Source organism: Bacillus cereus group sp. BfR-BA-01349, from assembly GCF_022663795.1.
Taxonomy (GTDB): Bacteria; Bacillota; Bacilli; order Bacillales; family Bacillaceae_G; genus Bacillus_A; species Bacillus_A cereus.
This window is the reverse complement of sequence record NZ_JAKUGE010000015.1, coordinates 1-55,688: the sequence shown is the minus strand read 5'-3', so window position 1 is coordinate 55,688 and position 55,688 is coordinate 1. Positions and strand designations below refer to the sequence as shown.

The following is a 55,688-nucleotide window of genomic DNA, read 5'->3' as shown; positions in this document are numbered from 1 at the left end:
TGAAGGAATATATAATGTCTCGTGTATTTAAAGCATCTGCTGGAATCGCACAAGGTATTTTCGTATCCCTCGGAATTGGTTTACTGATCGAAAATATAGGAAGAATTGTTGATATACCATTACTTATTACAATCGGAGTTGTTGCAAAATCCCTTATGGCACCGGCGATTGGTGCCGGCATTGCTTTTATGCTCGGTGCAAACGGTCTTGTAATCTTCTCGGCGATGGTAGCCGGAGCAATTGGTGCCGGATCCATTTCAATTACTGAAGCTGGTCTAATTATTAAAACAGGTGAGCCAATCGGTGCATTATTAACAGCAACTTTAGCTGTATATATTGGTAAACGTTTAAGCGGAAAAACTGCGTTAGATATGATGCTCGTTCCATTTGCAGCAATATTAGGTTCTGGTTTAGTTGGTATTTGGTTATCTCATAATATTACTCCTGTTTTAAATGCAGTTGGAGCGTTTATTAAAGATAGCTCAGCTGGTAGTCCGTTTATTGCTTCTATCGTCATTGCAGTAGTTTGGGGACTATTACTTATCTCTCCAGCTTCATCAGCTGCGTTAGCAATTGTACTTAGCTTAGACGGTGTTGCAGGTGCTGCTGCTCTTGCCGGATGCGTCGCTCAGTTTATCGGATTCTCTGTCATCTCAGCGAAAGAAAACAATTTAGGTGGCATATTAGCTCAAGCACTTTGTACTCCGAAAGTACAGTTGCCAAATATCACTAAAAACCCAATGATTCTCGTTCCAACTGTCGTCGCCAGTGCTATAGTCGGTCCAGTATCAGCATTAATTTTCCAACTGGAAGCAGGAAAGGAAATTGCAGGTCTTGGATTAAGTTCTCTTATCGCACCAATTAATTTAATTTCCAGCCAAGGGTGGGAAGTTCTCCCGGCGATGGTAATTACTTATATCGTCATTCCAGTAGCTGTTTCTTATATACTTTACATTGCTCTTAAAAAAGCAGGTCGTATTCACTCTGGTGATATGACTGTACCGCAATCTTAAGTTGAAAATCTCCTTACTAATAGATAAAAGCAGACTGAGAAGCCACAGTCTGCTTTTTTGTCATGCTACATTCTATGATTTTGTTTTACTGGAACTCTTATCGGTTCTTTGGCCAATAAGAGCTGAACGCCGAAGTAAAGTATACTTGCAAGCGTCATTCCAGAAACGGCATCTACAAAGGCATGCTGCTTCGTAAATAGCGTTGATAAAATAATAAGTGTACCGAAGAAAGTAAGGATGTAATATTCACAAGCATGCTGTTCTCTACGCTTAAAGGCAGCTAACATAATTACAAATGTAGTAAGAACGTGAATGCTAGGGAAACAGTTTACAGGTTGATCGATACTATAAATATAGCGAACTAGTTCAGAAAATACATCTGTCCCAACGACAGTCGGACGCGGTACAGTTGTTTGCCAAAAATAATAAATAGAAAAACAAGCAAGCTTTCCAAAAATAATACTACTTAAAGTGACATAATATTGCTTTCGGTCTGCAAAGCAGTAATAAATAAGTGCGCCGTATAAGTATGGAAACCAAAGTAAATAAGGAATAATAAATGCTTTTACAAATGGAATCCAATCATCTACTATAGTTGTAACGTCTACTGCGTGAACAGTCGATTTATTTAATACGTCGTAAAGGGGACTTACGAGTACGAGTAGAAGTATATAACTTAACGGAAGAAAAGATGAAAGTTTAAATTTCTTCATGTTGATCTCCTATGTTTAGTAATGTAAGTAAATTCAATTGATTATAATATAGAAACGTGAATTGGGCTATCGATTTTACTTACATTTTCTTGAATTAACCTTACGTTTTTGTCACTTGACTAAAAAGAAGGGAAGGGTGCTAAATGAAGCGTTTATCGTATTTCTTATTTTTTATATTGATATGCCTAGTCGGTGCTGGGTGTGCAAAGGATAAAGAAGGAGAGAAATTAGAATATAACGGAAGAGCACTCGTAATTGGAGTTGTTGGAGAAAAGCCGAAAGATACGTTTAGGAATGTAAAGTTTGAGGAAATGAAGTTAGAGGTACTGGAAAAGAAATCTAAGGAAGTGGATGGTTTTCTAATAATGAAAGATCACTTTCAAGAAGCCTCAACAGAACAGTATAAAAATGTATTTTCATCGCTAAAGAAACCAGTGTTTTTTATCGGTTTACAAGATAAATCATATTCAATTTTTATTACAAAAGGGATAGAGTATAACAGTGCACGAAAAGATGTAAATGCGATGTATACGCAAGGTTTTGCGAATATCGGAAGTGGTGAAGGGCAACAATGGGCAATTGGTTTATCAAATGGTGGAAACACAGAAGAAAGTATTCATAATATGTATAGCGTAGTATTTCAAACAATTGCAGATTATTTGAATAGATGATGAAGGAGCGTGTAAAAGAGGCTTCTTATTTTTTAAAATAAACGTTTGTTTAAGCTGTATGTTCGGTAGGAAGAAACTCCTGTAGTTCAAAGGCTAAGAAAGAAAAATGGAGAATTAATCAAACGCTTGTTTAAGATATATGTTTGGTGCAGAATCTAAAAAATTTATATATTTATTTTTTTCTTAACAAATGGCGGAAAAATAAGAAAAATTCGCAGGATTATTAAAAATTATCACGAAATAAGTAAAAGTTTAGCGAATAATGGTTTGAAATAATAAAACGTTTTCTATATGATAAAGGTAAAGGTTAGTAAAAAAGTAGGTGAATTTATGACAGTAACATTTTATTCATATCCAAAGTGTGGCACATGTCAAAAGGCAAAGAAATGGTTTGAGGCAAACGATGTAGCATATGAGATGATTCATATTGTTGAAAATCCACCATCAAAAGAAGATTTACGTAATTTACATGAAAAAAGTGAATTACCATTAAAAAAATTCTTTAATACAAGTGGAATGCGTTACCGTGAACTTGGTCTAAAAGATAAGTTGAAAGATGCAAGCGAAGACGAAATGTATGAGCTTTTAGCATCGGATGGCATGTTGATTAAACGTCCAATTGTAACAGATGGAACGAATGTAACACTTGGTTTTAACGAAGAGCAGTTTGAAAGTGTGTGGAAAAAGTACCAATAAGGTATTTTTACATAATTAATACATTCACTGGAGGTACAGTCATGAGCATTCCAAATAATTTACGTTACTCTGAAGAACACGAATGGGTAAAAACTGAAGGTAATGAAGTTGTTATCGGTATCACTCACTTTGCACAAGGTGAGCTAGGCGATATCGTATTCGTTGAACTTCCTGAAGTAGGTGCAACAATCGAAGCTGACGAGCCATTCGGAAGCGTAGAATCTGTTAAAACAGTTTCTGAGTTATACGCACCTGTAAGCGGTAAAGTTGTAGCAGTAAACGAAGAATTAAGTGACCAACCAGAACTTGTTAACGAATCTCCATACGAGGGTGCATGGATGGTTAAAGTTGAACTTTCTGATGCAAGCCAAGTTGAGAAGTTATTAACTGCAGAAAAATATGCAGAAATGACAAACCAAGACTAATTATAGTCGACTAAAGGACAGCCTTTGTGCTGTCCTTTTTTATTTTGTGTGAAATAATGAAATTCAAGTTATATGTAAATAAATAAGCTATTATGAGAAAAACTGTTTTGTGGTAAGGTTTCATAAGTCTTCACAATCTAAACGAGCCGCTTGCGCTTTTCATTGTCCAGCTCCAGCGGCTAGAACAGTCGGTCATTTCACTCCTTCACTTGAGGCAAAAGGCGCCTCAAGTGAAGGAGTTCGGGTGCCCTCCTGTTCTGAAAGAGCCGCTTGTGCTTTTCATTGTCCAGCTCCACCTCCTAGCCCTTCATGTCTAAGAACCTTCCGTACGAAGAAGACAAAAAGCGTCTTCTGTACGAAAGAACCTTAGCCAACAGGGCTAAACAGTCGGTTCTGCTTTTCTTTATGATCCAGCTCTAGCGGCTAGATTGTTCGGTGGCTTCGCTTCTTCCTGCAAGGCCAAAAGCGCCTTTACGTCAGAAGCTCCATCCCCCTCACAATCTGAATGATCCGCTTGCGCTTTTCTTTGTGATCCAGCTCCAGCGGCTAGAACAGTCGGTCATTTCACTCCTTCACTTGAGGCAAAAAGCGCCTCTAGTTCAGGAGTTCCAATGTCCTCTTGTTCTGAGCAAGCCGCTTCCGCTTTTCTTTTGCAAAAATAAACAGGAAACAACATGAAAATAACGAATATACTATATACTAAGTTCAATGTTATATAGTATATGGTGATCGGGTGATGACATATGATTTATGTAGAAAAAGTCATTATTGTAGAAGGTACATCAGATAGAAGAAAGATTGAATCTATTATTCGTGAACCGGTGGAAATTGTTTGTACAAATGGTACAATTGGTTTGTCGAAAATGGATGAGCTCGTTGATCAGTTTTTTGATAAGGAAGTGTATGTGCTAGTGGATGCTGATGCTGCTGGAGAAAAGTTAAGGAAACAATTTCGAAAAGAATTTCCGCAAGCCGAGCATATCTATATTGATCGCTCGTACCGAGAAGTGGCAACTGCGCCATCTACACACTTAGCAAATGTATTATGGGGAGCCGACATTGACGTTTATACAGAATATTTACGGTAAGGAATGATAGAAGTGATTGATTGGACAGGAGCCGAAGCTACAGCCCTAATAGAGAACGAAGAAAAAACAGTATTATATGTATATACTCCAATGTGTGGAACATGCCAATTAGCAAAAAAGATGTTAACAGTCGTTGAGATGACAATTGAAGGCCTCAAAATTGGGATGTTAGATTTAAATTATGCTCCGTATTTAGCGAAAGAGTATGGGATTGAAAGTGTACCTTGTTTACTTGTTTTTGAAAATGGGAAACTGATGAAGAAGATATACGCATTTCATTCGGTTGAATATTTATATACGGAATTAAAGTAGGCGGCAAAATTTTTGCCGCCTCGACATATTTCTTGGGAAATATGTCGAGATGCAGGGTGGATACAGTATTTGTCGAGCGAAAATAACAGGATTGCTCTTTAGTGAGAGGGAATGGTATGTAATAGAAAGTGATATGAAGGATGTGATTTAGGATGAGATTATATTCTTTGCTTCAATCATTTGTAAATTACGCTAATGGTCAATATCATTTAGAACCGCTTTTAAGACAAGAGGAAAAAACTGTTAATTTTCGTTTTGGAGATGAAAGTTGTTCGTTACAAATTTCAAGAGATTATATAGAGCTGGTACATGAGGAAAGAGGAACGGAACAAATCATTTGCTTAGATGAAAAGGATATAGAACAATTGGTGAATGGAAATGTACGATTGCAAATGTTAATGAACGATGGACGTGTACAATATTCGGGAACGTATCGAACGATGTTATTAGTGGAATCGATGTTTCATATATGTAAACCGATGTCAGTAGGTGCTTAAAATTCTGAAGTTTCATTTTTTACGAAAATTTCTGTTGACATGGTGAGTGTATATTGATACAATTCAAGTCATAAAATATAGACAATTTAATAAATTTCAAATCAGACGAAAATTGAATCTGATTTCTCTTATCAAGAGAGGTGGAGGGACTGTGCCCTGTGAAGCCCGGCAACCGTCAACTTATGTTGAAATGGTGCCAATTCCTGCAAAGCGAATGCTTTGAGAGATGAGAGAGAGGGATAATGTTGTTATATACGCATATAAACCTTTCTGCTTCTCTAAAGCAGAAAGGTTTTTTTATTGTTTGAATGTGGAGGACATTCAAATAATAAAGGTAGTGATAACGGTGGACTACACGCATTAAACATAAAAAATTGCGGAGTCGACCTAAAATCTTTATGAAATCTAGCTCCAGCGGCTAGAACAGTCGGTCGTTTCATCCCTTCGTATGAGGCAAAAAGCGCCTCTACGTCAGGGATTCGGGCGTCCTCTTGTTCTAAACGAGCCGCTTGCGCTTTTTATTTAAAAAAGGGGTGAACATCATGATTCTATTAGAGAACGTAAAGAAAATATATAAGGCGAAAAGCGGTGATGTCACTGCTGTAGATAACGCCAATTTAAAAATAGACAAAGGTGAAATCTTTGGTGTTATCGGATATAGTGGCGCTGGAAAAAGTTCTTTAATCAGATTGTTTAATCAGTTAGAGAAACCGACTTCTGGCCAAATTACAATTGCGAATCGTGTTATATCAGCAATTACAGGAAGTGAACTTCGTAAGGCAAGGCAAGAAATCGGAATGATTTTTCAGCACTTTAACTTACTTTGGTCACGAACTGTACGTGAAAATATAGAGTTTCCACTTGAAATTGCAGGTGTTGATAAAGCGCAGAGAAGAAAACGTGTTGATGAATTAATTCATCTCGTTGGATTAGAAGGGAGAGGAGACGCGTACCCATCTCAGCTGAGCGGAGGACAAAAGCAACGCGTCGGGATTGCAAGAGCTTTAGCTAATAATCCACAAGTGCTTTTATGTGATGAAGCAACGTCAGCTCTTGATCCAGAAACGACAGATCAAATTTTGGATTTACTATTAGACATTAATAAGCGCCTTGGTTTAACAATTGTACTCATTACACATGAGATGCACGTGATTCGAAAGATATGTAACCGAGTAGCGGTAATGGAGAGAGGAAAGATTGTAGAAACAGGTCCAGTACTTGATGTATTCCGTAATCCGAAGCAAGATATTACGAAACGATTTGTACAGCAGTTAACAGATTCTGAAGATACAAATGAAACAATTGAAAGTTTAATTGAAAAATATCCAGATGGAAAAGTAATTCGTTTGCAGTTTATCGGTGAGGCTGTAGAAAGACCAGTGCTTCAACGATTAATGCAACGCAGTGATATAGAAGTTAGCATTTTGCAAGGAAATATTGCACAAACGAATAACGGTTCTTACGGTAGTTTAGTTGTTCATTTAAATGGTGAGGAAACAGCGATCCAGCAAGCAATAGAAGGAATTCATCAAGATCAAGTAGAGCTGGAGGTGATTGCACATGGATAAGTTACTCGCAAATGTTGATTGGAATCAAATGTTAGAAGCAACTGGTGAAACGTTATATATGACGGCAATCGCAGCTCTTGCGACATTTGTTTTAGGACTAATTTTAGGATTGTTACTCTTCATGACAGCGAAAGATAATTTATGGGAAAACAAATCAATTAATACGGTGATTGGAGCATTCGTAAATATATTCCGCTCTATACCGTTCATCATTTTAATTATTTTATTAATCCCATTCACAAAGATTCTTCTTGGAACAATTCTTGGAGCAAGTGCAGCTTTGCCGGCTTTAATTATTGGAGCGGCACCATTCTATGCGAGAATGGTTGAAATTGCACTTCGCGAAATTGATAAAGGTGTAATTGAAGCTTCAAAAGCAATGGGAGCAAAAACAAGCACAATTATTTTGAAAGTGTTAATTCCAGAATCATTACCAGCATTAGTATCTGGTATTACGGTTACGACAATTGCTTTAGTAGGCTATACAGCAATGGCGGGAGTTGTTGGTGCTGGTGGCCTTGGAACACTTGCTTACTTAGAAGGATTCCAGAGAGGGAATAACGATGTAACAATCGTTGCGACAATTTGTGTATTACTAGTTGTATTTTTAATCCAGTGGATTGGTGATAGTTTAACGACTCGAATAGATAAACGATAATAAAAACGGGAGGATATTTTAAATGAAAAAATTATTACTTACGGCACTTATTTCAACTTCAATTTTTGGGTTAGCTGCTTGTGGCGGGAAAGATAAAGATGAAAAGAAACTTGTTGTGGGTGCTTCTAACGTACCGCATGCTGAAATTTTAGAAAAAGCAAAACCGTTACTTGAGAAAAAAGGAATTGAATTAGAAGTGAAAAAATTCCAAGATTACGTGTTGCCAAATAAATCGTTAGCGGATAAGGAATTAGATGCAAACTATTTCCAGCACATTCCGTATTTAGAAAAAGAAATCAAAGATAAAAAATATGATTTTGAAATAGCAGGGAAAATTCATATTGAACCAATTGGTGTATACTCTCAAAAATATAAGAGCTTAAAAGAACTTCCAGACGGGGCGACAATCATTATGAGTAATTCCGTTACTGACCATGGACGTGGTTTAGCAATTTTACAAAAAGAAGGCATTTTAAAAATTAAAGACGGAGTAGATCCAGTTAGTGCAACTCCAAAAGATATTGCAGATAACCCGAAAAACTTAAAGTTCAAAACGGATATTGAGCCAGGTTTGTTACCACAAGTGTATAACAATAAAGAAGGCGACGCTGTTTTAATTAACTCAAACTATGCAATTGATGCGAAATTAAATCCAGAAAAAGATGCAATTGCAATTGAAGGTGATGATTCACCGTACGCAAACGTATTAGTGGTTCGTAAAGGTGATAAAGATAAAAAAGAGATTAAAGAGCTTGTAGAAGTATTGCATTCTAAAGAAATCGAAGACTTTATTAATAAAGAATATAAAGGGGCAGTTGTTCCTGTAAAAGAATAATTGCTGAAAAGGCTGGTGTATGCCAGCCTTTTTTATAACTACATAACTATAGGGGAGAAGGGGACATCATATGAAAAAGATTCTATTGTCAGTTGTTACAGCGCTGTCTGTATTTACATTAGCTGCTTGCGGAGGAAAAGAAGAGAATAAGCTTGTTGTTGGAGCCTCTAACGTGCCGCACGCTGTTATTCTAGAGAAGGCACAGCCAATATTAGAGAAAAAAGGCATTAAGTTAGAGATTAAAAAGTTCCAGGATTATGTACTGCCAAATAAAGCGTTAGCGGATAAAGAAATTGATGCGAACTACTTCCAGCATATTCCGTACTTAGATAAAGAAATTCAAGAAAAGGGATATAAAATTGTAAACGCAGGAAAAATCCATTTAGAGCCGATGGGTATTTATTCTAAGAAATATAAAAGCTTAAAAGACTTACCAGATGGCGGAACAGTAATTATGAGTAATAACGTAGCGGAGCGTGGCCGTATGCTCGCATTATTACAAAAAGGAGGAGTTATTAAACTAAAAGATGGCGTAGATGTTGTTAAGGCAACAGTAAAAGATGTAGTCGAAAATCCGAAAAACTTAAAGTTTAAAACAGATGTAGAGCCTGGATTGTCACCAAAGCTGTATGAAAATAATGAAGGTGATGCTTTATTTATTAATTCAAACTATGCAATTGATGCAAAATTAAATCCAACAAAGGATGCAATTGCGATTGAAGGAGCAGACTCTCCATATGCAAACATCATTGCAGTTCGTAAAGGTGATGAGAAGAAAAAAGAAATTAAAGAGCTAGTAGAAGTGCTACATTCAAAAGAAATTCAAGATTTTATTAATAAAGAATATAAAGGTGCTGTACTTCCGGTAAGTGAATAATTATAAGGAAAGGATTGGAAAATTACCAGTACTTTTTTCTTTATATAAATAAGAAGAAAGGTGTATCATAGAAAGATGCAAAGGAAATACTTATATACATTTGTGAAAAAACGGTTACTTTTTTTCGTCGTTTGCGATATCATTTTATTTGATATAAAATTAGAATGAGAATAAAATGAGAATATGAACGTTTTAGGAATTTTTAAAATGTATATATAGGATTAATGGAGGTATTGAGATGGCTGGTTCTACATTAACGGTTAAAGACTTACACGTATCAATTGATGGCAAAGAAATTTTAAAGGGTGTAAACCTTGAAGTAAAAGGTGGAGAAATCCACGCAATTATGGGACCTAACGGAACAGGTAAATCAACTTTATCTTCTGCAATTATGGGGCACCCAAAGTATGAAGTAACAGAAGGTAGCATCATCATCGACGGTGAAGATGTATTAGAAATGGAAGTAGATGAGCGCGCACAAGCGGGTCTATTCCTAGCAATGCAATATCCAAGTGAAATTAGCGGAGTAACAAACGCTGACTTCTTACGTTCTGCAATTAACGCACGTCGTGAAGAAGGCGATGAAATTTCTCTTATGAAATTTATCCGTACATTAGATAAAAACATGGAATTCCTAGAAATGGATCCAGAAATGGCACAACGTTACTTAAACGAAGGTTTCTCTGGTGGAGAGAAAAAACGTAACGAAATTCTTCAATTAATGATGATTGAGCCAAAAATCGCAATCTTAGATGAAATCGACTCAGGTCTTGATATCGATGCATTAAAAGTTGTATCTAAAGGTATTAACGAAATGCGCGGCGAAGAGTTCGGTTGCCTAATGATTACGCATTACCAACGTTTATTAAACTACATCACTCCAGACTTCGTTCACGTTATGATGAACGGTCGTATCGTTAAATCTGGTGGCCCTGAGCTTGCACAACGTCTAGAAGCTGAAGGTTACGACTGGATTAAAAAAGAATTAGGTATTGAAGACGAAACAACAGAGCAAGAAGCGTAAGAGAGGAGCATAAACATGACAATCGGTACATTACCTTTCGATCAAGAAACAATCCGTCAACGCGCAAGCGAAGTAAACGAAGCTGCTTGGTTGACTGAGTTCCGCTTACAAGCTCTTGCACAAGCAACTGAACTTCCAATGCCAACGCCTGATAAAACGAAAATTGACAAATGGGACTTTATCGGAAAAGGCGACGCTGCTAAGCAAGAGCCTGTAAGTTCTTTAACTGAACTTCCAGAAGCAGTGAAAAACTTAATCGATGAAAATAACAGCGTATTAGTACAACGCACTGGTACAACTGCATTCGTTTCTTTAGCAGACGAAGCAAAAGAAAAAGGTGTTATTTTTACAGACATCGTAACAGCAGCAACTGAGCATGCTGAACTAGTACAAAAGTACTTAATGAAAGACGGCGTGAAAGTAGACGAGCATCGTCTAACTGCACTTCATGCTGCATTAATCAACGGTGGTGCATTCGTATATGTTCCGAAAAACGTTGTTCTTGAAACTCCACTTCAAGCTGTATTCTTAGTAGACGGCGAAGAAGCTAACGTATATAACCACGTACTATTCGTAGCTGATGCGAACAGTACTGCAACTTATGTAGAAAACTACGTTGCAAATGAAAATGCTAAAGGTATTGCAAATATCGTAGCAGAAGTAATCGTGGAACAAGGCGCACAAGTGAAATTCGGTGCGGTTGATCTATTAGCAAAAGACGTAACAACTTACGTTAACCGCCGCGGCGTTGTAGGACGCGACGGCTGTATTGATTGGGCTCTAGGCCTTATGAATGACGGAAACACAATTTCAGAGAACGTTACGAACTTAATGGGCGACGGTTCATATGCTGATACGAAAACAGTAACAATTGGCCGTGGTAACCAAACACAAAACTTTACAACTAAAGTTGTTCACTTCGGTAAACATTCTGAAGGTTGGATTTTAAAACACGGTGTACAAAAAGATAGTGCAACATCTATCTTTAACGGAATTGGTAAAATTGAACACGGTGCATCTAAATCAAATGCACAACAATCTTCTCGCGTTCTTATGTTAGATGAAAAAGCACGCGGTGATGCAAACCCAATTCTTTTAATCGACGAAGATGATGTAATGGCAGGTCACGCAGCTTCAGTAGGTCGCGTAGATCCAATCCAACTATACTACTTGATGAGCCGTGGTATTCCAAAACGCGAAGCAGAACGTTTAGTCATCCATGGATTCTTAGCACCTGTAGTTAATGAGCTTCCAATTGAAGGAGTAAAGGCACAGCTTGTTGAGGTAATTGAAAGGAAAGTTCGCTAATGAATATTCATGAAATACGCAAACAGTTTCCAATTCTTGATCAAAAAGTGAACGGCAAACAACTTGTTTATTTCGATAGTGCAGCAACTTCTCAAAAACCAATTCAAGTCATTGAAACGTTAGAACGTTACTATAAAGAATATAATTCTAACGTGCATCGCGGTGTTCATACGCTCGGTACGAAAGCTACCGACGCGTATGAAGGTGCACGTGAGAAAGTTCGCAAGTTTATCAATGCGAAATCAATGGAAGAGATTATTTTCACGCGCGGAACGACAACTGCATTAAATACAGTAGCGGCTAGCTATGGTCTTGAAAATGTAAAAGAAGGCGATGAAATCGTTATTTCTTACATGGAGCACCATAGTAACATCATTCCGTGGCAACAAGTTGCGAAGAAAACTGGCGCAACTTTGAAATACCTTCCGCTTCAACCAGACGGTACAATTTCTTTAGAAGATGTTCGTCAAACTGTTACACCGAATACAAAAATCGTTTCTATTATGCAAGTATCAAACGTACTTGGAACGATTAACCCTGTAAAAGAAATCGGAGCAATCGCACACGAAAACGGCGCAATTATGGTCGTTGACGGTGCACAAAGTACACCTCACATGAAAGTGGATGTACAAGATTTAAACTGTGATTTCTATGCATTATCTGCTCATAAGATGTGCGGACCTACAGGCATCGGCGTATTATATGGTAAAAAAGAATTGCTGAACAATATGGAGCCAATTGAATTTGGCGGTGAAATGATTGATTTCGTAGATTTACAAGAATCTACGTGGAAAGAGCTTCCGTGGAAGTTCGAAGCAGGTACACCGATTATCGGTAATGCAATCGGACTTGGTGCGGCAATTGATTTCCTAGAAGAAATCGGTCTTCATAATATTGAAAAGCATGAACATGAATTAGCGCAATATGCTTTAGAAAGACTATCAGAAGTAGATGGCGTTACAATTTATGGTCCAAAGCATCGCGCTGGTCTTGTTACATTTAATATTGAAGACGTACATCCTCACGATGTAGCGACAGTATTAGATGTAGAAGGTATTGCGGTTCGCGCAGGACACCACTGTGCACAACCGCTTATGAAGTGGCTGAAAGCTTCTTCAACAGCACGTGCGAGCTTCTATTTATATAATACAAAAGAAGAAATTGATACATTTGTTGAATCGCTAATCAAGACAAAGGAGTATTTCACAAATGTCATTTAATAATTTAGATACGTTATATCGTCAAGTTATTATGGATCATTATAAGAATCCTCGTAACAATGGCGTGCTAGAAGATAGTGTTACAGTAAACTTGAACAATCCAACTTGCGGCGATCGTATTCAACTTACGATGAAAGTAGAAGAAGGTATTGTGCAAGAAGCGAAGTTTGAAGGAGAAGGATGTTCTATCTCAATGTCTTCAGCTTCCATGATGACACAAGCAGTAAAAGGTAAGAAAATTGAAGAGGCACTTCAGCTTTCTAAAATTTTCTCTGACATGATGCTAGGAAAAGAGTACGATGACAGCATCGATTTAGGAGATATTGAAGCATTACAAGGCGTATGCAAGTTCCCTGCACGTATTAAATGTGCAACATTAGCGTGGAAAGCGTTAGAAAAGGGCTTAAACGAAGAGAAGTAATGTTAAAGGTTCCTAAAAACGAGGTTATCTAAGGAGGGACACACCAACATGGCGAAGCAACTGCCAGATATCGGCGATTATAAATATGGTTTCAAAGACAAAGACGTTTCGATTTTCCGTGCTGGACGCGGTTTAACAAAAGAAATCGTTGAAGAAATTTCACGTATGAAAGAAGAACCACAGTGGATGTTAGACTTCCGTTTAAAATCACTGGATAAGTTCTACGAAATGCCAATGCCACAATGGGGCGGCGACTTAAACGACTTAGATTTCGATGAAATTACGTACTACGTAAAACCATCTGAGAAATCTGAGAAGTCTTGGGATGAAGTACCTGATGAAATTAAAGCAACATTTGATAAATTAGGTATTCCAGAAGCTGAGCAAAAATATTTAGCTGGTGTATCTGCACAGTACGAATCTGAAGTTGTATACCACAACATGAAAGAAGACCTAGAAGCTCTAGGAATCGTCTTCAAAGATACAGATAGCGCATTAAAAGAGAACGAAGATATTTTCCGTGAACATTTCGGAAAAGTAATCCCACCAACAGACAACAAATTTTCTGCATTAAACTCTGCAGTTTGGTCTGGTGGATCATTCATCTACGTTCCAAAAGGTGTTAAAGTTGATACACCACTTCAAGCGTATTTCCGTATTAACTCTGAAAATATGGGACAATTCGAGCGTACGCTTATCATCGTAGACGAAGGCGCACACGTACACTACGTAGAAGGTTGTACAGCACCTGTTTACACGACTAACTCACTTCACAGTGCGGTAGTAGAAATCATCATTAAAAAAGATGCATATTGCCGTTATACAACAATCCAAAACTGGGCGAACAACGTATACAACCTAGTTACAAAACGTGCGGTTTGTGAAGAAAACGCAACGATGGAGTGGATTGACGGTAACATCGGATCTAAATTAACGATGAAATACCCAGCAGTTATCTTAAAAGGCGAAGGCGCTCGTGGTTTAACATTATCTATCGCGATTGCCGGTAAAGGCCAACACCAAGATGCTGGTGCGAAAATGATTCACTTAGCACCAAACACGTCTTCAACAATCGTTTCTAAATCGATTGCGAAGCATGGTGGTAAAGTAACTTACCGTGGTATCGTACACTTCGGACCAAAAGCGAAAAACTCTCGCTCTAACATCGAGTGTGACACGTTAATCATGGATAACCAATCTACATCTGATACAATTCCTTACAACGAAATCAAAAACGATTACGTTTCACTTGAGCACGAAGCGAAAGTATCTAAAGTATCAGAAGAACAATTATTCTACCTAATGAGCCGCGGTATTTCTGAGCAAGAAGCTACAGAAATGATCGTAATGGGCTTCATCGAGCCATTCACTCGCGAACTTCCAATGGAATACGCAGTTGAAATGAACCGTCTAATCAAGTTTGAGATGGAAGGTTCTATTGGTTAAATAGAAATGCGGAGCCGACTGTTCAGACCCGTTGGCTAAGGTTCTTTCGCACAGAAGATGTTTTTCATCTTCTAGTGCGGAAGGTTCTTAGACATGATGGTCTAGGAGGCAAAGCTGGATAATATATGTATGAAGAAAGCGCCCTGCTGTGCAGGGCGCTTTTTTGTTTTGCAGATTTGTCTTGGCTTGGGAGAGGGTACCCGGGTGGGTGTTCAGTTAAATATATCAGCGATTTTTCAAATATATCGACCATAACTCGGAATATATCAGCGATTATTTCAATATATCGACGATTCGACAAGGGATATCGATTTATCGACAAAGTAAGACAAAAGAAAATCCTCACATACCCCAAACATTTTATAAGAACAGAGAACGACTAGGTTTAAGACAAAGATACTGACAAATCCACTTGAACAACCACCCACTGAATTCTCTATTAAACTTTTTGACAAATCCACCCCTCCCTCCACTATCTGGAATTCTTTCCTGCATTAGCAAAAGTTTCTCATATAAAAAGGACAATCTTTTGCTTTTTCTCACAATGCGAGTACAATGTAAAATAGTAAGAAAAGACGAAAAGTATTTACAGGATTATTGCGTACGCATAGCGTAAATGGCAGTAAGGAACTGAGGGGAGGTTTTTTCTCTGAATATAAATAAAGAAACAATCATCCATCTTTATCATACAAACGATATACATAGTCATTTTGAAAATTGGCCGCAAATTTCTCGGTTTGTTCTAGGGGAGAAAAAGCGAAGACAGGAAGTGGGAGAGACTGTTTTGACAGTTGATATCGGGGATCATGTGGATCGTTTTCATAGTATTTCGGAAGCGACAAATGGCCTTGGGAATACGAAGCTTTTGAATGAGGCGTTATATGATTATGTAACGATCGGAAATAATGAAGGCATTACGTTAGCGAAAGAGCATTTAAATCGGCTCTATGATGATGCTGGATTTGAAATACTTGTCGCAAATTTATTTGAAAAAGAAGGGGTACGTCCGTCATGGGTAAGGCCTTATAAATTGCATACAACGACGGATGGGATTACCATTGCTTTTATCGGATTAACGGTAGCTTATCCAGAGTTTTATCAGATGCTCGATTGGCATATTGAAGATCCCATTATTCATTTAGAGTCTATTTTAGAAGAAGTGAAAGATGAGGCTCATATTACGGTTGTCCTTTCTCACCTTGGAAAAAGTATGGATGAGTATATGGCAGAGCATTATGATATAGATGTTATTTTAGGAGCACATACGCATCATTTATTTGAGCGTGGTATTCTACTGAATAATACTTTACTTTGTTGTTGTGAAAAGTGGGGACGTTACGTTGGTCACGTGCAGCTTACTGTGGATATAGAGACGAAGAAATTGCTGAAAAAAGACGGTAGAGCGATTAAGACGGAACGGTTAGGTGCTTATAGCGAGCCGTTATCCACAATTGAAATACTGCAGGAAGAAAGTGAGCATATAATGGCAGAGTCTGTCGTTCATTTAAAAGAGTCATTACCGGTTGATTGGTTTCAGGAGACGCCGTTTTCTCACATGTTAGCAAGTGCGCTGAAAACATGGTGCAATGCAGAGATTGGCATGGTGAACGCTGGTGTACTTCTTGAAGGGTTAGAAGAGGGTGTTGTAACGCGCGGAGATATTCACAGAATTTGTCCACATCCAATTAATCCGTGTGCTTTGAAAGTTCCAGGAAAGATATTAAGAGAAGTTATTTTAAAAGCACGTAAGCCGAATATGGAGAATCTTGAGGTGAAAGGATTCGGATTTCGGGGAAAAGTGATGGGGAAAATGATTTACGCTGGTGTAGAAGTCATTCCAGATACGATTCCCGGGAATAAAATTTTACTCGAAGATGTATTAATTAACGGGGAATCGCTGGAATTAGATCGTATATATACAGTAGGAACGATTGATATGTTTACATTTGGCTACTTATACCCAGAGCTATCCACACTTTCTGACAAACAATATTATATGCCAGAACTACTTAGAGATGTGTTAACAGATATGTTAATAACTTATACATCTTCCGTTAAACTATAGGCTAGTTAACTTGTAACACTCATTTTTCTCTTGTCATACAGATAAGAAAGAGAGGAGTGTGAACTATGGTTAATGTGGAGCCAATTATAATTGATAATTATACGTTTATTGCAGTTAGCGTGAAACTTCCAAAGACGAATTTGCTAGCTGTAATGAGCGATAAAGGATATATTATGTGTGGTGCATTAGATGTAGGTCTTTTAAATGAGAAATTAGGTGATCGAGGAATTATTGCTGGCCGTGCGGTTGGTGTAAGAACGATTGAACAACTTCTTGAAGCACCGCTAGAATCAGTAACGATTGAAGCCGAAGCTTTAGGTATTACGACTGGCACAATCGGAAAAGAAGCATTATTAAAAATGAGATAAGCATATATCGTCCCTCCTTCTTGCATAGAAATGATATAAGAAGGAGGTTTTTTTATGAGTATATTTCGCTCGAAAAACTCGCGGTTTCGAAGGGGACCTATTGCCTTTCGGTATATACTGCTTATGTCGTTTATTCTTTTTGTTATATTACTTACGCAAGGGTTGTGGATTGTGAATAATAATATTCAGCCGACCTTAATTAAATATGGGGAAGTAGAGACACATAAAATGGCGACGGCAATTATGACGAAGGCAGTAAAGGATCGAATTAATGAAGGATTCGATGTAGATTCATTAATGAAAGTACAGAATGATAAAAACGGAAAAGTATCCACAATTAATTTAAATACAAAGCAAGTAAATGAAATCGTAACATCAACGACCACGTACATAGAAAAATATTTACAGCAAGTAGAACAAGGGAAGTTGAAGGAGCTAGGTATTTCTGAAAAAAACGGCGCGACTATGGCAGTTCCTTTTGGGCGTGTAACTGATAATGCACTTCTTGGTAATATAGGACCAGATATTCCGATTCATTTCACGCCAGTTGGACATGTGAATACAGATATTAAACAAAAAATTGAGCCGCATGGGATTAATACTACAGCGATTCAAATTGTTATGGAAATGGAAGTAACATTGCAAGTGATTATTCCATTCCATACGAAAGAGATAAAGGTGAAACAAAATGTTCCGATTGCGACGCGTATCGTTCAAGGGGAAGTGCCTACGTATTATGGAAGCGGAAGTGTTGCTGTACCTGATAAAAAGAAAACAGATAGTTAGTTGTAAATAAAGTGAAACTCGGCTCAGTCAGGATTTTACTGGATAAAAAATAACCGTAGCAATGCAGCTACGGTTATCGTTTTGTATTTGCTCGTTCTTTGCGCTCCCAAAGGCTTAAATGCATGTATGGATCGAAGGCCCATTCTGTATAGCCATTGTCTTTATACATGCCAAAATGTAAGTGGGGCGGAAATTTTCCGGCTGTACCAGGAGGTCCATAACCAGTGCTACCAACAAATCCGATTACTTTCCCTGGCTCAACAATTTGTCCAAGCTGTATTTCTTTTGAGAACCCGCCTAAATGAGCGTAATAATGGTAATTGTTATGAAGGTCGCGAATACCAATGCGCCATCCACCAAGGCGGTTCCAACCTTTCGTTTCAATAATGCCATAGCAAGTCGATCTTACTGGCACGCCATATCCGGCAAAAATATCGGTTCCTTCATGAATCCTTCTGCCGCCAAAACTTCTTCCAGCGCCGAAAGTACTACGGTAGCTATGGTCACTACGGATCGGAAGAGGAAAAGCATTTCCTTCTAAATTAATACGTCCATAATGTTTATAAATTTGGGCGTATTCGCTAATTAAATCAACTGTTTTGGCACGTTTATAATATTCCCAGAGCATAATTTTAATACGGTCTTCTGACGTTCCTTGTTTCCTTAAAATAGTCGCTGCGGTATGCAGAAGATCACGGTCGCTATTTGCATTTGCAAATCCATCTTTGTCACCATCTAAACCTATTCCGCCAAATAGAGAAATTGTATGGGGAAGAGTATCGTTACTATTAATAGGTCCAGCCCATATTTCTGGTTTGAAATAAAGGGAAATGATGGCATCTGGTTTTTTCGGAATATCTTTTCTTACGCTCCGTATATTTCTTTCATATTGATCCATTGCAGCTAAGTAATACCATGGAATGCCTGAAGACTGCTCGGTTTCTTTATATAGTGCCATGCGCTTTTCGTATATGCTTTGCTGATTATCTTCACCGTAAGCGATGTTTTGGTGGAGAAGAAAACAAATAGAAAGCAAAAGAGAAATTTTTCGAAGCATGAGATAGACTCCTTTCACAACATCACTCTTTTTAGTGTGGGATATACGGAGTATTTCATTATAGGGAACGATTGGAAAAAATCTTAGAATCTTCATTTGAGCAAATCGCTTTCATACGTTAGAATAGATATGTTACATTGAAAGAAGCGAACACGGTAAACTATTTCATATTGTGCGGAGTTGATAACCATGACAAAACAAACAGAATATAAGCGCAAGCCCGAATGGTTGAAAATTAAGTTAAACACGAATGAAAACTATACAGGCTTAAAGAAAATGATGCGTTCTAAAAATCTTCATACCGTTTGTGAGGAAGCAAAATGTCCGAATATTCATGAATGCTGGGCTGTAAGAAAAACAGCAACATTTATGATTTTAGGTGCGGTTTGTACACGTGCTTGTCGTTTTTGTGCGGTTAAAACAGGCTTACCAACTGAGCTTGATTTACAAGAACCAGAACGCGTGGCAGATTCAGTAGTACAAATGGGCTTAAAGCACGTTGTTATAACAGCGGTTGCACGTGATGATTTAAAGGACGGGGGAGCAGCTGTTTTTGCTGAAACAGTACGAGCAGTACGTCGTAAAAACCCATTCACGTCTATCGAAGTATTACCATCTGATATGGGTGGAGTAGAAGAAAACTTAAAAATGTTAATGGATGCAAAACCAGATATTTTAAACCATAACATTGAAACAGTACGTCGATTATCTGACCGAGTTCGCGCTAGAGCAAAATATGAACGTTCATTAGAGTTTTTACGTCGAGCGAAAGAAATGCAGCCTGATATTCCAACTAAATCGAGCATTATGGTGGGCTTAGGTGAAACGAGAGAAGATTTAATTGAAGCAATGGATGACTTACGTGCAAACAATGTGGATATTTTAACTCTTGGGCAATACCTACAACCATCTAAGAAGCATTTACCAGTTCTTAAATATTACCCACCAGCAGAATTTGCAGAGCTTAAAGAAATTGCACTTAGCAAAGGATTTAGCCACTGTGAAGCTGGCCCACTTGTGCGTTCTTCTTACCATGCGGACGAGCAAGTACGTTCTGCAAAAGAAAAAACAGCAGAAGCTAAATAATGAAAAAAGAGAGCTAACGATTAGCTCTCTTTTTGTTTATACTCTAAAACGGTATTTGGACATGTTAATAAAATCTTTTTTAATTCTTCTGTGGATAATTCAATTGTAAATTCAGGTACACCAGGTGTAATTAAAATTTTATCGTACGTATAAATAGCGTTATCCACAATAATTGTTACATCGTGTGAATATCCGAAAGGAGCCACACATCCCGGCGTACAACCAGTTTTGTCTCGCAGTTCATCAGGAGAACAGAGAGATAAGCGTTCTCCTGTTAGTTCTTTCATCTCTCCCCGGTTGAGCCTTGTGGCCTCTAACGTAAAAAATACGTAATAATCTCCAGACTTTGATTTTAAAAATAAGCTTTTACTTGGAGTGCCTTGTAAGCCGAGTCTCTCACGTACAATCCGATCTGTCTCATAATCGAGTACTGGTTCGTGTTCAAATTTTTCATAAGAAACATTTGTTTTATGTAGTAGAGCAAGTACATCTTCGTACATATGGAGTGATACCCCTTTCTATTATTAGTACAGTTTCTTCTCGTGGCGTCAACTGAATGTTTTGGAAAGGGATATTACTTGGACGATGCTTCCCATAAGCGTTTTATGATACATTGTTCGTCGATTGTAATTTCGTAAATATCAGGATTCGTTAAAGTTCTCCATTCATTAAAGCCAATCGTATGATCAAAATGCTTTAAAATGAGCGTAAGTAAATTGCCATGTGTAACAAGTAGTGTTGTCGTATGGTTTAATTGTAAAACGTCTTGAATAAGCGATATGGCACGGTCTGTTGCTTGTTTTGTTGACTCTCCGCCTGAAAAGGCAATATCTATATTTGTAAAAGTAGATTCTAGTTTTTGTATCCAATCATCCATTGGAACGTTGCTCAATATGCGTTCAGTTAATCGTTCATCTTCTTGGATAGATAAGTTAGCTTGGAGCGCATAGGGCCGAATGGAATCGATAGCTCGGACAAATGGGCTTGAAATAATATGATCGATTTGTAGATGATTTTCTAAGAGGAATGTAGCAAGGGTATTTGCTTGGTCTTTTCCATCGGTCGTTAATTCAGCATCACGTTTTTGCCCAGTTGCTGAACAATGTCGTATTACAATAATTTTCTTCATAATTCATCCCCATCTTTCAAGTTGACGCTATATACTTCGACAAATGTGGAAATAATTCCTTTTTCTTGGAAAACGGCATATGGATTTAAATATGTGGAAAAGTAATGTGGATAATGAACATTTGAGGTGCAATCATGAATAAAATGATATGTATTGTAGTTAGTCTTTGTTTTTTTATACACTTGTCCACAACTTATGCAGAGTCGAATCACAAAGTAAATTATCCAAGCAATCGAAATAAGTCATTTGTGAGTGAGGATATTTTTTATAAACAGTTAGATAAGAAAATCTATAAAGAATACAATAATGCAGCATATAGTGTTCGAAAAAAAATCTTATTTAAAGAAGTGCCCGATGAAGAATTTTCTTTCCTACAAAAAACAGCCGTGGGTTGTCGGAGTAGTGTGATGCTTCAAGATTTTTTTGTTCATCCTGATCGCCAAGTTTATTTTTTTGCTTCCTTTTCTCAAAATGAAGTAGAAGAGTTTCATAAATATATCGTTATAGATGCAGAAACAAAGAGGGAGCTGCAAGAAGGAAAAAGCTATCACCATTGCGACAATCCATAAAAAATAAACCACCAATCGGTGGTTTATTTTTTACTCCGGTACACTCATTAATTTCGCTTTCATTTTGCGAATAAGAACGACAGCGCCAATTGTACAAAGAAGTGTAATTCCTTCTGCAACGAAGATATTGATTGTTTTTGTTTGGTAAAGTGCCGCGAAAAAGTCTACAAATGCGTGGAATAGTATAGCGTATACTAGGAAGATATATTTCTTCTGTTTTACTGCGTATAAAACAAGCATTGTAAAGGCAATTTGAAGCACGAGTGCCATAATTCTTTCTAAGCTACCAAGGAAGTATAAGTAGGCAGGTTGCTGAATTAACATGTCCTGTAAAATGCTCAGCTCGGGTTTTTGTTCAATCAGTCGAGCGAAGCTACCATCGTTAATAGAATTAGCAAAGATTAATGCTTGTAATGCAGAAAAACCGCCAATTAAAATAGATTCAATTCCGCCGTGACCAATTCCATAAGCGAAGCCATCTTTATATTCTAGATATTTTTTTAGTAAGAAGAAGAAGGCAACGAAGCGTCCTAATTCTTCAAAAATACCAGCAGTCAATCCGCCATAAATTGCGAAGACAAACGGATTTTCTAAAAATGGAGCGATTGTTGGATTACCGCGCATAAATAGGTGGAATGGTGTTTCAAGAATTTGGGTAAATCCGATAAAGATAAGAACACCAATGCCGACCACTTTCCAACTCATATTATATTTTTTACGGAAATAAACGAGTACAATAATTGGGACCAGAATCGAGACAATGAGTTGAAAGATGATGCTGGCAATTACAGTATTTGAAACCATACTTTCACCGCTTTCTAATATATGTACATATCTATTATGCATGAAATATAGGAGAGATGAAACTTTTTAAGATAAAATGAATTTACTTATTGACTCTAACGTTGCGTCATACTTTATCGTATGTATTAAGGGGGAGATACAAATGACAATGAGAGTAAAAGAAGTAGCTGATTTAGTTGGAATTAGTGTGCGCACACTGCATCATTACGATGAAATTGGGTTGTTAACCCCAGACGAGACGACAGAGTCTGGATATCGTCTGTATTCCAATGAAAATTTAGAGACATTGCAGCAAATTTTGTTTTTTAAAGAGCTTGGCTTCCCTTTGAAAAAAATTAAAGAGATTATCATGAGTCCATCATTTGATCGCGAAGAGGCACTACAGCTTCATAAGAAAATGCTTCTTGAAAAGCGTGCTAGATTAGATAAGGTGATTGCGACGATTGATAAAACAATTCAGCATACAAAAGGAGAGATTGAAATGACGAATAAAGAGAAATTTGAAGGATTCGATTTCAGCCATAACCCATATGAAGAAGAAGCACGGGAAAAATGGGGAGACGCAGCTGTAGATAAAGCGAACGAATATGCAAAAGGTATGTCAAAAGAGAACCAAGAGGAGTTTAATGCTATTTATAGAAATTTAGCAGCGCTTAGACACGGAGCACCAGATTCTAAAGAGGCACAAGAAGCAATCGGAGTGTGGTACGATTACTTGCAAAACTTCGGTGCATATTCATTAGATGCTTTTAAAGGACTCGGTCAAATGTATGTCGCTGATGAGCGCTTCATGAAAAATATCGATAAGTTTGGTGAGGGGTTAGCTCAGTTTATGTGTGATGCGATGGAGGTTTATGCGGATCGTAATAAAAAATAAAAAGTAAAACAGGTGGAGATTTTCTCCACCTGTTTTACTTTTTAATCATATCATTCAAAGTCTGATCTCCCGTATTGTTCAAATGAGGATTTTTACTCATTTCACGTTTTAGCATATCGAGGCTTTGCGTATATTCTGTATCATTTAATGCGCCAGATTGAAGACCTTGAATTTGGGAAATCAACTTTTGGTCTGTTGATACATATGCTTTATAATAGCGAGGGACGATGGACAAAGCAGCTCTATATACTTGATCTGCTACGAGTTTTGGATCCGTTGTGTTTGCACGGTATACAACAAATACTTCATCATCGGTAACGAGCGTAGCAGCGTTTGTAACGTCAGGAAGTTTGACTGTCATACTTGTAATCATTTCAGCAACTTTCTCACGGTTAATGGCTCCTACTTGTTTGTTAGATACTTCATGCTTTTGTTTAGATGAATAGCCGACTCTTGTGAGCCGTGTATTTGTATTTTCCGTATGATACATGTCGTTTTTATTGGAAACAAGAACACGGCTTCCTTCTTCACGTTCCATTTCAGCTTTGTTCGCTGATTGGCAGCCTGCAAATAAGGAAATAGTGAGAAGGGAAAGTAAAATTTGTTTTTTCACGATGTATCACCTCCTTCTCCATAGCATGTACTAATTTGCAATTTTTTGTATTTGAAATTGTTGGTTGTTATGCTTTGTGATACGATAAAAAGAAGAATGCTTAGAGAGGAAGTTAATGATGGAGCAAAAGCAAGAGATTCATGCTACGGTGAGCATTAATAATGTGCAGTACGAAGTAATTAAAAACTTTCGTGACGGTTTTAGTGAAGAAGCATTTAAAGAGCGCTATGCAGAAATTTTAAATAAATATGATTATATCGTTGGAGACTGGGGATATGAGCAACTTAGATTGCGCGGATTCTTTGATGATAGTAACCAACGTGCGACATATGATACGAAAATTAGTACGTTAACGGAGTATTTATACGAGTACTGTAACTTCGGTTGCGCACATTTCGTATTACGAAAAATGAAGAAATAAAAAAATCCTCTTACGATTGTAAGAGGATTTTTTGTATATTCTCATTTATAAACAAATCGAGATATGATCGCCTTCAGAAAGTATTGTATTTGGTTTCATTTGTTTTCCGTTCAATTGAATATCCCCGTTTTTAATTTTATCCACAATGAGTGTACGGCTCCAGTCGGAAATATATGTGGATAAGGCCGTATCTATTCGGTGGGAACCCAAAATGATGTCTAATACGATTGTGATTTCAGCTATGCCGTTTTCTTTATGTTGCATAATAGAAATAGTAGTTGTTTCGGCTTGATCTTGCTGCGTCATATCGACTGTTTCAACGTGATCAGTAAATGATTTATAAATACGCAGTTTTTGATTCCACGTATGATCTTTCGGACATTTATAAATGGCAAAGCGGTATATGTTTTTTCCGTTGGCGTTATGCCTACGAATATTCGTGTCAGTAAATAAGGTAGTGCGTCTGCAATTTTTACAATACTTTTCGATTGTGTTTTGCTCATTTTCATATAAACTCCAAGAAAGTTGTACTTTCTGCATTTTTCTTCACCTCTTATAGTAGTGGCAAAGAAACGTAATACAGCTATTTGGATGTCTTGTAGTATGAAGACATGAGAAAAAGACAAAAATAAAAGGAGGTTCCCTTAGGAACCTCCGTAAACATCATACTACAGATGCGTTACGTTCCTTTGTAATGGGAATGGGCAGACTACTCCCTTGAAAAAGCGTGGTGCTTTTTTGAGAGTAATGCTATCCAATTGCTGGTCCATTACAAAGTAAATGTTGGCATACGTAGATAACGTCCTTTCTATCCAAATAGATTTATTCTTAATTATAACATATTAGTTTGAAAATTAAAAATAATTACAATGAAAAAACATCAGCTAAAACAGCTGGTGCCTAAGATAAATTATATAAGTTCAAATAAAAATGAGCGTAGTTCTTCTGCAATTTCTTCAGTCATAGAAAATGCGTGCTCTAAGTAGCCTGGTTCGTTTAAATCGTCAGCGCCGATGATTGCAAATTTATTGCGCTGCATATCAAGGACAATTGTTTTACCGTAATGACGATCAGAGTATAAAAGCGCTAAATCGTGACGCTCATTTTCTCCCATAAAGCTAACGAAACGAGTTTTTGTAGCGACAGTATCGTCGTACAGAAAGAAACGTTCTTCCATACACATGGCTCCTTTATTAAATATCTAAGTTTAAGTGTGGTTTATGATCTAAATGGTGATGCGTTTTAATGAATCGTACTGTTCTTGTTTTGTAACGCATTACGATAGAGTATGTTTCAGCTAAATCTCCACCAAGGAATTTAACACCGTCTAATAACTCACCAGCAGATACACCAGTTGCTGAGAAGATTGCATCATCCCCAGATACTAAGTCATCTAACATAAGAAGTTGACGAGGATCTTCTAATCCCATTTCACGACAACGAGCTTCTTCTTCGTTCATTGGAACTAAACGAGCTTGCATTTCACCTTCAAGGCACTTTAATGCTGCTGCAGAAATAACACCTTCAGGAGCTCCGCCAATACCTACGAATAAGTCGATACCCGTTCCAGGTAGTGCTGTTGCGATTGACGCACCAACATCACCGTCACCAAATAATTTTACGCGTGCACCTTTTGCACGAACACGGTCAATAATATCTTGATGACGTTCACGTTCTTGAACGATAACTGTTAGATCGCGAATCTTTTTATTGTTAGCTTCTGCTACAATTTCAATTGTTTTTTCAATTGGATCATCTAAGCTAATTTTACCAGCTGCTTTTGGACCAACCGCGATTTTTTCCATGTACATATCAGGAGCATGAAGAAGGTTCCCTTTGTCTGCGATTGCAATAACTGCCATTGCATTTGCAAGACCTTTTGCAACGATGTTTGTACCTTCTAATGGATCAACGGCGATGTCTACTTCTGGACCGTTACCTGTTCCTAGTTCTTCACCAATATACAACATCGGTGCTTCATCAAGTTCTCCTTCACCAATTACAACTGTACCTGCCATGTTTACTGAATCGAACATATCACGCATTGCTGTAGTTGCTGCATCATCTGCTTCATTTTTCTTTCCGCGGCCCATCCACTGTGCGGATGCTAGGGCTGCTGCTTCTGTTACACGGACAATTTCTAGTGCGAGTTCACGTTCCAAGATTCCATTCCTCCAATTTCAAAAATCATACAAATATAACTATAACAAATAACGGAGAAAAGGTGAATTCGAAAAATTGTCGATTTTTTCAGAAGAAAGCGTTACAATTAAAATGTAAATGCTTTAATTTCCAGGTAGGTGACATTCATGTATTTTGTAGACAGAAAGAAAATAGAACAAATGCTAGTATGTTTAGAACGAGCAACAAGTACATTTCAAGAGAAAAAGATATATGAAACCGAGTTTGAATTTTACGCATTAGAGCGCATAGCCCATCTTATTATTGATACTGTATTAGATGTCGGGAATGCGATGATCGATGGATTTATTATGCGCGATCCAGGAAGCTATGAAGATATTATTGATATTTTAATGGACGAGCGAGTGATAAGTGAAGAAGATGGACAAGGGATGAAAGAAATTATCCTTCTTCGAAAAATGCTTACGCAAGACTATATTCAAATGAATCATGATGAATTATATAAGACGATTCAAAAACATATTGCAGTGGTAGAGAAATACCCAGCAAATGTTCGCAGTTATTTAGAAAAGGAATTAGGACCTGTATCTGCATTTGTACCAGAATAATTATGCTTATAAGATCCCCAGAGAATGCCTTTTGGGGATCTTATATTATATGTGAGAAAGAAAAGGGAGAAGGGTGAAGTATGGGGGAAGCACGTACTACGAAAGACGAAATTGTACAATTGTTGAAAGTAAAGGGAGAGCACACGGTAGCGGAACTAGCTGACGTTTTAGAGATTACAGAAATGGCGATCCGAAGACATTTAAGTAATCTTGAGAAAGACGGACTTATTTATTCTAAGATGGTAAGGCAACATGTCGGAAGACCAACTTATTTGTATGGATTAAGTGAAAAGGGAGAAGATACATTCCCGAAAGAGTATAAGCAATTTGCGATTGATATGCTAGAAGATTTAGCTCGAATGGGTGATGAAAAAATACTTCGTTACGTTTTAAAAGAGAGAACGAAGCGAATGGAAGAACAGTTACAAAAGAGAGTGAGTAATCAAAAGAATTTAGCATATAAAGTGCAAGAGATAGCAGCTATGCAAGAGAAAAACGGTTATATGGTTCAAATAAAGAGAGATGGAGAGAATTCTTTCGTAATTGAAAAACAAAACTGTCCGTTAAAGGAAATTGCAGAGAGATTCCCGCAAGTATGCGAAGATGAAAAAGAGATGTATAAGCGTTTATTTGCAGGGGCAGATGTAAAGACGTTAGCAAATATGTGTGAGGGCGATTGTAGTTGTTCTTACCAAGTAAAAGAGAAAAAATGAACGTTATGGGGCGCTTTTAGGTAAAGCGTTTTTTTCTTTGGAAAAAGCGGGTAATATAAGAGTGGTATGATAAGGTGAGAACGTTAGCATAGAAGGAGAGACATAATCGATGTATAAAGGTTACTTAATTGACTTAGACGGTACGATGTATCGCGGAGAAGAACAAATTGAAGAGGCAAGCGACTTCGTAAAAGCATTAGGAGAGCGCGGCATTCCTTATTTATTCGTTACGAATAACTCAACGCGTAAACCAGAACAAGTGGCAGAAAAACTTGTTCGTTTCGATATTCCAGCGAAAGCAGAGCAAGTATTCACAACGAGTATGGCGACTGCGAACTTCATTTATGAACGTAAACAAGACGCAACTGTATATATGATTGGTGAAGAAGGCTTACACGATGCACTTGTGGAAAAAGGATTTGAACTTGTGGATGAAAATCCTGATTTCGTTGTTGTTGGTTTAGATCGTGACATCACATATGAAAAGTTAGCAAAAGCATGTCTTGCTGTGCGTAACGGTGCAACGTTTATTTCCACAAATGGAGACATTGCCATTCCGACTGAGCGCGGATTATTACCAGGTAATGGCTCATTAACATCAGTTGTAGCAGTATCAACAGGTGTGGATCCAATCTTTATCGGAAAACCAGAATCAATCATTATGGAACAAGCTTTAAAAGTACTTGGCATAGAAAAAAATGAAGCATTAATGGTTGGGGATAACTACGATACAGACATTTTAGCAGGAATAAATGCTGGCATGCATACCCTTCTTGTCCACACTGGAGTCACAACTGTGGAGAAGTTAACAGAATACGAAGTACAACCAACGCAAGTTGTGCATAACTTGACGGAGTGGATTGAGAAGATGTAATGAAGAAAGCTGTTCCAAACTTTGGAACAGCTTTTTTTCTAATATTTGCGGGCAGCCCGATTGGTGTGGGCTAACATTCAGTTGTGACTAGTGTCGATTTTTGTCGGTAAGTCGATATATTTGAAAAATCGCCGATATAATCTGAGTTGCGCCGATATATTTAGAAAATCGCTGATATAATCTGAGTTGCGCTGATATATTTAGAAAATCACTGATATAATTTTATTAGAACGCACGATTCACAACGTCTTTAACCTCTTCAAGATATTGTTTACGCACACTGTTATCCACAGAAGGAACACTTGTATAGAATGTATGCTCAATTGTTTCAATGCCTGTAAATTCAAAAATACCAACATCCGCTGTTTTCTTCATTGCATCAAACATGCCGCCTGCTGTGTATGCTTCTTTCGTATTGCCCATTGTAGATAATAACAATCCTTTTTTACCGCTTAATAACTTTTCAATGCCGTTTTCACCGTAAGCATAAGCAAATCCATGGCTAAACACACGGTCAACGTATCCTTTTAAAATAGCAGGAAGCCCCGCCCACCAAACTGGATAAATGAATGTAATGCTGTCAGCCCAAGAGATATGTTCTTGTTCTTTTTTAATATCTTCTGGTGTATTTCCTTGAGAAAATGAGATGAAATCGGAAGCGCCTAATACTGGATTAAAGTTTAATTCGTATAGATCGCGAACGCGTACTTCGTGACCTTTTCCTTCTAATTCACTTTTTACCGTTTCTAAAATCGCATGGTTGAAGCTTTCTGTATTCGGGTGTGCATAAACGATTACATGTTTCATTTTTCTTCCTCCTATTTGTGGATATGTGAATAGTTATTTGTATATATGTAACTATTATGGTTACTACCTTTATAGAAGTCAAGTAATACATATGTATGTATAAAAAGACGCCCGAAAATCGCCTTTTTATACCCCGCTCATACAAAGTACAAAAAAGACAAATAAAATAATGACAATACCAATGCCGAAGTTAAATACGAGAGTACTATCCATATATGTAGCCTCCTTGTTTGAAAGTAAAAAGCACTCTAGTTAAGAGTGCTTTTTTATTTTGAATCTACTTTATAACTTTTAGAAAGTGATGCATGCGTGTAATATTTACATTATTTTATGTATGCATACTTTGAAATGAGTAAGTCCTTGTGAGATATAGAAAAAAAGACACTCTTGGAGTGTCTTTTAAGATGACAAAATGTGCCAATTGCTTGAGGTTGATAAGACGCTAATTTCCGTGTTAACGCCTTTTCTTTAATCAAGAAGTGTAGCAACAGCGATTCAAATAAATTGTACCACTTGTTTAATTGTGGTGCGTATGCAATTGTGCATATTATGATCATGGGGTAGGTAATGAACTGTGAATAATTTGAAGTGATTTATTTACGATTTCTTCTGCGGCATATATGCCAATTGCGTCTGTTTTTAAAATATGAGGTTGTAAGTTATCATGCATTGCCCCTAACTCACCATGAAGTGGTGCGAAGGCATGGTTCGCCTTTTCAAGCATGCATAAATCAAGTAAAGAATCCCCAGCTGTAATAATCGTATCTATTTGCAAAATTTCTTTTATATATTGCACGGCGTCCCATTTGTTAATTGGTTTTGGTACAAAGTATAGCTTTCTGCCTTGAAGTGAATGATTCCAGCCTTGTTTGTCTAACCAGGAAGTAAAAGATGATAATTCATCATAAGGAATGTTCTCCCGTTTAATAATGCAATAATGGAATAGATCATCGGCTGTTTTTTGTGATATAACCCAATCTTTATGAGCTATTTGTCCAAATTCCTTTAGTATGTCGTTTCTCTCTATACATTCAGCCGATAGTCTTTCTTTTACTGTCCTGTTCCAAGTACCATCTTGTTTCCCGTTATGAAGGATATTACCACCATTACTTGTAATGGCGTATTCGGGAATGATTTCGTCTTGGAATAAAGCAATCCGCTGAAACTGCTCAATAGTTCTTGTTGTAACTGGGATGAAATGTGAGTGCAGTTGTAATTTTTTTAGTAGTGAAATGGTTTTATGTGATATGAAAGAAATTTCTTTCCCATCTAAAGTTTCAATGAGTTGAATTGATTCATCTTCTATAGGGGCACGAAACGATTTCCGGGAATAAATAAGCGTCTGATCAAGATCACTGGCGAAAATCATATCGTTTCCCTCTTAAGAGGCTTAATGAGCCCGCAACATGAATAAGCCATATTTTCATAGATTTCAATAGGGACATTCTTTTCTTTAGCGAGAAGTAAAATATGCTTTAAATCGGGATTGTTTTGCTTGCGTATTAAAATTTTCCACGGTATTCTCCGGAGTAATACGCGAGTTGTTTCACCGACTCCTGGTTTAATTAAGTTAATATCGTCAATTTCAAAGTGATTTTGGATAGACTGTATATCTTTTAATCCTTGCCAAGAGGGATTAGTGTAAGTTGAAGTAATATAACGTAATTGATTATCTATATGAGAATGAACAGAAGGGAATAAATCTGTTACCTCATCAACGAATAAATTTGATAAGTCTTCTTGTTCTAGCTCTTTATAATATTTAACACCATGAAAATCATTTGGACCGATATAGGTGTCATTTAGTACAGTGCGGCTAATGAGTCCAGAGACTGTTGCATTTAAGCAAGCGCTAGGAATAAGAAAATCTTCACGTGTACCGTAAATTGAAGTACAGTAACCGGGATCAGCAAGCACAGCCATACAATGAGAAATGTGTGTATTATTTCGTTCGTTAAATGTGTGTACTGCATATTCTAATTCTTTTTTTATTGCACCTTTCCCAGTCCACCCATCAATGAATTGAATTGTTTCTTTAGGGTGATGTTCCAAAATATAATGGAGTGCATTTTCATCAATACCGCGTCCGCGAACAATAGAAATACAATAGTGAGGTACATCAAGGTTGTATTGATAGCGTATGTAGCGTTTGATAAGAATGCCAATAGGTGTACCAGCACGAGCTAATGAAACGAGGATAAGGTTAGTTCCTTTAGCTTGTATAATCTGTTCGGCGACAACTCCAACAGCGATGGCTAGTTTGTGTTTGTATTGTTGAAGGGAAGAAAAGAATAAATCCATATATGCTTTAGATGGTTTATATTCCATTGGTAACATTTCGGAATAATGTGTGCCAGCTTGAATTGCTTGTTCTCTAGTTTCCGTGGAACTTTCTTTCATTAAATCACTAATATCTTTTAATAGAAAAATAGCATCATTTCGATTGTAACTACTAATATGAGAATTTACTTTTACCATAATTATCAACCTTCCTTTTCTATGCTATTTGAAAATGAGACGATATGAATAAAAGGAATAACTGTTTGTAACTGCTGTAGAAGAGGAGATAGGGCTTCTTCCCCTAAATTACGCTCAATGAAAACAAATACTTCATCGTAATCATGAGGTGAAATATTATAAAAGTAATTTGTAATAGTAGAATCTTCAGGACTTGGATATGAGAAATGATTATGAATGGCGTAGTTCACATCATTTGAAACAGGATGGATAGGGCTTCTTGTTGTAGATTGATATAAAATATTTTCACCCATTTCAGCAGCAATTTTCATTGGAATATACATAAATTCACCCGTTCCGAGACAGAGTGTTCGTTTTCCAATTCTTTCTCTTTTTAAAGTTTTTCCTGCTTCTTGGGCGAAAGAATGAATGTGCTTTTGTTCATATGCTGAAATGCCAAATCGCCCAGTATATTTTATATAATTTGATGTATAGGGTGATTTTGGGCAGGTAAGGGTATGTTTTTTGAAATCAGGTTTTGTTTCTTCAATTTGAATCTTTGTTCTTGCAATATTTAATGGTTGGCCAGTTGTATGAATACTGCCTTCTAATAAAGAAATAACATGAACCTTAATTTGAAGTTCTTCTTCTAATTGTTTAAATTGTTTTCTATTAGTATGAGAACGCCAGTCTAATAAAGAAGCAATTATATATTCTTCTCGTGGGAATTTATTTTGAATAGATCTAATAATATTTAATGCTGTTTTTCCTGTTGTCATCTCATCATCTACGAGAACAATTGGATTGTTGTTTTGAAAAAAGCTTTCATCTATATAACAACGGTGCGATGTTGCATGAGAATGTTCTTCCTCAAATGTAATGACAGATTCTAGGTGGGGTATCGATTCCCTAGTTGTATGTACATACTTTGCATTTTGAAAGCATTGAAACATAGAATGACCAAGTGATGTCGCTGTTTCAGCGAATCCGATGAACAAAACTTCTTCTTGCAGAGGATATTGATAACGAAATACTTCCTCTGGGATTTCATCAATTTCTAATGAAATGAGATTTAAAATTTCTTTTTGAAATGGATGAGAAATATTATGTAGTATTTCCATATATCTTGCAGCGAGAGCAACTCCATTTGATAGAGAGACTGCAGGTTTAGTAGGAAGATGCTTTCCAAGGATTGTACTCACAAATAAAAAACTACGTTTCTTATTTATTCTCGCAGCCATTTGAAAAAGATTGTCTAGCGCTAAATTATATGGATTATCACGTACTTCTACATGAACTTGTATATTATTTAAAACGTTATACGTGTTGCTTTGCATTTGCAATAAGGAGATCGGTGAATTGTTTGTTTTCATGTAGCACCCCGTAAATATTAGATTTTAAAATGGTTTTGCGAGCCCAGCCATAATGAGGTTTTACTTCATTCATTTTGTTAGAAAAACTGCTTTTTAGCACTCCATTATACGTATCTGCATTTTGTAAAATTAATCTCGCATCTAAATAATCTTCCATTGTGACAATGTGCATTGCCTGTACAACTTTAATATGAGATGGGTGAATAACTGTCTTTCCGATTAAGCCATTTGCATGGTCAAGTGATACCTCTTGAATAAGCCCTTCTTCATGATCATTAGAAAAATATTCCCATACACATCCTGAAATAATATATTCATTTGTTGCCCTTGAGAAAACGTTAATAATGTCTGAAATACAATCACGGACAACAGTAATATGATAGATAGGTGTGTATTTATTGCGCCGAATACTAAATATACTTGAAAAATCAGTAGCACCAATACGTACATTTAAGATGTAATCGTGATAAGAATCTAGTAAATCCTTTATTTGTAATAATGATTCTGCCCGTGTTTCCTTATACATAATTTCGGGTGATTCTAAAATCGGCATGCCATATAGCGATAATGAGTATAACTCGTTTATATATGCAAGCTGATCGATATAAGTCTTTCCGTTAATCGGTGTGAATTTTGGAAAGACAAAACCACATAAACAATGAACAGCACTACCTAATTCAGTAACAATCTTCTTCATTTGACTTGGCTGTCGAACTCTAATAAAAAGAAGTGGGATGTCTGCTTGATTTAGTATGTTGGCACTGACTAAGTTAGCGATTTGCTGTATTTGAACGACGATGTTTTGCTCTGTAAGTTTTACTTCCTCATCGCTGATAGCGTCCTCTAGACAAAGAATAATTGAGATAGCATCCACATGTTTCCTTCTAATTATATCTTCCGCAATCGTTTCTTTCGTGCCAGGAGTATATAGTGTGGCACCTAGTGCGTAAGCTAGTTGTTCTTTCTCTATATTTTTTGAAAAACCAAGAGGTTCTTTATAGAAAAAATTTTGCCGTTCTTCCGAGGAGAGATAAGAAAAGTAATTCAAATTGTCACCACCTTATTTGTAATGATTATGTTTAATCGTAACATAATAAGAAAAATATTCCATAAAAATGAGGCGAGAAATTAAAAAAATATATTGAGAAAGATGAATTATAAGATGAATATCGAATATTGTTAATAGAAATATAATAGGGGGAAAGAGAAAGTGGATATACATAAATTAACAGAGGAAGAAGCAAATGAGATAAATACTTGGACGTACGAGGAACCATATAATTTATATAGTTTTTCAGGCGAGAAAGAAGTAATGGAAGAGCTATTAGATGGAACGTATTATGGCTGTTGTGATGATCAAGGAGACTTCATCGGTTATTTTTGTTTTGGAGCAAATGCACAAGTACCAGGTGGAAGAGATGCTCATTTATATGGTGGAGAAGATGTGATTGATATCGGACTTGGCATGAAGCCGGCGTTAACCGGGAAAGGAATGGGGAAAGAATTCTTCCAAGCTGGAATAGCGTTTGCCACGAAAGAGTTTAATGCAAAAATGTTTCGATTAAGCGTAGCGACATTTAATACAAGAGCGATTACGTTATATAAAAATATCGGATTTAAGCAAGGGCCTATTTTTTTGAGTCGCGGAAGAGAATTTATGCTGATGGAATATGAAAGACCGTCAGCATGAACCTGACGGCCTAGAAAACACTATTATTCTGAGTGCTCAGCTCGGTGCGCTAAACGGCTTGAAGCAGCGGCAGCGATTCCGCCAACGATATCATCAAGGAATGTATGCACCTTTCCAGTTGATTTATCATTTAAGTATTCTAAAATACCAGGTTTTAATTTATCAATATATCCAAAGTTCGTGAAACCGATAGAGCCGTACACATTCACGATAGAAAGTGCGATAACTTCATCAATTCCATATAAGCCTTCGTCACGTTTTACAATATCTTGTAACGGTTCACTTAGCATTCCCTTTTCAGCAAGGACATCAAGCTCGATACCAGTAATCAGTGCGTTTTGTACTTCACGTTTTGATAGTACACGTTCTACATTGTAACGGCATTCTGACATCTCTAAATTTGGATGATATTTTTTTTGAAGAAAATGAACAAGTTCAGCAATATCGTCAATTGTTACACCGCGTTCTTGTAATAGTTTTAATGCTCTTTCTTGTAGTTGATTTGATTCTTTCATGTTTATCACCTTTTTTTCTTTTTAGTATTTGTATACGTTTCGTTGCTTTATCATGTGCATAGGAATGAAAGGCGAGCACAAGCTCATATATATAAAGAAAAACCATAGGTGGCGACTGCGATGATTCAGCATATTTATGAGCATTATCACATGCATGTTAAAGAATTAATCCCCCTTGGCCCCTATAAAAGCTTTTGGATTCGCAACAAAATTTATGTACTTGTTCCAATTGGAGAAATGGAGGAAGAAGTACTTGTAGAGATGAAAAAGCTCAGTGATTATATGAACCAGCAAGGGGATATAACTGTAGCGACTTTCGTTCCGACTATACACGGCTACTATGTAAGTGAGATAGAAGAACAAAATTACTGCTTATTAAAAGGTATGCGCACGTTAGAACGACATGCTATGTCATTAGGAAGTGAGCTTTCTATATTCCATAAACGAGGTGCATTCTTTCCAGAAGAAATTGAGCAATTAAGCCGAATTGGTGAATGGAAAGCGTTATGGGAAAAAAGGCTCGATCAATTAGAAAAGTTTTGGAAATCACAAGTGATGAACCACCCTTCAGATGTATTCGATCAATTGTTTATTGAATCCTTCCCGTATTACTTAGGAGTTGCAGAAAATGCCATTCAATATGTTGTCGATACAGAAATGGATGATACGCCGCAACTAACGGATGCAGCAACAATTTGCCAAGAACGATTCACACCTTTATTATGGCATCAAACGAAGCGGCTCAAACTCCCTTTTGATTGGGTATATGATCACCCGAGTCGAGATATTGCAGAATGGATCCGCCATATGACGATAGAAAAAAAGAAAGACTGGGAGCAAACAATCGTTCAATTTGTTACAGATTATGAACGGAATTATTCGCTATCCTCATTTGGCTGGCGCTTATTATTTGCAAGGCTCCTGTTCCCGCTTCATTATTTTGAAACGGTCGAACGATATTACCAAACTGGAAACGAAGAACAAAAAAGCATATATAGAGATCGCTTAGAAGCCATTTTACACGATGTGAACCGCTCAGAGCAATTTATGAAGCATTTTTATGGCTCACTTCGTTTACCAGTAGATAAGCTTGGGATTAGAAAATTAGATTGGTTATCTTAAAAATATAAAAAAGAGACCGAGTGAGGTCTCTTTTTTATATACCACAATTTTATGTAATACATTATGCCCCTACCTGCTGATCTGTACATATATTTAAAACGAATTGATGCCTTTCGAGCTTTTCATTTACTTTACCCAATAATTCTTGCTGAATTTCTTTAAATAAAAATTGATAGCTTGTATTCCATGTTGGTATAACGGATGAAAGGCCTAATAAATATTCTTTTTTCTTTTCTAGTTCTTGAATTGTTAAAAAAGTGTTCCCCATTTTTGGCATCTGTCGTCCCCCTATGTTTTTTACTTTATATGTGTGAACGATTCACTATATAGTATTAATTATCGCATTTTTTGAGAGGGATTTCCAATTTTGTTTTATGATGTTAACGGATAAATGTGATTTGAATAAAAAAAGGAGACCAAATTTGGTCTCCTTTTAGCAAGTGACTTTGAACGAGCCGCTAGATAATATCCAGCTCCAGCGGCTAGAACAGTCGGCCATTTCGCGCCTTCCTGTGAGGCAAAAAGCGCCTCTTCGTCAGGAGCTCCAATGACCTCCTGTTCTGAACGAGCCGCTTCCGCTTTTAATTAAAATACTTGTTCTACTTCGATAACGCCTGGTACTTCTTCAAGTAACGCGCGCTCGATACCAGCTTTTAGTGTGATTGTAGAACTTGGGCAGCTTCCGCATGCACCCATAAGGCGTAGTTTTACGATACCTTCTTCAATGTCTACTAATTCAACGTCTCCGCCATCGCGAAGTAAGAATGGACGTAATTTATCTAATACTTCTAATACTTGTTCTTGCATATGTGGGTTTTCCATTTTTATCGACTCCTTTCATCAGTTTTATTATAATCAAGATAGAGGGGAAAATCTATTTTTTCTCTTCTTGTTTTATTGTCGAAATTTTGTATCGTGTTTTTTCAGTATAGGGGTATGGAATAAGTTTGTAAAATGATGTGCTTATGTAATAAGACATCTGAATATACTGTTGGGACAAGAAGTGGGGGAGAAGAAATGGTTAATGTTCAAGTGTATGGGACGAAAGTAATTTGTGCGAGCTGCGTTGGAATGCCATCTTCAACAGAAACGTTTGAGTGGTTACAAGCGGCAATTGGTCGTAAATATGAAGGACAAGAAAATAAATTTAATTTCGAGTATATTGATTTCCAAGAAGAACAAGAAGATGCGGATAAAAAAGCATTCGCAGAGCGCGTAGTGGAAGAAGATTTATTTTATCCGGTCGTTCTTGTAAATGGAGAAATTGTTGGAGAAGGAAATCCTCGTTTGAAGGATGTTTACGAAGAAATCGAGAAATATTTATAAAACAAGAAGTCTTTGCGAATTTGCAAAGGCTTTTTTTATTGGAGGGATAGGTATGAAAAATGGAGTGAAGCATGCGTTACCAACGGAAGTAGAGCAGTTAATGGAGCGGTACACAGTAGAATTAAAAGAAATTTTTTTGGATGAAAAAATAGTCGGGTTATATATTTACGGATCCATCGCACTAGGTGCATTTCATAAGGAAACGAGCGATGTTGATTTTGTTACAGTGATAAATGATTCCGTGAATGAAGCTGAAAAACAGCAGCTTGTGGAACTACATAAGAAACTTAGTGATAATACGCTAGGTAAAAGAATGGACGGTATGTATATTTCGCTTGCTGACTTAGGGAAATACAATGATGAAATGAACGAGTATGTGTATTGTGCAGATGGTAAAGCTAATGTTGGTCATTGGGACATTAATGCGGTCACATGGTGGACGTTGAAAAATCAAGGCATTACAGTTACCGGAAAAGAAGCAGAAGATCTTCCGCTGCAAATACAATGGAATGATGTAGTAAATACGATGAAATATAACGTAGAACAGTACTGGAGTGAAAAGGCGAAGAAGCCATATTTATTTTTTATAGAAGAGTGGGTAGAATCAGCTGTCGTTACGATGGGACGTATTTTATATACACTAGATCATAAAACAATCGTTTCAAAAGATAGAGGCTTGCAATACTTGTCAGAACGTTCAGCGGAAGAATGGGAGATTTTATTAAAAGAAGTAGCGAGAATACGACAGAGTCCAAAAGAAAAGCGAATGCTCTCAAGGTGGGGAAGGGCAGATATGACGAAGAGGTACTTACTGCATTTAATTGAGATGTGTAGAGAGAAATGGTAGGGAAGAAAATGGACAATACAGTGGGGTGTATTGTCTTTTTTTATGTTAAATTTGGTATATAATGGTTTAAAAAGTTTAATTATACTGGAGGGGATAGGATGAATATAGAATTAGCTACATATGAAGAAAAGAATGAACAAATGAGTATGCGCCAAGTAATTAGCATTCTATTAATTATTTTTGGGGTCATGCATGGAATTGGTTTTTTGAACCTTTTATATGATTCTTCCTTATACCCATGGTATGTAGATCATCTTATTCCACCTTTAACATTTCTTACTATTATTTTTATATATTCACCAGCAAGAAATCACTGTGTACAGTTAGTAAAATCAATACAGTTCAATAATTTTAAACATTATGTAACGATAGTAATGACGATGATCGTACTGCTTATATATCTTGCAGTATTAAATTTAGTTTTACCACATGGGCTTCGTGTGGATGAACCTAATATAGTAATAGAGCCTACTAAAAATGAAATTATTTTATACGTAGTTGTACTCACGATTTTCGCACCGGTTTGGGAAGAGCTTGTATTCCGAGGTATGTTTTTTATGAAATTATCTCAGCGCTTCTCTATACTTAGTAGTGCCGTTATAAGTGCTTCTATATTTACTTTAGGGCATCCCCTTACAGTAGGGAGTGTTTTATATATTTTTGGTGGCGGTATATGTTTAGCTTATACGTATAAGAAAACAAATAACTTACTCGTCCCATGGGGGATTCATTTATTAAATAATGCATTTTTTATATTAGTAAATTTTCAATTGTAAAAAGACGCCTTTTTGAAAATGGCGTCTTTCGTATTTTGTAGCAGATAGAAAAGACTTTACAAGTATTATGTAGAGGAAAGATAATAGAAAAAATATGTGTATGGGGGAAGATTATGAGTAAATATAAATTACATATAAATAGAGAACAATTATGGAAAGGATGCGTTTTAAATTCGATTGCCCATGCAATTAATGTAGCGCATTGTCCAGATTTCTCACATGAAAGTTCATGGGACGGATTTAACTATAGTATGCAAGATACTCAAGGCGGACGAGGGACAATTACGTTTCATCCGAATTATACGATTGTATGTCTGCAAGATGTGAATAGCGAGAGAATAGATGAGTGGATTGATGCGGAAAATTACTTTGAAGGAGCACCTTCGGAAGTGATACATATTGCGAAAGAAGAAACTCTTCAATACATATTAGAAGAAGTAGAAGGTGAGACTGTACCTTTCATTACAACAGCATTTTGGATTGAGGATAGCGGTGCATATTCAATCGATTCATTTGAAGAGATGGAAGAGCATGGCGGATTTTTATTAGAAATCCCACTACTTGACCTGCAATCAGCAATAGAAAGATTAGAAGAAGAATATGAGCTGACAGAAGAGCAAATAGAGCTTTTACAACTCGTGTATGAGAGAAAAATTAAAAATCCAAACGAGGAAATTATGTTGTCTAAAGAAGAAGTGGCGATGATCGGAACGGATGATAGTGAAGGATTGGAAGTTAGTAAGGATTCTTTTGAAGAGATGAATATTACTTGGGCTTTGTAGGAGAGGATAAAATGTTTCCGATTGGTGAGCAGCCGAGGATTATAAAGGACTTGGAAAATGTTACTGCTAATTTAGAAGAATTAGCGATTGAGGGGAAAACAAAAAATATAGAACGACTAGCATCTTTACAAGTTAAGAAATTATGGGTTTTCGCAGTAAATCAAAAACAGTTTGAACATATTCTTTCGTATGCTCGTCCCGATATATTATATGTTTACGAAATGCGGGTAGAGGATTTAAGTGGCCTTCAGAAGTTATCAGATTTACAACAGTTGTATATGTGCTGGAATACAAAAGCGAAGACGTTATGGGATATCGCGTATAATAAAAAACTCAAATCCTTATTAATTGATGATTTTTCTAAGCTAGAAGATTTAAGTGCTTTAAGTAAGTGTCCGCAACTCAATACCTTTTACATGGGCGGTGGGATAAATACAGCAATGAAAGTACAAACTTTACAACCACTCGCTGCATTACAGAATTTAAAAAAACTTACTCTTATGAACTTAAAGGTTAAAGATGATTCGTTAGAACCTTTAATCCAATTGAAAAATTTACGAGAGTTAAGTTTATCTAATCAATTTAAGGTGGAAGAGTATGCAAAATTATCTGTAGCATTGCCATATACGAAATGTGAATTTTTCAGACCTTACGTATATATGAACGATGCAATAGAGGGAAAGAATATAATGGTGATTGGGAGAAGAAGACCAATCCTTAATTCGAAAACGGATATGGTAAAGATGCAAAAGTATGAAGAACAATTTAAAAAGTTACAAGAGGAATATAAAGCACTAGTAGACATATCAACTTCGTGAAAGAATACTTGCTCTTTTTCCTCGGTATTAAGATTTACAGCACAATGCAAATATTGCTGTAAATAGCGGTTAGCTTGTTCGTACTGTTTTAATTTGTAGAAAGAGAAACAAGTAAGAAGCAAGAATGCTTTTTCTTGTAATATTGGAACGACAGCTAGCACCGGAGTAATAGCGTGTATATTTGTTTTTGCTAAATTTTCATAAGACGCCCACACTTGAAACCAGTCGAAAATAGTAGAAAGGTAATTCGGAATGTTGATAGTTTCATGTGAAACATTATGCAATAACTGGTTCTGGTTCATATGTATAGGCTCTATTCTCGTTTGTAGAATGCAATCGAATATTGAAATGTTTTCTTGTATTTGTAACTGGTCTGTAATAAGCTGCGGGAGACCGATCGGGTGAACTCCGATGTTTATATAAAAACTATCTTCAAACTGGCTTTTTTGTATGTTAATGAGCTTATAAAATCCGTTTTCAGCTTTGCAAAATGTATGTCTTTTTTTCTTAAATCCAAGTGGTTTTAAAGCAGCGTGCAAATTTGTAATGAAATTTTTCTCCTCTTTAGAGTGAGGCTTACTCTTCGTCATATTCGTACGTAGTTAAGTTTTGTAAGAAACTCTCGAAATTAGGTGCTAATTCAATAATTTGCTCCATCTCATTATCGATAAATATAACTGGAGGATTTTCAGCAGTATTGCGATAGTCTAATGCAATCCACGTATGTCCGTCCCCAGATAAAAGTACGAGATTCTCAGGCATTTCCCATTCCTGAATTAAATAACGGCTCTCTAAAATACTAGATTCATTTTCATCAAAAGAAATGCCATATAAGCCAGAAACATTAACGTGATCGTCTGCCCAAGAATTCGGCTCTGAAGTAGGGTGAGCATCAAGGCGCAGTGTTCCTCCGTTTTGTTCTTTTAGCAGGTTTATGTACGATTCTGGAAGCTTTACGTTCAGTGCATCTTCTGCTTTTTTTATTAGTTCGTCGTTTATAGGTGCTAGTTTTAAATAATCATCTTCTGTCCAAATTGTAGTCTTCATATCGGAACTCCTCAAATAATAGTTTTAAGAATCTTATGTCATATATTATAGTTAGTTTAAATGCCGAGCGATAGAGGGAGAAATAAAATATGGATGTATTTGAATACCTTGATCATGTAAATTCTAAAGAAGACTTATTGAAATTTCTTGTACACCTTCAAAAAGATTTTAAAGTGAATAAAGATGAATGGGAGAACATAGAGGTAGAGAATTATTTAGATGCATTACACGGTTGGTTAGGTGCTTATGAAGGTGTTTATATAAATCAAGGGGAGAAGCTTCCAGAAAATATTCCATGGAAGTTTATTGCCCAGATGTTGTTCGCAGCAGCTTATTATGAATAAAATGGAATTTCCGAAAAATGGAATGGAGAAACTATTATGATGAACCACAATAAAATTAAACAACTTTTAGAACATGTAGATCGTGCTGAGGATAATGAAATTGAGTTAGAGTGTGAATTTGAATCAATCACAATAGAACTATTTAATAGTGAAGAGATAGAAGAAGGACAACTTGGTTATAGCGTGGATGGTGAAGGACAAAGTTTAATCGGAAATGAAGAAGGAGATTGGAAAGAAGGATGGATTGTAATTGGACTAGATTCATATCTTGGGGATCCAATCTTTGTAGATAGTAACGATAAGAATTGTCCAGTTTATACAGCTATGCATGGTGAGGGAGATTGGGAGCCGGAATGTATAGCGGAGCGTATAGAAGATATTATTGAGAAAGTGAAGGGGAATGTGCGAGAAATAAAATAGTATTTCAATGTGATTAAGAGGGAGGAAATGTAGTATATATTCACTAAAAAAGATGTATAAAAATGATTTTGATGCATCCTTTTTAGTGAATATATAAAATAATTAACTTAGTGTATTAAAGATATGATACATGATTATTTTAATATATTTAAAAGTAAAATGAAATAAGAAACGGATAATTGTCGGAATATATTCGATTTCCGTTCATTTTTATGAAATATGTGTACTTTTTGTTAGATTCCTTCATTTTGTGCATATACAATAAATGTATATAGAAATAAGAAAAGGATGATGTACGTGAAGGACACTGTTTTACAAGAAACGATTTCTCCACAAGAATTACATAAAGTTGTTCAAAAGAATACAGCTTATTATGACTTTAAGTGGGGTAAAGTAGAAAATCCAGCGCAAGGGAATACATGGAATTGGGTAGCCTTTTTCTTCCCAACTTTTTGGTTAGCTTATCGAAAAATGTATAAGTTATTTATTATATTTGCGTTATTGGCTATACCTAGTATAGTTATACCCCCTTTTATAGATATTCCAGATGGGATTTATGTAACATTTAATTTAGTTCTTCAATTAGGAATGATGATATTTACTGGATGGCAAGGAAACCGTTTATATTACAAGCATGCTGTTCGTGTTTTTCGTAAGGGAGAAGATTCGTCTGATCATGAGAAGGCGTATTTCTTACAATCAAAGGGTGGCGTGAGTATTGCTGGTATGATTGGTTTACAGGTTATAGTCGGGATTGTGTTTGGGTTAGCTGCGTTCGGGCTGTCCTTTTTACCAACTGAACCGAATATTAAAAACGTTGTTCGTTCAAGCGGTGAAGGGGTTACTTTAGAGATTATGACTGATAATCCAGCTTGGAAGTTTGTTAAGAAAGAAAAAGATTATGACGTAGTAGAGTTTACTGGTTATGATTATACAGAGAAGAAAAACGTGAAAATTAAATTTGCTGTTTATTTCGATGAAGATTATTTCGAGTGGCAAGAGATATATGAAAATAATAAGAAGTTAAGTGAAGAAGAAGTAGAAGAATATCAAATTTACATTGAAGAAAATAATTGGGGGTTCTAGAGGGAACTCGTTCATTTTGAAAAGAAGAATCTTGCGAAGGTTCTTCTTTTGTTTATTAGGGGGAGAGAAATGATTTCAGCATGAATAGAAGCTCTAATAGGATCTATTAGTTTAAGTACGGGTTTACACACGAAAAAGATTGATGTTAACATACGTTACTTGCAGCAGTATGAATGGTTTCTAATGATATATGAAGACAAGAAGTATCGAAAGTTATTTATTACGAACTACAAAGTTCGCTCATATTTACAAAGTAAGCTAAGAGTTCGATTGCTCGTAAAAAATAAAAATGCACAACGAAGATTTTTAAAATTAGTGGAAGAGCAAATAGAAAAACGGCATACGAATTGAAATTTTGTAAAATACAATAAAAAATGAGAATTTGAGGTAGGCTTGTCAATAACGTGAGACTGTGGCACTATAAAGAAATGCTATACAAATTTTATTTATCGAGATGTAAACATCAATTTTGATTTTTACGTATAAATAATGAACGGAGGAAATAAATTTATGGCTACTTTACCAAATTGTCCAAAATGTAATTCAGAATATACGTATGAGGATGGCGTTCTTTTCGTATGTCCAGAATGTGCTCATGAGTGGGGCCAAGAAGCAGAAGCTGAAAATAATGATGGTGCAAAAGTTGTAAAAGATGCGAACGGAAACGTTCTTCAAGATGGCGACGCTGTTACTGTTATTAAAGATTTAAAAGTAAAAGGAACTTCTTCAGTTGTGAAGATCGGTACGAAAGTAAAGAGTATCCGTCTAGTTGATGGCGATCACGATATCGATTGCAAAATCGACGGTTTCGGAGCTATGAAGTTAAAATCACAGTTCGTTAAGAAGGCATAAGTAAATAGAAGAGGAGGCGAATAGCCTCCTCTTTTTATTATGTCACTTTTTGTCGGTAAATCGATATTTCGTACAAAATCGTTGATATATTCTGAGTTATGATAGATATATTTGAAAAATCGTTGATATATTGCAAGTTATGATAGATATATTGAAAAAATCGTTAATATAATTTCACTCACCGAGAACGATGCATCATTTACTGAGCGAAAGTTACGATTTACCTCGCATCATAGTCAACCTCTTTCAACTGACATCGCTTATTAAAGAACGTTTTATATCCAAGCTGTAAAAAGATAATGACAGCAAAGGCAGTACTTCCAGAAATACCGAGTATGATGGCGATTTGATATTGAATGGCTGTGAATGGTGATACACCGGATAATATTTGGCCAGTCATCATGCCTGGTAAGCTTATAATTCCCATTCCGACCATAGAATTAATTGTTGGTAAAATCGCAGAGTCAAAAGCGTCTCGAATGAGCGGAGCAGCAGCTTCTTTCGGTGTTGCGCCGAGCATAAGTGCACCTTCAATTTGACCTCTTTGCGATTTCATATTGTTTAAGAACGTATTTGCACCAAGAGAAACACCAGTCATGGCATTCCCAACTAACATTCCTGTAATAGGGACGATATATTGCGGAGCATACCAAGGGTCATGACCGATAATAACAAAGATAAATAGTAGAAGTGGCCCAATTGATCCGGCGACCATGGAAAGGGCGGCTACTCGTTTTAATTCTTTAGACATTGGGATGTTAACCCGTTTATAAATATTAAAAATTGCAAAGGTAGTAATAGAAGTGATGAGAGCGATTGTATAAAATGGATTACTGTTTTCAAATACGTATGTAAGGACATATGCAACAAGTACGAGCTGAATCGTCATACGGAATGTTGCGAGCGCGATTTGTTTTTCGCGAGGTATTCCTTTTAATTTTACAAGTCCAATTAAAATAAGAATGAAAATATAGGCAGCTGCAAGTTGCCAAATTTGGAGTTCAATAATGCCCTTCAACTGAGAGCACTTCCTTTCTAGTTGCACCCTTTGTTTTGCTAATTTCAATAATATCGTCTGCAATTTCTTTTGGAAGTTGTTGCGAGTGTGTGATGAAGATAACTGTTTTTTTCTTTTTTCGTGCTAGTTCAGTAAATTGTTTCATAACGCGGCGTTCTGTATCACTGTCTAATGCTGAAGTGGGTTCATCTAATAAATAGACAGGCGGATCCATAAGTACGATACGTGCAAAGGCAAGTCTTTGTTTTTCACCGCCGGATAATGAGGAGGTGCTATCTTCTAATTGCTTGTCTAAGCTAACGGTTTGTAATGCACTCCGCAGGGCATCATCATTTGGAAATGGTTTTTCAGAAAGACGAAGTCCCATTAATAGGTTGTCTTTAACGGTTCCATCAAAAATAGGTGGAGTTTGCCCAAGCATAACTACGTCACGACGTAATTGAATAGGGTGATAATCAGAAATTAACTTTCCGTTATATTCAATTGTACCGGATGTTGGGGATTGTAAATCGTTTAACATGCGAAGTAATGTGCTTTTTCCGCTTCCGCTTTCACCGATAATACAAGTAATCTTTTCTTTTTGAATCTGTAAATAAGGAATGTGTAGTATATCTTTATATATAACGTCTTTTAATATAAACATAAATCGCTCCTTTCTGATTCTAGTTATATCGTATCAAAAAAAGAGGGGAAAATGGTTATAACGAACAACGTTTTTTCTTCGTCTTGAGTTTTATTAATAAGTTAAGTAAACGATCTAATTCTTGGCTGAAAGAAATCACTTTATCATGAGTGAATCCGTATCGTTCAACGAGATAGATTAACTCTTTCTTTTTCGCTTCTATTCGATTGTTTAGTTTCGATAAGTTCATAAGTCGAATGTAATGCCTCCTACAAAAGTATTTATCACATAAAAAATAAGACCGAATGAATTCGGTCTTAAAGGAAATAATAAAACAACTTACAAATAGCATACAATGTTTATCAATATTTTTTAATATGAAAATGAAAAATAAATCATTATAAATATTGAGAAAGATGTGTCTGATAATTTTTAAAAACTGATGCAAAGAGGCTGCCTACATAGTAGACAGCCTGTAAAGTATTAACCTTTATGATATTTGTACATCCAAAGAAGACCAGATTTTAATAATCTCGGTACACGTCCCATTAATGGTTGGTTTGCTAGTAAACCAAAGCCGTGCTTCTTACCAAGAGATCCTAGAACACCTTTTAATTTAATAACAGGTAGTTCATCCGGGAGTGGTTCATTATTCCAACGTTTTAATAATATTTGGACAATTTGTTCTCCTTGACCTTCAGCCAGTTGGGCAGATGGTGCATGTGGAAGTGCTGCGCAATCTCCTACAACGTAAACATGATCGTTATTTGGAATATTATGATATTTAGTTAAGACAACCCGTCCGCTACCATCTTGTTCAACTGGAAGGTTTCGAACAACTTCATTTGCTTGAATACCAGCTGTCCAGACGATTGCATCACATTCAAGTGGTTCATCGTGGTTGTAGACAATATTTGGTTCTACTTTTGTAATGTTAGAGTTTCGTATAATGTTAACTTTATGCTTTACAAACCATTCTTCTACGTATCTACTTAATTTCTCTGGATATGGGAATAAAATTCTATCTTTTCGATCAAATAAATAGATTTTTAAATCAGAACGGCTTTCACGAAGTTCACTTGCTACTTCAACGCCACTTAAGCCAGCACCAACGACAGCTACTGTTGCATTTGGTTCTAGACTATTTAATTGTTCATATGTCTTACGTGTTTGTTCAATTGATTGTAGACTATGTGTATATTCTCTAGCTCCAGGAACGTTATGATATTTATCTTCACAGCCAAGTCCGATAATTAAATCATCATATTGGATCGCTTCGCCGCCATCAAGATGAACAGCTTTTTCTTCGAGGTCAATATTTGTTACTGTGCCGTATTGAATATTGAGGCGTGGGTGTTCAGGAAACGGTATACGAATATGCGTTTCTGAAATAGTACCCGCAACTAATGCATAATATTCAGTTTTGAAGCAATGATATGGTACTTTGTCGATTAACGTCACTTGTACATCATCTGGAAGTTGGTTGCTTGGAAGTAGCCTTTGCAGAATTCTCATTCCACCGTAGCCGCCACCTAGTATTACGAGGTGTTTCATGATGGATTACCCCTTTTCTGTTGAAATATCCCCTAATCATAAAATTTTATATTAATAAAATATTTTGACTTTACTCAATCAAATTATATCGAATTTGTGAACAAATAACAATGCATGAATGAATACTCTGTTGTACAATAAGGAGAAAAGTAAACTGTTTTTCTTTTTAAGTTACTCTTTCATTGTAAGTAGCATGTTATATAGAAGAAATCATCTACTTTGAAGTGAAGTAATGAAGTAACTAAATAGTTTAGACTGTGTAACGAAAACAACAAGAAACAGCTTAGTTTTCTTCTTATAGATAAAGTGAAAAGGTAATTTGTTTTGTAGTACAGGGGGGAGAATTTTGATTAAACCATTAATTGAATTTTGTGTAGGTAACCTTGCAAGTGGTTCACAAGCAGCTCTAGAAAAATTAGAAAAAGATCCGAATTTAGATGTAATGGAGTATGGTTGTTTAGGATATTGTGGCATTTGTTTTGAAGGACCATTTGCACTTGTAAATGGTGAAGTTGTACAAGGTGCAACAGTAGAAGAGCTTGTTAATAATGTATATGAGTATTTGGATGAAAATCCAATGTTTTAAGGTGTTGCGAATTAGCAGCACCTTTTTCATTAGATAAAACTTTATTTCGTGGGGAAGACTAATACTGAGTATTAGTCTTCCCCAATCGAAAACAGTAGGATAAATAAAAAAAGGCCCTTTTTAGAAGGGTTTTTTTCTTACACAAATTGTGTAAGAGTGGCTCATCGCCAAACGTTGTCAAATATGAGAAACGGAGGACATTCATATTGTGTTCTAAAAGCATGCATTTTATACTTAACATAACAAATTATTTTTGGAGTGAATATAAATGAGCCAATTTTCTTTTACAAAAATGCATGGTCTTGGCAATAGTTATATATATGTAAATATGTTTGAAGAGCAAATTCCTGAAGAAGATTTAGCCCTTGTGGCCGAAAAGGTTTCAAATATTAATACTGGTATTGGAGCAGACGGGATGATTTTAATTTGCCCTTCAGACGTAGCTCCGGTGAAGATGCGTATGTTTAATAATGATGGTTCTGAAGGAAAGAGCTGTGGTAACGGTTTACGCTGCGTAGCGAAATATGCGTATGAGCATAAACTAGTAGAAGAAACAGTTTTCACAATTGAAACGTTAGCTGGTATTGTAACGGCTGAAGTAACAGTAGAAGCTGGTGTCGTGACATTAGCAAAAATCGATATGGGAGCACCGCGTCTAACACGTGCAGAAATACCGATGCTTGGTGAAGGTGAAACACCATTTATCCGTGAAAACTTCTTATACAATAATCATCGTTATGCATTTACAGCTGTTTCAATGGGAAATCCGCATGCGGTTATTTTTGTTGATGATGTAGAAAAAGCACCTCTTACAACACTTGGACCAGTTCTCGAGACACATGAAATGTTCCCAGAGCGAGTAAATGTTGAGTTTATCGAAATTTTGAATGATGACGAGATGAACTTCCGCGTTTGGGAACGTGGATCTGGTGTAACGCAAGCTTGCGGAACAGGAGCGTGCGCTGCAGTTGTAGCTGCTATTTTAAATGGAAAGATGGAACGTGGTAAGGAAATTACAGTCCATTTAGCTGGCGGCGATTTAATGATTGCGTGGACTGAAGAAGGAAACGTGTTGATGAAAGGACCTGCGGAAGTAATTTGCCGCGGAGTGTATGAGTACAAGATAGAAGCGTAAAGATGTATAATGGACTAAGAACAGAAGGGAAGGTGTATTTCATGATTGAAGTAACAGAACAAGCAGCTTTTCAAATTAAAGATATGTTAAAAGATGCTGAAGATGGAGAGAAGTATGTGCGCCTTGCTGTACACGGCGGCGGATGTAGCGGTCTTTCTTACGGCTTAGGATTTGAAGTAGAACCAAAAGAAGACGACACAGTTCTTGAGTTTTTCGGTGTTGAATTTGTTATCGATACAGAAAGTGCTCCAATTGTTAAAGGAGTAAAAATTGACTATAAACAATCTATGCTTGGCGGCGGATTCACAATCGACAATCCAAACGCAATCGCATCATGCGGATGTGGATCATCTTTCCGTACAGCATCGAATGCTGGTAAGCCAGAAGAGTGCTAAGTTTTTAGCCAAAAAAGAAAAGACCTTTTTAGCGATGGAATAAAATCGTTAGAAAGGTCTTTTCTTTTTGCGTTAAAACAGAAAATGCATGTAAAGTTACTTTAGATTTTAATTTAAACGTTACTATATATGGTATATATGATTAATGCTGTGAATTCGAGATTCATATTGTTCATTTTAAGATAAGATTATGTAGAAAAAATGTAAATGATTAGCAAAAATATACTATTTATTAGTTATATTTAATTTTAATATTTGTAACGAAGATGATTGGGGATTATGTTCGGACTAGTTGTAAATGCATCGGTTATTACTAATAGGTAGATTTATGCAGCACGATTGGTTCAACTAATAATCAGTGGGGAAGAAGAAAACCCCCCACTGATTAAAGTTTCACTTTATACAAAAAAGGTGCATGAGCGAGAAGGCTATAGCAAATTGTATAGAACTGAATAGTTCCGTATTAATTAAAATACGTTGATTACTAGATATAAAAAAACACCGGGGGGATTAGAGTGAAGTCATTTAAGAGAGTACTTATAGTAGGGATGGCGTTGACTACAGTATCGATTTTGGGAGCTTGTTCTAGCGATACAGACGTATTAACAAAAGCAGGAGCAAAGCAACCAGCGAAGGCGGAAGGTGAAGTACTAAAAGATCAGAAGAAAACACCTATGACTACGAGCAAACGTGAAAGTATTAAAAATGAGGATGCACCATCATCACAAAAGCGTTATATTTCTCATGATGAATTTCAACAGATTGAGGAAGGTATGACGTATACGGATATTCTTAATACGATTGACTATGGTGGTGAGAACATAAAACATTATAATAACCATGAAAAACGCGTATTTTATACTGAAAAAGATACGGATGGTACATATGAAATTATGGTTGAATTAAATACATATGGTTATGTTGTAAATATTGAACGTACTGCTATAAAGGATGAAGATAAAGATACAGATAAAGAGAATCAGGTATTTACGAAACGTAGTGAAGAGCCTGTAAAGGAATATGAAGAAAAAAACGATCGTGTACCGTGGTATAAAGATGTAAATAACAATTCGGCAGCAGTAAGTTACAATCATTATTTGAAAATCAAAAAAGGTATGGCCGCGAATCAGGTAAAAGCTGCAATTGGACAGCCACATGTGATTGAGAAATATAAATCTTATTCAGTATATGACTATACTGGTTATGGTGGAGAAGGATCATTACGTGTAATCTTTGAACCGAATGGAACTGTTACGGATGTAGTGGAAGACGGTTTACCACGATAATAAATTAGTTACGGGAAGAATTGTAGTAAAGTTGTCTTTGATTTTATAAAGTTTTTGGGAGCATCTCCGAATATAGGTGAAAAAATAATTCTCTTAGCTATGTTAACTACAGTATTAGTATTTACCGAAGTTTCTTCCAAATTCAATAGCGTTATCGTGGATGTTGTTGTCGTATTATCTTTGTTGATATATACCGCAGTAGGGCAGCAATTGTAACTGGACGTAAAAGGACGCGGAGGAGTAGCAGCCTCCTTTTGAAAGAAGGAGGAAAATATGATGGAGGATATTCTTGAATTCATAAGGAGATACGTAATTAAACCTGTTATTAGTTTAGTAAGATATCTTGTAATAGAGATTATAATTGAAGGCATAATAGAAGGCGTAATAAACGGTATAAGGAAATTACGTGATAAGTGGCAGAATTGGCGTGAAAGACGTTATTGGCGGTAGTGTAGCTGATGAGCGTGCGAAACAAAAACGTTATACAGAAATTTAATGTAATGACAATTTCTAAAGTGAAGAAATAATTATTATCTTACAAAAGTGTAATGTTCATGTCATGTTTTTGAATTTCTTCTTTAAGCTCCGGGCTTTAAGATAAGAATATAAGAAAAAACATATGAGGTGAAGGAAATGAAAAGATATATTGCACTGTTTAGTATTTTAGTTGTATTCGCAAGCCTTTTAGTTGGTTGTGATATTAATCGTTTAGGAAAAGATGAGTATTACGTTCAAGTTACAGCTGATGGAATTGAAAAAAATGAGAAGTTTGATAACGGAGAGCCACATAAATATTTCGAGTATAAATTAAAAGGATTCGATAAAGACGGTAAAGAGAAAGAATTAGAATTCATAGCTCAAAAAAATCTTCGTAAAGAAGCATTCCTACGCGTATACCACTCAGATAAAAAAGGTGTAACAGCTTGGGAAGAAGTGAAAAAAGACGAGCTCCCAGCGAAAGTGAAAGAAAAACTAAGTGTGAAATAAGACAGATAAAAAGGAATTGACGAACAGGGTCAATTCCTTTTTTTGTTTTCAAATTCTTCTTCTGAAATGACTTTAAATCCGTGTCTTTTAAATAAAGCAGTTGTCACTCCGAAACCAGTTTGCTTATTACCGTTAAATTCTCCAGTGTAAATCGTAGAACTACCACAAGATGGGCTGCGTTCTTTTAAAATAATATATTCTGGGTGTAAATCTTTAATTTGTTCTAATGCTTTATAAGCACCATTTACGAAAGCTGCTGTGACATCTTCACCATTTTTTGTTATCACTTTCGCTTTTCCGTCTAAAACGTCGTCGCCATTCCCGCCAATAATTTCAGCGGAAGGACGAGGTGTTGGTAGTCCTCCTAATACTTCAGGGCAAATGAGGACTGTATCTTCTTTTTGCAGAAGCTCCTCTATTTTTGAAACGAGATTGTCATTCCCGTCATAACGGCAAGCAATCCCACCTAAACAAGCGCTAATTACGATCATATTTTCATCTCCATTAAAAAATATTAACTATCACGCCAATTTCGCTTCCTGCCTCTTACTTATAAATGAGGTGATATAAATGGGAAGCTTATATAATTTAATGAAACCATATAGTGAATTTCGAAGTAAAGAAGAGTTTAATACATATCAAAAACAAGTTTTGAAGTGCTACCGATTTCAATTGAATAAAACTGATTCTATCATTATTCATTTTTTAGGAAAATATGCGGTGAATGAGAAACAAAAAACAGTAGGGGTTGCTTGTCCATTAATGGGGACGATTGCGACGAATGTTGGAAAGAGTATTCGTACAGTACGCCGTTCAATTGCAAAGTTAGAGGAACTAGGAATTATAAAGCGTGTTGCAACAAAAGAAAGGCATAAACGCGGCGGGTATAGTGCAAACTTATATGTATTTCTTACATCTGCGATTGACCGCATGGATGACCGTATGAAAATGTCCGCTTGTAAAACTGAGGATAATGCAACTGGCTGTAGTAAAAATGAGCAAAAAATTGCTGGGGAAACAATTCTTTCTAAAAACATTTCGCAAATAAAAGAGAAAAGAAAAGGAACGTATGAGCTTGATGAGACGTATTCCCGTCATGATATACCGAAGCCTTTTATATACGCACTGGTGCCGATGACGAGTAATCCGAAGAAAATTAATATATTTTGGAGTAAGGTCGAGCTTGCGTATAAAAAGAGTGGGTTATTAGAACAAGGTGTTTTACTAGAGCAAATATTAGCTGACGAAGAAGTGTATGGAAATTTAATTTGGCGCGTGAAAAGTGTTGTAAGAGCATATAAATATGGGGAAATTCGTAAAGACATTGGGGCACTTTTATACAGTACAGTGCGAGATTTATTTTTAGAGGTTGGATTAGAATGGGGAGCAGCATTAAGGAGAAGTAAGGGAATATCACTATTTGATCCATTCAAAAAAGAGCCATGCGTATAATACATGACTCTAAGTGGCTAATCGAACTTCCTTACAACTGGAACACGAATCGCTACAAATAGTACGAAGACGATAACAGCTATTGCACCACTTTTCATAACGGTTACGATTGGAATTCCCATTGCAAGTGCAAGTGATGTGAATGCATAAGAGAGCGGGATAAAGCCCATTGATGATAGCATAAGTAAACTCATTACGCGTCCCATCATTTCTTCTTTTACTGTCGATTGAATCATTGCCATAAGCGGTACAATCGCCATTGCGATTGTAATACCATAAAACATGCCGGCTAATAGTGCTTGCCAAAGTACGGTGCTAAAGTTGATGGCTAAGAAGAATATACCAGACAATAGCATCATGATAATACAAAATAGACCGCGTCTACGATTAATATTTTTTAAACCTACAATGATAGCACCGATTGCCATTCCGCCGCCTACAGATGCTTCTAAGTAACTAAACTGGAGCGAATCACCATGCAGAACGTTTTTAACAAAAAGCGGGAAACCAACTTGCATCGGGCCGATTAAAAATAAGTTTAAAAAAGCGCTACAAATAAGGAAAGTTGAAAGGAATGGCGATTCCTTTACATATAAGATTCCTTCTTTAATGGAAGTGAACATACCTTTATCTGTATCTTTTTGTTCTGGCATCGTAAATTGTATTTTTTGAACGAGTATGGCAGCGAAAATTAGTAATAAAATCGTAATGGAAAAGATTGTCTCATAGTTCGTAAATTTAATGAGAATACCACCAAGTACAGGGCCTAAGATGACCGATGCTTGGTTCGTCATTTGTGTAAGTGAATTTGCTTGTGTTAACCGGCTTTTTTCTACCAATTCCGGTAAGATAGATCCATCTGCTGACCAGAAGAAAGCATCAGCAAGTCCAAAGAATAAAGCGAATAAAGCAAATGTATATAGTGTTACATCACCGACAATGAACCATGTGAGAATGGTTGCGACAAGAATCGCTCGAATGATATTGGAGTAAAACATAATGTTTTTTTTCGGGAATTTATCAGCTACAGCGCCGCCGACAATCATAAAAATAAGCCTTGGAACACTAAGGGCTACGAAAACAACACCGAGTGAAGCTTCAAGGTTTAATGTTTTTGCTATGTACCACGTTTGTGAAAAAGTAAAAAAGGCTAAAGCAAAGCTTGAAAAAAGAGTAGCTGCCCAAAGAAAAAGGAAATTCGTATTTTTTAATAACGGTTTTCCGCTTCCTTCTAAAGCAGTTTTATTTTGTTGTAGTTCCTCCATATTGCTTCCTTTCTATGTGACGAATTTAAACTAAAAAACTTATTAACAATCGTTTTATACAGTTTCTAATATTTCTATACTGCACTTTCTCATTGTAGACAATAATAATGAATTTGCCCAGTAGCTATTTAACGACAAAAAAAGATGCCGAATTGGTATTATCCCCTATAGGTAGACAGTAAAAAAAGAGTCCATCTGATATGATGGACTCAATACTGTTTTATCTGGAGGGGATTTTTTTA

Annotated in this window: 68 protein-coding genes, 2 pseudogenes and 1 riboswitch (1 of these 71 running past the window's edge); of the genes and pseudogenes, 45 read left to right on the top strand and 25 right to left on the bottom strand. The window is 36.4% G+C overall.

Translation table 11 applies throughout. The features are described from left to right. Positions 1-1,013 carry the 3' portion of a PTS sugar transporter subunit IIC gene (locus tag MR169_RS10770; RefSeq protein ID WP_242319367.1) on the top strand. Its footprint begins 1 nt before the window's first position, so the window shows 1,013 of its 1,014 coding nt (coding positions 2-1,014); its start codon straddles the left edge of the window (only 2 of its three bases are visible, at positions 1-2); the stop codon is at positions 1,011-1,013. A 65-nt stretch (positions 1,014-1,078) separates the two neighbouring features. Here MR169_RS10770 and MR169_RS10765 read toward each other — a convergent pair whose 3' ends face one another. After that, the gene (locus MR169_RS10765; protein WP_242319366.1) at positions 1,079-1,726 is read right to left on the bottom strand and encodes a phosphatase PAP2 family protein; all 648 of its coding nucleotides are present in this window, start codon (positions 1,724-1,726) and stop codon (positions 1,079-1,081) included. Positions 1,727-1,869: 143 nt separating this feature from the next. Between MR169_RS10765 and MR169_RS10760 the strand changes: the two genes are divergently transcribed. From MR169_RS10760 to yunB, 18 genes are all read left to right on the top strand, one after another. Continuing rightward, on the top strand, positions 1,870-2,397 hold the full coding sequence (locus MR169_RS10760; protein ID WP_242319365.1) for a hypothetical protein: 528 nt from the start codon (positions 1,870-1,872) through the stop codon (positions 2,395-2,397). A 330-nt stretch (positions 2,398-2,727) separates the two neighbouring features. Continuing rightward, on the top strand, positions 2,728-3,093 hold the full coding sequence (locus MR169_RS10755; protein ID WP_000218968.1) for an arsenate reductase family protein: 366 nt from the start codon (positions 2,728-2,730) through the stop codon (positions 3,091-3,093). A 41-nt stretch (positions 3,094-3,134) separates the two neighbouring features. Further along, a complete protein-coding gene (gene gcvH, locus MR169_RS10750) occupies positions 3,135-3,518 on the top strand; it encodes a glycine cleavage system protein GcvH (protein ID WP_000026896.1) in 384 nt (127 codons plus the stop codon). Between the two features lie 743 nt (positions 3,519-4,261). Further along, complete coding sequence (locus MR169_RS10745; protein ID WP_000640867.1) at positions 4,262-4,606, top strand: toprim domain-containing protein; 345 nt, start codon at positions 4,262-4,264, stop codon at positions 4,604-4,606. Between the two features lie 3 nt (positions 4,607-4,609). Next, positions 4,610-4,918 (top strand): thioredoxin family protein, encoded by a 309-nt coding sequence (locus MR169_RS10740; protein WP_002001388.1) that lies wholly within the window; start codon positions 4,610-4,612, stop codon positions 4,916-4,918. A gap of 152 nt (positions 4,919-5,070) precedes the next feature. After that, on the top strand, positions 5,071-5,415 hold the full coding sequence (locus MR169_RS10735) for a hypothetical protein (RefSeq protein ID WP_001242139.1): 345 nt from the start codon (positions 5,071-5,073) through the stop codon (positions 5,413-5,415). Between the two features lie 125 nt (positions 5,416-5,540). Continuing rightward, a riboswitch (SAM riboswitch) is annotated at positions 5,541-5,648 on the top strand. Between the two features lie 309 nt (positions 5,649-5,957). Beyond that, entirely contained in the window at positions 5,958-6,983 is a 1,026-nt protein-coding gene (locus MR169_RS10730) for a methionine ABC transporter ATP-binding protein (protein WP_000601767.1), read from the top strand. Then, positions 6,976-7,641, top strand: coding sequence for a methionine ABC transporter permease (locus MR169_RS10725; protein WP_000359401.1), 666 nt, complete (start codon positions 6,976-6,978; stop codon positions 7,639-7,641). The genes MR169_RS10730 and MR169_RS10725 overlap by 8 nt, the downstream gene beginning before the upstream one ends. 22 nt (positions 7,642-7,663) lie before the next feature. After that, positions 7,664-8,476, top strand: a complete 813-nt coding sequence (gene metQ, locus MR169_RS10720; protein ID WP_000735097.1) for a methionine ABC transporter substrate-binding lipoprotein MetQ — start codon at positions 7,664-7,666, stop codon at positions 8,474-8,476. A gap of 70 nt (positions 8,477-8,546) precedes the next feature. Continuing rightward, positions 8,547-9,353, top strand: coding sequence for a methionine ABC transporter substrate-binding lipoprotein MetQ (metQ, locus tag MR169_RS10715; RefSeq protein ID WP_000722399.1), 807 nt, complete (start codon positions 8,547-8,549; stop codon positions 9,351-9,353). Between the two features lie 238 nt (positions 9,354-9,591). Then, positions 9,592-10,377: a Fe-S cluster assembly ATPase SufC gene (sufC, locus tag MR169_RS10710; RefSeq protein WP_000929160.1), complete on the top strand. Its 786-nt coding sequence runs from the start codon at positions 9,592-9,594 to the stop codon at positions 10,375-10,377. Positions 10,378-10,392: 15 nt separating this feature from the next. Further along, on the top strand, positions 10,393-11,685 hold the full coding sequence (gene sufD, locus MR169_RS10705) for a Fe-S cluster assembly protein SufD (protein ID WP_242319364.1): 1,293 nt from the start codon (positions 10,393-10,395) through the stop codon (positions 11,683-11,685). Further along, on the top strand, positions 11,685-12,905 hold the full coding sequence (gene sufS / locus MR169_RS10700) for a cysteine desulfurase SufS (RefSeq protein WP_001020769.1): 1,221 nt from the start codon (positions 11,685-11,687) through the stop codon (positions 12,903-12,905). The genes sufD and sufS overlap by 1 nt, the downstream gene beginning before the upstream one ends. After that, on the top strand, positions 12,895-13,326 hold the full coding sequence (sufU, locus tag MR169_RS10695) for a Fe-S cluster assembly sulfur transfer protein SufU (protein WP_000009526.1): 432 nt from the start codon (positions 12,895-12,897) through the stop codon (positions 13,324-13,326). Before sufS ends, sufU begins: the two co-directional genes overlap by 11 nt. Positions 13,327-13,374: 48 nt before the next feature. Next, positions 13,375-14,772 (top strand): Fe-S cluster assembly protein SufB, encoded by a 1,398-nt coding sequence (gene sufB, locus MR169_RS10690; RefSeq protein WP_001118827.1) that lies wholly within the window; start codon positions 13,375-13,377, stop codon positions 14,770-14,772. 649 nt (positions 14,773-15,421) lie between these two features. Beyond that, positions 15,422-16,837 (top strand): bifunctional metallophosphatase/5'-nucleotidase, encoded by a 1,416-nt coding sequence (locus MR169_RS10685; RefSeq protein ID WP_255846453.1) that lies wholly within the window; start codon positions 15,422-15,424, stop codon positions 16,835-16,837. A gap of 65 nt (positions 16,838-16,902) precedes the next feature. Next, positions 16,903-17,205 (top strand): YunC family protein, encoded by a 303-nt coding sequence (locus MR169_RS10680; RefSeq protein WP_016118834.1) that lies wholly within the window; start codon positions 16,903-16,905, stop codon positions 17,203-17,205. Positions 17,206-17,259: 54 nt separating this feature from the next. Further along, complete coding sequence (yunB, locus tag MR169_RS10675; protein ID WP_000021805.1) at positions 17,260-17,991, top strand: sporulation protein YunB; 732 nt, start codon at positions 17,260-17,262, stop codon at positions 17,989-17,991. Between the two features lie 73 nt (positions 17,992-18,064). On the opposite strand, the gene MR169_RS10670 is transcribed toward yunB, so the two are convergent. Further along, positions 18,065-19,048 carry a M23 family metallopeptidase gene (locus tag MR169_RS10670; protein ID WP_016118833.1) on the bottom strand — a complete coding sequence of 328 codons (984 nt, stop codon included), beginning with the start codon at positions 19,046-19,048 and terminating at the stop codon, positions 18,065-18,067. Positions 19,049-19,237: 189 nt separating this feature from the next. Here MR169_RS10670 and lipA point away from each other — a divergent pair, with 189 nt between their 5' ends. After that, positions 19,238-20,134, top strand: a complete 897-nt coding sequence (gene lipA / locus MR169_RS10665; RefSeq protein WP_000166372.1) for a lipoyl synthase — start codon at positions 19,238-19,240, stop codon at positions 20,132-20,134. A 20-nt stretch (positions 20,135-20,154) separates the two neighbouring features. On the opposite strand, the gene MR169_RS10660 is transcribed toward lipA, so the two are convergent. Next, entirely contained in the window at positions 20,155-20,634 is a 480-nt protein-coding gene (locus tag MR169_RS10660) for a YbaK/EbsC family protein (protein ID WP_242319363.1), read from the bottom strand. 74 nt (positions 20,635-20,708) lie between these two features. After that, the gene (locus tag MR169_RS10655) at positions 20,709-21,263 is read right to left on the bottom strand and encodes a histidine phosphatase family protein (RefSeq protein WP_000721048.1); all 555 of its coding nucleotides are present in this window, start codon (positions 21,261-21,263) and stop codon (positions 20,709-20,711) included. A gap of 134 nt (positions 21,264-21,397) precedes the next feature. Here MR169_RS10655 and MR169_RS10650 point away from each other — a divergent pair, with 134 nt between their 5' ends. Further along, a complete protein-coding gene (locus tag MR169_RS10650) occupies positions 21,398-21,832 on the top strand; it encodes a hypothetical protein (protein ID WP_001038437.1) in 435 nt (144 codons plus the stop codon). 30 nt (positions 21,833-21,862) lie between these two features. Here MR169_RS10650 and MR169_RS10645 read toward each other — a convergent pair whose 3' ends face one another. Continuing rightward, positions 21,863-22,678 (bottom strand): YhfC family intramembrane metalloprotease, encoded by an 816-nt coding sequence (locus MR169_RS10645; protein ID WP_009327507.1) that lies wholly within the window; start codon positions 22,676-22,678, stop codon positions 21,863-21,865. Between the two features lie 100 nt (positions 22,679-22,778). Between MR169_RS10645 and MR169_RS10640 the strand changes: the two genes are divergently transcribed. Continuing rightward, a complete protein-coding gene (locus MR169_RS10640; RefSeq protein WP_000178773.1) occupies positions 22,779-23,513 on the top strand; it encodes a MerR family transcriptional regulator in 735 nt (244 codons plus the stop codon). Positions 23,514-23,547: 34 nt separating this feature from the next. On the opposite strand, the gene MR169_RS10635 is transcribed toward MR169_RS10640, so the two are convergent. Then, a complete protein-coding gene (locus tag MR169_RS10635) occupies positions 23,548-24,126 on the bottom strand; it encodes a YhcN/YlaJ family sporulation lipoprotein (protein WP_000744128.1) in 579 nt (192 codons plus the stop codon). Between the two features lie 118 nt (positions 24,127-24,244). Here MR169_RS10635 and MR169_RS10630 point away from each other — a divergent pair, with 118 nt between their 5' ends. Then, the gene (locus tag MR169_RS10630; protein ID WP_000435942.1) at positions 24,245-24,547 is read left to right on the top strand and encodes a YutD family protein; all 303 of its coding nucleotides are present in this window, start codon (positions 24,245-24,247) and stop codon (positions 24,545-24,547) included. Between the two features lie 45 nt (positions 24,548-24,592). On the opposite strand, the gene MR169_RS10625 is transcribed toward MR169_RS10630, so the two are convergent. The 3 genes from MR169_RS10625 to glpX all read right to left on the bottom strand — a co-directional run bounded on the left by MR169_RS10625 (position 24,593) and on the right by glpX (position 26,709). Further along, entirely contained in the window at positions 24,593-25,087 is a 495-nt protein-coding gene (locus tag MR169_RS10625) for a cytoplasmic protein (RefSeq protein ID WP_242319362.1), read from the bottom strand. A gap of 370 nt (positions 25,088-25,457) precedes the next feature. Beyond that, on the bottom strand, positions 25,458-25,724 hold the full coding sequence (locus tag MR169_RS10620) for a DUF3055 domain-containing protein (protein ID WP_000392606.1): 267 nt from the start codon (positions 25,722-25,724) through the stop codon (positions 25,458-25,460). A 16-nt stretch (positions 25,725-25,740) separates the two neighbouring features. Next, positions 25,741-26,709: a class II fructose-bisphosphatase gene (glpX, locus tag MR169_RS10615; RefSeq protein WP_000439088.1), complete on the bottom strand. Its 969-nt coding sequence runs from the start codon at positions 26,707-26,709 to the stop codon at positions 25,741-25,743. Positions 26,710-26,856: 147 nt separating this feature from the next. Between glpX and MR169_RS10610 the strand changes: the two genes are divergently transcribed. The 3 genes from MR169_RS10610 to MR169_RS10600 all read left to right on the top strand — a co-directional run bounded on the left by MR169_RS10610 (position 26,857) and on the right by MR169_RS10600 (position 28,884). Then, positions 26,857-27,297, top strand: a complete 441-nt coding sequence (locus MR169_RS10610) for a DUF86 domain-containing protein (protein WP_016118831.1) — start codon at positions 26,857-26,859, stop codon at positions 27,295-27,297. A gap of 80 nt (positions 27,298-27,377) precedes the next feature. Continuing rightward, positions 27,378-28,010 (top strand): helix-turn-helix transcriptional regulator, encoded by a 633-nt coding sequence (locus tag MR169_RS10605; protein WP_000503346.1) that lies wholly within the window; start codon positions 27,378-27,380, stop codon positions 28,008-28,010. Between the two features lie 109 nt (positions 28,011-28,119). Further along, on the top strand, positions 28,120-28,884 hold the full coding sequence (locus MR169_RS10600; protein WP_000276467.1) for a TIGR01457 family HAD-type hydrolase: 765 nt from the start codon (positions 28,120-28,122) through the stop codon (positions 28,882-28,884). A 225-nt stretch (positions 28,885-29,109) separates the two neighbouring features. On the opposite strand, the gene MR169_RS10595 is transcribed toward MR169_RS10600, so the two are convergent. From MR169_RS10595 to MR169_RS10575, 5 genes are all read right to left on the bottom strand, one after another. Further along, positions 29,110-29,691 (bottom strand): NAD(P)H-dependent oxidoreductase, encoded by a 582-nt coding sequence (locus tag MR169_RS10595; protein WP_000683447.1) that lies wholly within the window; start codon positions 29,689-29,691, stop codon positions 29,110-29,112. Between the two features lie 553 nt (positions 29,692-30,244). Beyond that, positions 30,245-31,060 carry an HAD family hydrolase gene (locus MR169_RS10590; RefSeq protein ID WP_000575376.1) on the bottom strand — a complete coding sequence of 272 codons (816 nt, stop codon included), beginning with the start codon at positions 31,058-31,060 and terminating at the stop codon, positions 30,245-30,247. After that, a complete protein-coding gene (locus MR169_RS10585; protein ID WP_000241509.1) occupies positions 31,057-32,169 on the bottom strand; it encodes a cysteine protease StiP family protein in 1,113 nt (370 codons plus the stop codon). Before MR169_RS10585 ends, MR169_RS10590 begins: the two co-directional genes overlap by 4 nt. A 5-nt stretch (positions 32,170-32,174) precedes the next feature. After that, entirely contained in the window at positions 32,175-33,521 is a 1,347-nt protein-coding gene (locus tag MR169_RS10580) for a phosphoribosyltransferase domain-containing protein (protein ID WP_242319361.1), read from the bottom strand. Beyond that, positions 33,466-34,569 (bottom strand): HpcH/HpaI aldolase/citrate lyase family protein, encoded by a 1,104-nt coding sequence (locus MR169_RS10575; RefSeq protein ID WP_242319360.1) that lies wholly within the window; start codon positions 34,567-34,569, stop codon positions 33,466-33,468. Before MR169_RS10575 ends, MR169_RS10580 begins: the two co-directional genes overlap by 56 nt. Positions 34,570-34,731: 162 nt before the next feature. On the opposite strand from MR169_RS10575, the gene MR169_RS10570 reads away from it, so the two are divergent. Continuing rightward, entirely contained in the window at positions 34,732-35,211 is a 480-nt protein-coding gene (locus MR169_RS10570) for a GNAT family N-acetyltransferase (RefSeq protein WP_000351145.1), read from the top strand. A gap of 23 nt (positions 35,212-35,234) precedes the next feature. Here MR169_RS10570 and MR169_RS10565 read toward each other — a convergent pair whose 3' ends face one another. Then, complete coding sequence (locus MR169_RS10565) at positions 35,235-35,726, bottom strand: phosphatidylglycerophosphatase A family protein (RefSeq protein WP_000665094.1); 492 nt, start codon at positions 35,724-35,726, stop codon at positions 35,235-35,237. A gap of 120 nt (positions 35,727-35,846) precedes the next feature. Here MR169_RS10565 and yutH point away from each other — a divergent pair, with 120 nt between their 5' ends. Further along, positions 35,847-36,848 carry a spore coat putative kinase YutH gene (yutH, locus tag MR169_RS10560; protein ID WP_242319359.1) on the top strand — a complete coding sequence of 334 codons (1,002 nt, stop codon included), beginning with the start codon at positions 35,847-35,849 and terminating at the stop codon, positions 36,846-36,848. Positions 36,849-36,909: 61 nt separating this feature from the next. Here the strand turns inward: yutH and MR169_RS10555 are convergent, their stop codons facing one another. Both MR169_RS10555 and MR169_RS10550 read right to left on the bottom strand, forming a co-directional pair. After that, positions 36,910-37,125 carry a hypothetical protein gene (locus MR169_RS10555; protein WP_001125498.1) on the bottom strand — a complete coding sequence of 72 codons (216 nt, stop codon included), beginning with the start codon at positions 37,123-37,125 and terminating at the stop codon, positions 36,910-36,912. Between the two features lie 308 nt (positions 37,126-37,433). Beyond that, positions 37,434-37,670: a NifU family protein gene (locus MR169_RS10550; RefSeq protein WP_000431159.1), complete on the bottom strand. Its 237-nt coding sequence runs from the start codon at positions 37,668-37,670 to the stop codon at positions 37,434-37,436. Between the two features lie 195 nt (positions 37,671-37,865). Here MR169_RS10550 and MR169_RS10545 point away from each other — a divergent pair, with 195 nt between their 5' ends. The 5 genes from MR169_RS10545 to MR169_RS10525 all read left to right on the top strand — a co-directional run bounded on the left by MR169_RS10545 (position 37,866) and on the right by MR169_RS10525 (position 41,397). Further along, positions 37,866-38,174: a YuzD family protein gene (locus MR169_RS10545; protein ID WP_000248588.1), complete on the top strand. Its 309-nt coding sequence runs from the start codon at positions 37,866-37,868 to the stop codon at positions 38,172-38,174. Positions 38,175-38,226: 52 nt separating this feature from the next. After that, positions 38,227-39,021, top strand: a complete 795-nt coding sequence (locus MR169_RS10540) for a nucleotidyltransferase domain-containing protein (protein ID WP_002001371.1) — start codon at positions 38,227-38,229, stop codon at positions 39,019-39,021. Between the two features lie 98 nt (positions 39,022-39,119). Next, a complete protein-coding gene (locus tag MR169_RS10535) occupies positions 39,120-39,797 on the top strand; it encodes a CPBP family intramembrane glutamic endopeptidase (RefSeq protein ID WP_001019403.1) in 678 nt (225 codons plus the stop codon). A 113-nt stretch (positions 39,798-39,910) separates the two neighbouring features. Further along, positions 39,911-40,579 carry a hypothetical protein gene (locus MR169_RS10530; RefSeq protein ID WP_016118823.1) on the top strand — a complete coding sequence of 223 codons (669 nt, stop codon included), beginning with the start codon at positions 39,911-39,913 and terminating at the stop codon, positions 40,577-40,579. Positions 40,580-40,590: 11 nt separating this feature from the next. Continuing rightward, positions 40,591-41,397 carry a leucine-rich repeat domain-containing protein gene (locus MR169_RS10525; protein ID WP_000483953.1) on the top strand — a complete coding sequence of 269 codons (807 nt, stop codon included), beginning with the start codon at positions 40,591-40,593 and terminating at the stop codon, positions 41,395-41,397. Here MR169_RS10525 and MR169_RS10520 read toward each other — a convergent pair. Further along, a pseudogene (locus MR169_RS10520) lies at positions 41,358-41,987 on the bottom strand (DUF4304 domain-containing protein); the annotation flags it as partial. The gene MR169_RS10525 and the pseudogene MR169_RS10520 overlap by 40 nt on opposite strands. Next, positions 41,974-42,444, bottom strand: a complete 471-nt coding sequence (locus MR169_RS10515) for an SMI1/KNR4 family protein (RefSeq protein ID WP_002001370.1) — start codon at positions 42,442-42,444, stop codon at positions 41,974-41,976. The pseudogene MR169_RS10520 and the gene MR169_RS10515, both read right to left, overlap by 14 nt. An 89-nt stretch (positions 42,445-42,533) precedes the next feature. Here MR169_RS10515 and MR169_RS10510 point away from each other — a divergent pair, with 89 nt between their 5' ends. The 5 genes from MR169_RS10510 (at position 42,534) to phnA (ending at position 45,146) form a co-directional block, all read left to right on the top strand. Beyond that, entirely contained in the window at positions 42,534-42,788 is a 255-nt protein-coding gene (locus tag MR169_RS10510; RefSeq protein WP_000382290.1) for a DUF7660 family protein, read from the top strand. 36 nt (positions 42,789-42,824) lie between these two features. Continuing rightward, entirely contained in the window at positions 42,825-43,208 is a 384-nt protein-coding gene (locus tag MR169_RS10505; protein WP_086424172.1) for a hypothetical protein, read from the top strand. 288 nt (positions 43,209-43,496) lie between these two features. After that, positions 43,497-44,294, top strand: a complete 798-nt coding sequence (locus MR169_RS10500; RefSeq protein WP_242319358.1) for a DUF2628 domain-containing protein — start codon at positions 43,497-43,499, stop codon at positions 44,292-44,294. Between the two features lie 84 nt (positions 44,295-44,378). Beyond that, positions 44,379-44,645, top strand: a complete 267-nt coding sequence (locus MR169_RS10495; protein ID WP_229197800.1) for a hypothetical protein — start codon at positions 44,379-44,381, stop codon at positions 44,643-44,645. A 159-nt stretch (positions 44,646-44,804) separates the two neighbouring features. Next, positions 44,805-45,146: an alkylphosphonate utilization operon protein PhnA gene (phnA, locus tag MR169_RS10490; protein ID WP_000212737.1), complete on the top strand. Its 342-nt coding sequence runs from the start codon at positions 44,805-44,807 to the stop codon at positions 45,144-45,146. 220 nt (positions 45,147-45,366) lie between these two features. On the opposite strand, the gene MR169_RS10485 is transcribed toward phnA, so the two are convergent. The 4 genes from MR169_RS10485 to MR169_RS10470 form a co-directional block, all read right to left on the bottom strand. Continuing rightward, positions 45,367-46,164, bottom strand: a complete 798-nt coding sequence (locus MR169_RS10485) for an ABC transporter permease (RefSeq protein ID WP_000676009.1) — start codon at positions 46,162-46,164, stop codon at positions 45,367-45,369. Continuing rightward, positions 46,148-46,807 carry an ABC transporter ATP-binding protein gene (locus MR169_RS10480; protein ID WP_000470262.1) on the bottom strand — a complete coding sequence of 220 codons (660 nt, stop codon included), beginning with the start codon at positions 46,805-46,807 and terminating at the stop codon, positions 46,148-46,150. The genes MR169_RS10485 and MR169_RS10480 overlap by 17 nt, the downstream gene beginning before the upstream one ends. 55 nt (positions 46,808-46,862) lie before the next feature. Continuing rightward, positions 46,863-47,036 carry an aspartyl-phosphate phosphatase Spo0E family protein gene (locus MR169_RS10475; protein WP_001054089.1) on the bottom strand — a complete coding sequence of 58 codons (174 nt, stop codon included), beginning with the start codon at positions 47,034-47,036 and terminating at the stop codon, positions 46,863-46,865. A gap of 233 nt (positions 47,037-47,269) precedes the next feature. Continuing rightward, complete coding sequence (locus tag MR169_RS10470) at positions 47,270-48,340, bottom strand: NAD(P)/FAD-dependent oxidoreductase (protein WP_000682077.1); 1,071 nt, start codon at positions 48,338-48,340, stop codon at positions 47,270-47,272. A gap of 346 nt (positions 48,341-48,686) precedes the next feature. On the opposite strand from MR169_RS10470, the gene MR169_RS10465 reads away from it, so the two are divergent. The 6 genes and pseudogenes from MR169_RS10465 (at position 48,687) to MR169_RS10445 (ending at position 52,729) form a co-directional block, all read left to right on the top strand. Then, positions 48,687-48,926 carry a YuzB family protein gene (locus MR169_RS10465; protein WP_000595026.1) on the top strand — a complete coding sequence of 80 codons (240 nt, stop codon included), beginning with the start codon at positions 48,687-48,689 and terminating at the stop codon, positions 48,924-48,926. A gap of 268 nt (positions 48,927-49,194) precedes the next feature. Further along, the gene (dapF, locus tag MR169_RS10460) at positions 49,195-50,061 is read left to right on the top strand and encodes a diaminopimelate epimerase (protein ID WP_000077391.1); all 867 of its coding nucleotides are present in this window, start codon (positions 49,195-49,197) and stop codon (positions 50,059-50,061) included. A 41-nt stretch (positions 50,062-50,102) separates the two neighbouring features. Beyond that, a complete protein-coding gene (locus tag MR169_RS10455; protein WP_000573825.1) occupies positions 50,103-50,456 on the top strand; it encodes a HesB/IscA family protein in 354 nt (117 codons plus the stop codon). Positions 50,457-50,971: 515 nt separating this feature from the next. Beyond that, positions 50,972-51,742, top strand: a complete 771-nt coding sequence (locus tag MR169_RS10450; RefSeq protein ID WP_000834601.1) for a hypothetical protein — start codon at positions 50,972-50,974, stop codon at positions 51,740-51,742. A gap of 409 nt (positions 51,743-52,151) precedes the next feature. Next, positions 52,152-52,235 (top strand): annotated as a pseudogene (locus MR169_RS28315) (methyltransferase); the annotation flags it as partial. Between the two features lie 140 nt (positions 52,236-52,375). Continuing rightward, entirely contained in the window at positions 52,376-52,729 is a 354-nt protein-coding gene (locus MR169_RS10445) for a YxeA family protein (RefSeq protein ID WP_000833122.1), read from the top strand. 29 nt (positions 52,730-52,758) lie between these two features. Here MR169_RS10445 and MR169_RS10440 read toward each other — a convergent pair whose 3' ends face one another. Then, positions 52,759-53,220, bottom strand: coding sequence for a 2-thiouracil desulfurase family protein (locus MR169_RS10440; protein WP_000635484.1), 462 nt, complete (start codon positions 53,218-53,220; stop codon positions 52,759-52,761). 79 nt (positions 53,221-53,299) lie between these two features. Between MR169_RS10440 and MR169_RS10435 the strand changes: the two genes are divergently transcribed. Then, positions 53,300-54,181 carry a helix-turn-helix domain-containing protein gene (locus tag MR169_RS10435; protein WP_044797485.1) on the top strand — a complete coding sequence of 294 codons (882 nt, stop codon included), beginning with the start codon at positions 53,300-53,302 and terminating at the stop codon, positions 54,179-54,181. Between the two features lie 17 nt (positions 54,182-54,198). On the opposite strand, the gene MR169_RS10430 is transcribed toward MR169_RS10435, so the two are convergent. After that, positions 54,199-55,446, bottom strand: a complete 1,248-nt coding sequence (locus tag MR169_RS10430; RefSeq protein ID WP_109140397.1) for an MFS transporter — start codon at positions 55,444-55,446, stop codon at positions 54,199-54,201. Positions 55,447-55,688 lie beyond the last annotated feature (242 nt).

Excerpts from the sequence above, each read along its gene's own strand:
- phnA (WP_000212737.1), top strand. The coding sequence starts at position 44,805 with ATGGCTACTTTACCAAATTGTCCAAAATGTAATTCAGAATATACGTAT.
- MR169_RS10765 (WP_242319366.1), bottom strand. The coding sequence starts at position 1,726 with ATGAAGAAATTTAAACTTTCATCTTTTCTTCCGTTAAGTTATATACTT.
- MR169_RS10620 (WP_000392606.1), bottom strand. The coding sequence starts at position 25,724 with ATGGAAGAACGTTTCTTTCTGTACGACGATACTGTCGCTACAAAAACT.
- MR169_RS10475 (WP_001054089.1), bottom strand. The coding sequence starts at position 47,036 with ATGAACTTATCGAAACTAAACAATCGAATAGAAGCGAAAAAGAAAGAG.
- lipA (WP_000166372.1), top strand. The coding sequence starts at position 19,238 with ATGACAAAACAAACAGAATATAAGCGCAAGCCCGAATGGTTGAAAATT.
- MR169_RS10565 (WP_000665094.1), bottom strand. The coding sequence starts at position 35,726 with ATGAAAGAATCAAATCAACTACAAGAAAGAGCATTAAAACTATTACAA.
- MR169_RS10470 (WP_000682077.1), bottom strand. The coding sequence starts at position 48,340 with ATGAAACACCTCGTAATACTAGGTGGCGGCTACGGTGGAATGAGAATT.
- MR169_RS10725 (WP_000359401.1), top strand. The coding sequence starts at position 6,976 with ATGGATAAGTTACTCGCAAATGTTGATTGGAATCAAATGTTAGAAGCA.
- gcvH (WP_000026896.1), top strand. The coding sequence starts at position 3,135 with ATGAGCATTCCAAATAATTTACGTTACTCTGAAGAACACGAATGGGTA.
- yutH (WP_242319359.1), top strand. The coding sequence starts at position 35,847 with ATGATTCAGCATATTTATGAGCATTATCACATGCATGTTAAAGAATTA.
- MR169_RS10755 (WP_000218968.1), top strand. The coding sequence starts at position 2,728 with ATGACAGTAACATTTTATTCATATCCAAAGTGTGGCACATGTCAAAAG.
- MR169_RS10510 (WP_000382290.1), top strand. The coding sequence starts at position 42,534 with ATGGATGTATTTGAATACCTTGATCATGTAAATTCTAAAGAAGACTTA.
- MR169_RS10440 (WP_000635484.1), bottom strand. The coding sequence starts at position 53,220 with ATGATCGTAATTAGCGCTTGTTTAGGTGGGATTGCTTGCCGTTATGAC.
- MR169_RS10640 (WP_000178773.1), top strand. The coding sequence starts at position 22,779 with ATGACAATGAGAGTAAAAGAAGTAGCTGATTTAGTTGGAATTAGTGTG.
- MR169_RS10655 (WP_000721048.1), bottom strand. The coding sequence starts at position 21,263 with ATGAAGAAAATTATTGTAATACGACATTGTTCAGCAACTGGGCAAAAA.
- MR169_RS10515 (WP_002001370.1), bottom strand. The coding sequence starts at position 42,444 with ATGAAGACTACAATTTGGACAGAAGATGATTATTTAAAACTAGCACCT.
- dapF (WP_000077391.1), top strand. The coding sequence starts at position 49,195 with ATGAGCCAATTTTCTTTTACAAAAATGCATGGTCTTGGCAATAGTTAT.
- sufU (WP_000009526.1), top strand. The coding sequence starts at position 12,895 with ATGTCATTTAATAATTTAGATACGTTATATCGTCAAGTTATTATGGAT.
- MR169_RS10545 (WP_000248588.1), top strand. The coding sequence starts at position 37,866 with ATGGTTAATGTTCAAGTGTATGGGACGAAAGTAATTTGTGCGAGCTGC.
- MR169_RS10455 (WP_000573825.1), top strand. The coding sequence starts at position 50,103 with ATGATTGAAGTAACAGAACAAGCAGCTTTTCAAATTAAAGATATGTTA.
- MR169_RS10445 (WP_000833122.1), top strand. The coding sequence starts at position 52,376 with ATGAAAAGATATATTGCACTGTTTAGTATTTTAGTTGTATTCGCAAGC.
- MR169_RS10555 (WP_001125498.1), bottom strand. The coding sequence starts at position 37,125 with ATGCCAAAAATGGGGAACACTTTTTTAACAATTCAAGAACTAGAAAAG.
- sufC (WP_000929160.1), top strand. The coding sequence starts at position 9,592 with ATGGCTGGTTCTACATTAACGGTTAAAGACTTACACGTATCAATTGAT.
- MR169_RS10530 (WP_016118823.1), top strand. The coding sequence starts at position 39,911 with ATGAGTAAATATAAATTACATATAAATAGAGAACAATTATGGAAAGGA.
- MR169_RS10760 (WP_242319365.1), top strand. The coding sequence starts at position 1,870 with ATGAAGCGTTTATCGTATTTCTTATTTTTTATATTGATATGCCTAGTC.
- MR169_RS10745 (WP_000640867.1), top strand. The coding sequence starts at position 4,262 with ATGATTTATGTAGAAAAAGTCATTATTGTAGAAGGTACATCAGATAGA.
- metQ (WP_000722399.1), top strand. The coding sequence starts at position 8,547 with ATGAAAAAGATTCTATTGTCAGTTGTTACAGCGCTGTCTGTATTTACA.
- MR169_RS10585 (WP_000241509.1), bottom strand. The coding sequence starts at position 32,169 with ATGGTAAAAGTAAATTCTCATATTAGTAGTTACAATCGAAATGATGCT.
- MR169_RS10650 (WP_001038437.1), top strand. The coding sequence starts at position 21,398 with ATGAATAAAATGATATGTATTGTAGTTAGTCTTTGTTTTTTTATACAC.
- sufS (WP_001020769.1), top strand. The coding sequence starts at position 11,685 with ATGAATATTCATGAAATACGCAAACAGTTTCCAATTCTTGATCAAAAA.
- yunB (WP_000021805.1), top strand. The coding sequence starts at position 17,260 with ATGAGTATATTTCGCTCGAAAAACTCGCGGTTTCGAAGGGGACCTATT.
- MR169_RS10645 (WP_009327507.1), bottom strand. The coding sequence starts at position 22,678 with ATGCATAATAGATATGTACATATATTAGAAAGCGGTGAAAGTATGGTT.
- sufD (WP_242319364.1), top strand. The coding sequence starts at position 10,393 with ATGACAATCGGTACATTACCTTTCGATCAAGAAACAATCCGTCAACGC.
- MR169_RS10540 (WP_002001371.1), top strand. The coding sequence starts at position 38,227 with ATGAAAAATGGAGTGAAGCATGCGTTACCAACGGAAGTAGAGCAGTTA.
- MR169_RS10735 (WP_001242139.1), top strand. The coding sequence starts at position 5,071 with ATGAGATTATATTCTTTGCTTCAATCATTTGTAAATTACGCTAATGGT.
- MR169_RS10595 (WP_000683447.1), bottom strand. The coding sequence starts at position 29,691 with ATGAAACATGTAATCGTTTATGCACACCCGAATACAGAAAGCTTCAAC.
- MR169_RS10535 (WP_001019403.1), top strand. The coding sequence starts at position 39,120 with ATGAATATAGAATTAGCTACATATGAAGAAAAGAATGAACAAATGAGT.
- MR169_RS10600 (WP_000276467.1), top strand. The coding sequence starts at position 28,120 with ATGTATAAAGGTTACTTAATTGACTTAGACGGTACGATGTATCGCGGA.
- MR169_RS10630 (WP_000435942.1), top strand. The coding sequence starts at position 24,245 with ATGGAGCAAAAGCAAGAGATTCATGCTACGGTGAGCATTAATAATGTG.
- MR169_RS10660 (WP_242319363.1), bottom strand. The coding sequence starts at position 20,634 with ATGTACGAAGATGTACTTGCTCTACTACATAAAACAAATGTTTCTTAT.
- sufB (WP_001118827.1), top strand. The coding sequence starts at position 13,375 with ATGGCGAAGCAACTGCCAGATATCGGCGATTATAAATATGGTTTCAAA.
- MR169_RS10435 (WP_044797485.1), top strand. The coding sequence starts at position 53,300 with ATGGGAAGCTTATATAATTTAATGAAACCATATAGTGAATTTCGAAGT.
- MR169_RS10605 (WP_000503346.1), top strand. The coding sequence starts at position 27,378 with ATGGGGGAAGCACGTACTACGAAAGACGAAATTGTACAATTGTTGAAA.
- MR169_RS10670 (WP_016118833.1), bottom strand. The coding sequence starts at position 19,048 with ATGCTTCGAAAAATTTCTCTTTTGCTTTCTATTTGTTTTCTTCTCCAC.
- MR169_RS10480 (WP_000470262.1), bottom strand. The coding sequence starts at position 46,807 with ATGTTTATATTAAAAGACGTTATATATAAAGATATACTACACATTCCT.
- MR169_RS10590 (WP_000575376.1), bottom strand. The coding sequence starts at position 31,060 with ATGATTTTCGCCAGTGATCTTGATCAGACGCTTATTTATTCCCGGAAA.
- metQ (WP_000735097.1), top strand. The coding sequence starts at position 7,664 with ATGAAAAAATTATTACTTACGGCACTTATTTCAACTTCAATTTTTGGG.
- MR169_RS10505 (WP_086424172.1), top strand. The coding sequence starts at position 42,825 with ATGATGAACCACAATAAAATTAAACAACTTTTAGAACATGTAGATCGT.
- MR169_RS10525 (WP_000483953.1), top strand. The coding sequence starts at position 40,591 with ATGTTTCCGATTGGTGAGCAGCCGAGGATTATAAAGGACTTGGAAAAT.
- MR169_RS10550 (WP_000431159.1), bottom strand. The coding sequence starts at position 37,670 with ATGGAAAACCCACATATGCAAGAACAAGTATTAGAAGTATTAGATAAA.
- MR169_RS10580 (WP_242319361.1), bottom strand. The coding sequence starts at position 33,521 with ATGAAAACAAACAATTCACCGATCTCCTTATTGCAAATGCAAAGCAAC.
- MR169_RS10500 (WP_242319358.1), top strand. The coding sequence starts at position 43,497 with ATGATGTACGTGAAGGACACTGTTTTACAAGAAACGATTTCTCCACAA.
- MR169_RS10625 (WP_242319362.1), bottom strand. The coding sequence starts at position 25,087 with ATGCAGAAAGTACAACTTTCTTGGAGTTTATATGAAAATGAGCAAAAC.
- MR169_RS10740 (WP_002001388.1), top strand. The coding sequence starts at position 4,610 with ATGATAGAAGTGATTGATTGGACAGGAGCCGAAGCTACAGCCCTAATA.
- MR169_RS10680 (WP_016118834.1), top strand. The coding sequence starts at position 16,903 with ATGGTTAATGTGGAGCCAATTATAATTGATAATTATACGTTTATTGCA.
- MR169_RS10430 (WP_109140397.1), bottom strand. The coding sequence starts at position 55,446 with ATGGAGGAACTACAACAAAATAAAACTGCTTTAGAAGGAAGCGGAAAA.
- MR169_RS10610 (WP_016118831.1), top strand. The coding sequence starts at position 26,857 with ATGTATTTTGTAGACAGAAAGAAAATAGAACAAATGCTAGTATGTTTA.
- MR169_RS10730 (WP_000601767.1), top strand. The coding sequence starts at position 5,958 with ATGATTCTATTAGAGAACGTAAAGAAAATATATAAGGCGAAAAGCGGT.